The sequence below is a fragment of the Streptosporangium sp. NPDC002544 genome, assembly GCF_040295965.1.
In the GTDB taxonomy this organism is placed as follows: Bacteria; Actinomycetota; Actinomycetes; order Streptosporangiales; family Streptosporangiaceae; genus Streptosporangium.
On the sequence record NZ_JBEOWJ010000027.1, the window covers coordinates 112,767 to 155,309 of the forward strand.

The window sequence follows — 42,543 nt, forward strand, 5'->3', positions numbered from 1 at the left end:
ACCTCGTCGACCGGGCCGTACCGGTTTTTGATCGCGCGGACCAGGCGGAGCCGGGAGTGCCGATCGCCCTCGAAGTGGAGCACCACGTCGACGAGGTGCTCCAGCGTGCGGGGGCCGGCGATCGAGCCCTCCTTGGTGACGTGGCCGACCAGCACGGTGGCCATGCCACGCTCCTTGGCCAGCCGCACCAGGTTTCCCGCGACCTCCCTGACCTGGGTCACCCCACCGGGCACGCCGGTCGCCTGGGCCGAGCCGATCGTCTGCACCGAGTCGACGATGAGCAGGTCGGGCTGGACCTTCTCGACGTGCGAGACCAGCGCGCCCAGCTCGGTCTCCGCGGCCAGATAGAGACGGTCCTGGATCGCGCCGATCCGGTCGGCCCTGATCCGCACCTGGGCGGCCGACTCCTCGCCCGTGATGTAGAGGACGGTCTGCTGCCGGGCGATCTTGGCCGCCGCCTCCAGCAGGAGAGTGGACTTGCCGATGCCGGGCTCACCGGCCAGCAGCACGACGGCTCCGGGCACCAGACCGCCGCCGAGGACCCGGTCGAGCTCGGGCACCCCGGTGCCGCGCGCGTGCGCCACCTCGGCCTTGACCTGGCCGATCGGAACCGCCGGTGCCGACACCGCTCCGGCGGAGGCCACCCGCGCACCCGCGGGCGCCGTCTCCTCCTCGACCGTGCCCCAGGCCTGGCACTCGCCGCAGCGCCCCACCCACTTGGCCGTCTGCCACCCGCACTCGGCACAGCGGTAGCCACCAGCCTTCTTCGCCATGGCCGCACGTTACCCGTAGGACCCGACAACTTTCACCCGGCGGGGGCGCCGTACCGGATGAAAGCCATCGGGAGAGGCGTCAGATGTGGCCTTCGAGGTCGGCCAGGAGCAGGCGCTTGGGCTTGGCGCCCTTGATCTGCCGGACCACCTCGCCGTCCTTGTAGAGGTTGAGCGTCGGCAGGCCGAGGACGCCGTACCTGGCGGAGATCTCGGGGTAGTCGTCGGCGTTGAGCTTGGCGATCGTGAGGCGGTCGCCGTACTCGGCCTCGATCTCCGCCAGGACCGGCGCGATCATCTTGCACGGCCCGCACCATTCGGCCCAGAAGTCGACCAGGACCGGCTTGTCGCTCCGTAGCACCTGCTCGTCGAAGTTGTCACTGGTCAGTGTGATCATGGTTTTCCCGTTTCCTCAGTACGCATCCTGGGCAGGCGGTGGTCAGCTGCGCCGCCACCTCCGCCCTCCGGGTGAGAAGCGTGCGGATCTCGTCGTCGATCTCCGCCAGCTTGCGCTGGTAGACGGCCACGGACTCCGGGCACGATCCCCCCAGGGCATGCCCGGCCCGCAGGCAGGCCACGAACGGGCGGGCGTCCTCCAGGGTGAAGCCGACGGCGAGCAGCGACCGGATCTCGGAGACGAGCCGCAGATCGGTCTCTCCGTACTCCCGGTAGCCGTTGGCCGAGCGCCGGGCCGTGATCAGTCCCTGCTGCTCGTAGTAGCGCAGTGCCCGGGTACTGACACCCGCCCGCCGTGCCAGCTCACCGATCCGCATCCGGCCCTCCTCATGACCCGACGATAAACCTTGACATCAACGTCAAGGTCAAGCCGGTGTCCCGTTGTTCCTCCTCCGCGCCCGACAGGCCGGCGGGCAGCCGCGGGACAGGTTCAGAACCGCCTCCAGCGCAGCAGGTTGGGGTAGGCGATCTCCAGGCCGGGGGTCTCGGCGATGGCGAGGTCGGCGACCGCGGGGGTGAACTCGATGCGGAGCACCGCCTCCAGATCGGCGCGGCGTTCGAAGCACATGCGCAGGTCGAGTTTCTCCACCTGCCAGCCCTGGCGGTTCCAGAAGCTCTCGACGGCCCTGGCCGAGTACGCGGGGATGGACTGGCTGAACCAGCGGCCGAAGGCGCCGCGGGTGGTGTCGATGTCGATCACGAAGGCCGCGCCGCCGCGCCGCATCACCCGGGAGAGTTCGGCCAGGCCGGGCTCGCAGCCGGGGCCGAAGAAGTAGGCCCAGCGGGCGACGGCCACGTCCACGGAGGCGTCGGGCATCGGGAGGGCCTGGGCGGTGGCGGCGTGGATCTCGACGTTCCGCAGGGCATGGCAGCGGCGCCTGGCCAGCCGTACGAGGTCCTCGTGGGGTTCGACGCCGATCACGCGGGCGGCGGTGGCGGCCATGGCCGGCAGGTGATAGCCGGTGCCGCAGCCGATGTCGAGGACCGTCGCCCCCGTCCACGACCTGACGGCCGCCATCGCGGCCTCGGCACGCCCCTCGGGATCGACCGCCCGGTTCTCCAACTCGTAGGTCTGGGGGGTGTTCCAGATGTTGGGGCTGGGGATGGCACCCCTGGCGAACCTCGGCATGCCCTTACCGTAATGACTCCTCCGTCTCGGTGAGGAGAGCGGCTTCTCACCCCACCGGCGGAGGCGGGCCTTGATCGTTTCGAACGCCTGGCGGTCTCCTCGCCGAACCCGACGGTGTGATCTCGGTCGCGTCGGTGGTGGCGGACAGCACTGCTCGCCGGACCCGCTTAGGCTGGCAAAGGTGAGCGACATGAGCGAGCGGGCCGGTATGCCCAGCGGTGTTCGCCAGGGTGTGCTCCGAGTCGGAGACGAGGAAGCGGTATGAGCGTCCGTGTATCCAGCGCGAAGATCGCGCTGTCCAGCGCGTCGGTGTATCCCGAACGCACCCCCGACGCCTTCGAGTTGGCCGCACGTCTGGGATACGACGGTGTGGAGATCATGGTGGGCGCCGACCCCGTGAGCCAGGACATCGACGTCCTGGAGCGTCTGTCGGACCACTACCAGCTGCCGATCCTGGCCATTCACGCGCCGTGTCTGCTGGTGACGCAGCGGGTGTGGGGCAAGGACCCGTGGGCCAAGCTCCAGCGCGCGCAGCGCGCCGCCGAGCGGGTCGGCGCCAAGACCGTCGTGGTGCACCCGCCGTTCCGCTGGCAGCGCGACTACGCGCGCGACTTCGAGCTCGGCCTCGCCAGGATGCGTGACGAGACCGACGTGGTCTTCGCGGTGGAGAACATGTTCCCGCTGAGGGCCAGGGGCAACGAGGTGGTCCCCTACTCACCCGACTGGAATCCGGTCGACTACGACTTCCCGCAGGTCACGCTGGATCTGTCGCACACGGCGGTGTCCGGGTCCGACGCCATGGAGATGTTCACCAAGCTCGGCGACAGACTGGCCCACCTGCACCTGGCCGATGGCTTGGGGGTGTCGAACAAGGACGAGCACCTGGTTCCCGGGCGGGGCAACCAGCCGTGCGCGCCGATCCTGGAGCGGATGGCGGGCAACGGCTACTCGGGGCTGGTCGTGCTGGAGATCAACACGCGCAAGGCCGCCAGCCGTACCGAGCGGATCGACGATCTCGCCGAGGCGCTGGCCTTCGCCCGGCTGCATCTCGCCGCGTCCACCAACGTATGAGCGAGCCCGTCGTGAGCACGCCGTCCGCGAACGGCTCCGCCCAGGACGGGGCCGGAGCGGTCAGAAGGCGCCCGGGGCGCAGGCCGGGGTCGGCTGACACCCGCGGGCAGATTCTCGCGGCGGCGCGTGAGACCTTCGCGGAGAAGGGGTTCGACCGGGCGACCATCCGGGGCATCGCCCGGCAGGCGGGGGTGGATCCGGCGCTGGTCCACCACTACTTCGCCGGCAAGGAGGGGATGTTCGTCGAGGCCATGGAGCTGCCGATCACCCCCGAGAGCGTCGTCTCGGCGGTCCTGGCGGGGCCGCGCGAGGAGGTCGGCGAGCGGCTGGCCCGGTTCATCCTGACCGTCACCTCGGATGCCGGGGCCCGCCAGCCGCTGCTGGCGCTGGTCCGCACCGCGATGACCAACGACCAGATGGTCGTCATGATCCGCGAGTTCATGATGCAGGCGCTCCTGGTCCGGGTCGCGGAGATACTGGGAGTCCCGCCGATCCGGATGGAGGCGGCCTTCGCACAGCTGTTCGGCGTGGTCCTGGTGCGCTACGTGCTCAAGCTGGAGCCGCTGGCCTCGGTGGACATCGAGGAGCTGGTCGAGCTGCTCGCCCCCACGGTCCAGCGCTATCTCGACGCGCCTTCCTAGCCTCGGCGGCCATCTCGGCGGCATATAGAGCATTGTTCTGGGAACGGTGTTGACCATAAGGTGGCCACGGTCGCCGTCGGTCTCGCTTTGAAGTTAAGTTACCGATCAGTAGTATTTATAGAGACCCGTCGTCAGCGTGGATGACAGGCAGTCGTACGCTGTCAGCCAACGTCGTCTGTGGGAGGACCCGTGCTCTGGGTAGCGATTATCGGGCTGGTCATGACAATCGTGGCGCTCGCGCTTGCCGCGCGCCGCGTGTTGTTCCTGTACAAGCTTGCCACCATCGGGCCGGGCGCGCCCGAGCGCGTCGAGTACGCGAAGAACAACCTCGGTGAGGAGCTCAAGGCCCAGCTGGTCGAGGTTTTCGGGCAGCGGAAGCTGCTGAAGTGGACGGCGTCCGGTGTCGCGCACTTCTTTGTCATGTGGGCGTTCTTCATCCTGGCGACCGTCTACCTTGAGGCGTACGGCGCGCTGATCCAGGGGGCCATCACCGGAACCCCCGACTTCCACATTCCCCTTGTCGGGACGTGGCCGATCCTGGGTTTCCTGCAGGACTTCATCGCGGTCGCGGCCCTGCTGGGACTCATCGCCTTCGCGACCATCAGGATCAAGAACGCTCCGAAGAAGCTGGGCCGCAAGTCCCGCTTCTCCGGGTCGCATCTCGGCGGTGCCTGGCTGGTCCTCTTCATGATCTTCAATGTGATCTGGACGATGTTCCTCTTCCGCGGCGCCGCGGCCAACACCGGCAACCTGCCCTACGCCTCGGGGGCGTTCGCCTCCGACGCGACGGCCGCGCTGCTGCGGCCGCTGGGCGAGGCGGCCAACGAGGCGCTCGAGCACGTCGGCCTGCTCCTGCACATCGGCGTCATGCTGGTGTTCCTGGTGATCGTGGTGAACTCCAAGCACCTGCACATCTTCACCGCGCCGATGAACGTGGCCTTCTCCCGCCGCCCGGACGGCAACGGCGCGGCCCAGCCGATGCGGATCGACGGCAAGATCGTCGACTTCGAGGACGAGGACCTCGATGGTGACCGGCTCGGCCGGGGCAAGATCGAGGACACCACCTGGAAGGGCTTCCTCGACTTCTACACCTGTACCGAGTGCGGCCGTTGCCAGTCGCAGTGCCCGGCCTGGAACACCGACAAGCCGCTGTCGCCGAAGATGCTGATCCTGGACCAGCGCGACCACGCCTTCAAGGTGGCGCCGTATCTGATGGCCACCCAGGAGCAGCGCGCCGACCTGCACGAGGACGTGCTGGCCCTGTTGGAGAAGCCGCTGGTCGGCGAGGACGGCGTCATCCACCCCGACGTGCTGTGGTCCTGCACCAACTGTGGTGCCTGCGTCGAGCAGTGCCCGGTGGACATCGAGCACATCGACCACATCCTCGACATGCGCCGCTACCAGGTGATGGTGGAGTCCAACTTCCCCTCCGAGGCCGGCGTCATGGTCAAGAACCTGGAGAACAAGGGCAACCCGTGGGGGATGTCCGAGATGAAGCGGGCCGACTGGATCGAGGAGCTCGCCGGCCGCGAGGTCGACCCCATCGAGGTCCAGCTCATCGACGACAAGATGCCGGAGGACACCGAGTACCTGTTCTGGGTCGGCTGCGCGGGGGCGCTGGAGGACCGGGCCAAGAAGACCACCAAGGCGGTCGCGGAGCTGCTGCACGTCGCGGGTGTGAAGTTCGCGGTGCTCGGCCCGATGGAGGCGTGCACCGGTGACCCGGCCCGCCGCCTGGGCATGGAGTTCCTCTTCGACATGCTGGCCAAGCAGAACATCGAGACGCTGAACGAGGCCGGGGTCAAGAAGATCGTTGCGACCTGCCCGCACTGCTTCAACACCCTCGCCAACGAATACCCGCAGCTGGGCGGTACCTACGAGGTGGTGCACCACACCCAGCTGCTGGCCAAGCTGGTGGACGAGGGCAAGCTGATCCCGGTCACGCCGATCGAGGAGAAGATCACCTACCACGACCCGTGCTTCCTCGGGCGCCACAACAAGGTCTACTCCCAGCCCCGCGACATCATGGCCAAGGTCCCCGGTGTGCAGACCCAGGAGATGCACCGCCACAAGGACCGCGGCTTCTGCTGCGGCGCGGGCGGCGCGCGGATGTGGATGGAGGAGCGGCTCGGAAAGCGCATCAACACCGAGCGGGTGGACGAGGCGCTGACCACGGACCCGGACACCATCTCCACGGCCTGCCCGTTCTGCCTGGTCATGCTCGGTGACTCGATCAACGAGAAGAAGAACGCGGGCGAGGCCAGGGAGACGCTGGAAGTCGTCGACGTCTCCCAGCTGCTGATCAAGTCGATCAAGGGCCAGCCCGTCGAGGCGTCCTGACGCCCGATGGCCGAACGTCAGGTGCGGCATTTTTTCGCATGCCGCACCTGACCTGCGGTCAAGTTCCCATGAAAAGGACGTAAGGTCCGAAAACCTTCCTTTCACATAACGGTCAAATCACGGTAACCTCAACGTCGCGTAGCTCATTCAACGGGGAGGGGGCTTGACGATGCCTGTCGTCGTCAGCGATGCCGAGGTTACCCTGGCCGATGTTCTCTCACTTCGGCTGGCCGTCGACGAACCGCTGGCCGACGGCACCGAACTGGTCCTGCGCAACCGGGCCACCGCGGTCGAGAGCCGGGTCCCGCTGGGGGCGCCGGGCGTCCAGACGCGCGAGGCGGCGCTGGCGGTCTCACTCGCGCCGCTGGAACTGGGGCCCGGCCGCTGGGACACCTATCTGCAGCAGGGCGCGTCGCGCACCCGGCTGCGCAGCGTCGACCCCGGGTTCTCCCTCGACCACCTGGACGCGTACGCGCTGAGCCGCCGCACGCTGGCCTACCGCGCCTACCGGACCCGTAACGGCTTTCTGGCCCTGAAGATCGACGACGCCCGGCCGGCGGCCGAGGTCCGCTCCGTCTGGTTCAGGGAGGGGCGCTTCGAGGTCACCGGGCTGCTGGCCTTCACCGGCCTCGACGACGACGAGGCCCGGCACGAGGCGCGGCTCGCTCTGCGCCGCAGCCGGCCCGACGCCGAGCTGACCTCTGTTGCAACGGTCCAGGGCGTGCGCTTCCACGCCGCGCTCTCACTCTGCGACGTGCTCGCCGCGGCTCCCGACCAGACCGGCACCTGGGAACCCTCGCTGCGGGTGCGCGGCGTGGACACACCGCTCCGGCTGGGCTCCCGGCTGGACGACGTCGACGGCAAGCGCCGCCGCCTGCACTATCCCGCCGCCCAGATCGACGGGGTGCCGATCCGTCCCTGCTACACGGCGGACGACGAGCTCAGGATCGAGGTCGGCGGGTGAGGATCTGCCTGCTCGTCCCATCCGTCTACGGCATGCGTGGTGATACCCGCTCGGTGGTCAACCTCGCGGGAGAGCTGGCAGAACGTCACGACGTCGAGATCATCAGCGTCCGCCGCCAGCGGGAGAGGCCGTTCTTCCCCGTGGCGTCCGGTGTGAAGCTGTCCTGGGTGGTCGACGCCCAGCCGGGGGTGCGGCACCTGCTCCCGCGCGGCCAGATGCGCACCGAGGTCGCTCTCTGGCGGCGGTTGCGCAGCCTGAAGGCCGACGTGCTCATCAGCACCCGCCCCGGCCTGAGCGTCCAGGTGGCCAGGCACGCGCCGCGTGACGTCGTGCGGGTCGCCCGTGAGTGGGGCCGCCCGCCGGTGCCGGGGCCGATCAGGAAGTTCTACCCGCGCCTGGACGCGGTCGCCGTCGCCACCGAGTCGAGCAGGCAGGAGTGGGACCGTCTGCTGGACGGGAACGTCACGGTCGGCACGATCCCGGACGCGCTGCCCACCGGACCGTGGCCACGCTCGCGGATGGACAACCGCATCGTCGCCGCGGGCGGGCGCCTGGTGCCGACGAAGGCCCACGACCGGTTGATCCGCGCGTTCGCCGCCGTCGCGGGCAAGCGCCCCGACTGGCGGCTGCGCCTGTACGGCGGGGGTCCCGAGGAGAAGCGCCTGCGGGCCCTCGTCGGCGCCCTCGACCTGCACAACCACGTCTACTTCATGGGCACCACCTCCGACCTGACCGGCGAGTTCGCCAAGGCCTCGATCGTGGCGACCACCTCCAGGACGGAGGTGCTCGGGATGACCGTGATCGAGGCGATGGCCAGCGGGGTGCCGGTGATCGCGTTCGACAGCCCGCGGGGAGCGGGCGAGTTCGTGGCCGACGGGCGGAGCGGGGTCCTGGTCGCCGAGGGGGAGGGCGAGATCGAGGCGTACGCGTCCGCGCTGCTCGCGCTCATCGACGACGAGCGGCGCCGGCGGGAGCTCGCGGCGGGGGCACTGGAGGCCGCGGCGGTTTACGGCGCGGGCGCGGTGGCGGACCGCTGGGAGAAACTGATCGCGGCTACATCCCGCTGTGCCTGACGCGGGTACCGTTGGGACATGCATGGGTACAGCGGTGACAAGCAGGCTTATCTGACCCGGTTACGGCGGATCGAGGGGCAGATCAGAGGTCTGCAGCGGATGGTCGAAGAGGATGCCTACTGCATCGACGTGCTGACTCAGGTGTCCGCCGCCACGCGGGCGCTCCAGGCGGTGGCGCTCGGCCTGCTTGAGGATCACATCGGTCACTGCGTCGCCGACGCCATCAACACCGGGGGCCCGGAGGCGCAGGAGAAGGTCAAGGAGGCGTCGGCCGCGATCGCCCGTCTCGTCCGCTCGTGACTAGTCACATGACTATTTTTTCCGACCACGTCCCGGACCCCGTTACAGGGTCCGGGACCGGGTCTTGAAAACGGTTCTTCCGGTGGCTTCAGCAGACAGCCGAAGCACTCAACCCGAGCGCGTTGTCGAGCTCCACCAAGGTGAGGGGCCGTTCGCTGATGGCGACGGCGGACAGCACCTCGGCATAGAGCGCGATCTCGTCCAACGCGACACGGTCGTGGACTCTAGAGTCCAGGTCGTCGTGCCCCACCGCGTCGTCCTTCCTTCCGCAGCCCACACCCACTTCGAGGTTACGGCGGGCGGTCATCGGTGCCCATGGCCCATCGGGACCATTCCTCGCCCCGCCCGGCACGTCCTCAAGGAGGATCATTTCCCGATTACGAGATCACAATTCAGCTAATTGTCTGATGCGTAGGGGCCTAGAAGGATATAGGGAGAGTAAGGATGAAATAACTCTATTTGTGGTTTAAGCATACTGGCGTGTGTCAGAAGTGACGTGGATAGGTCCCCGATACTCCTGGGACGGGGTCGTCCCGCTCGTGTGTCAGCCGGTGCACGACAGCCGAGGCCGTCGTGAAACCGCGCTCGGGTACCTCGGTCCCGGTGAGCCGGCACCACGCGAGCCCGGTGGCGTAGGCGGCGCCGAGCAGGGCCGCGGCCGAGGCCCGGTCCGGCGGGTGGAGCGCGGAGGGCAGCTCGCCCGAGCGCGGCCAGCAGCCCCGCAGCGGGTGCGCGGCGTCGGTGAGCACCACGTGGAGGATGTGCCGCAGCTCGGGATCCAGCCACGGGTAGAGCCCGTCGGCCACCCTCGGCGCGAAGGCCACCAGGTCGGCGGCGAGCAGCGAGGCGGCCACCGCCCGTGGATCGGCACCCATCGGGGCGAGGAAGCCCAGTGCCTGGACCAGGTCGTAGACCATGTGCTGGAAGTGGTCGCCGGGTGAGGCGTCGGGCAGCGTCATGTGGGCCGGGCAGCGCGAGAGCCACGCGTGGCGCACCATCTCGTCGCCCTGGTGGGCGATGACGGGATCCTGGCAGGCCCGGCGGAGCAGCGGTTCGATCATGGCCAGCAGGGCGTCGGCACGCGGCCCGAATCTCGGGTCGCCGCGTACCACGGCGGCGGTGTCGGCCATCAGTGCGACCAACCGCAGGCCCGCCTCAGGGTGCCCCGCCCTGACCCGCTCGCCGTACAGCGCGACCAGCTCGCCCAGTGAGGTGGGCGGCAGCCAGCGGACCCACTCGTCGCCGGGCAGCGGGCGGGCGAGGAACTCCCCGAACATCGACAGCAGTACCTCGTTGCCGTCGAAGGCGGGGGCGTAGGCGCACCACATGAGCGTGCCCCAGATCGCGGCGACCGGGCTGGCCACCTCCCCGGCGAAGAGCCGGGTGAACGGCCCGGTGAGCGGGAAGTCCTCCCTGCGCCTGCCCCGCTGGGCGATGACCAGCTCGCGGACCCGCTCGGTGATCTCGTAGGGCACGTCGGGGCCGACGAACCCCTGGATCGACCCACGGTCGACGGCGAAGTCGGGGCCGGTCGGGATCAGATGCGGCAGGACCATCGAGGTGACCTGGATGACCTGCGCCGCGGCGCGGAAACCCCGGTCGGCGGGAGGTGCGGTCAGGTACCAGCGGCCGTCGGCGGGATCCTGGCGGTACCACCGGGCGTGGGCGCCGAACAGCCAGCGCCCGCCGTCCGGGGTGGCCAGCGTGCGCTGGGCGATGGCCTGGGCCCGCGCGAGCGGCGGGAGCCCCGTCCACCGGTGGTCGGCGACCATGATCCGCACGTCGCGCTCGATGGCGTCGAACCCATCCCACTGCCACATGCCGGTCATCGGCATTCCGGGGCGAGGGCCCCTGGCCTTCGCCACGGGCGGGATGCCCCTGCCTCCCTTCGGTCAAGGTGGTGTCCGGCACCGCGATCGCCAAGCGGGCCTCGCACGATCGTAAGGCTCTCCCGGCTGCTCCGGCAGGCGGGCGTTCAGGCCGGCGGGCGTGCCGTTCAGACCGGCGACGACACGGTCGCGGCCCGATGGCGGGCGGCCCTGGCGACGTAGCCGGCCGAGGTACGGGCGAAGGAGTCGCGGTCGTCGTCCGTGAGCTCTCGGACGATCTTCCCGGGGACACCCGCGACGAGTACCCCCGCCGGGATCCGCTTCCCCGGTGCCACCAGGGCGCCGGCTGCGATCAGCGACCCCGCGCCGATCCTGGCGCCGCCCAGCACGATCGCGCCGATGCCGATGAGCGCGCCGGTCTCCACATGGGCCCCGTGCACCATGGCCTTGTGCCCGAGGCTCACCCGGGGCTCCAGCACGGCCGGCTCGCCCGGGTCGGAGTGCAGGCAGCACAGGTCCTGGATGTTGCACTCCTCGGCGACCTCGATGTCCTCGTCGTCCCCGCGGAGGACCGAGCCGTACCAGACGTTCGCGGCGCGGCCCAGCCGGACCCTTCCGACGACCACGGCTCCCGGGGCGATGTAGGCGTCCGGATGAATCCGCGGAATCGCGTCGCCGTCGAGGGCGGCGATGTATGGCATGGCGTTCATGGAGACGATGTTAGAGGGGGGCGTTCTGTCCGGTATTTCGGCAAGCAGGTGGCGTGTTCAGGTTGCGGACTTGGGCAGTAAGCAGGAAAGTCGTCTCCTGACGTCACCTTTCCCGCCACACAACCTCCACGGGCAGTGCCATGACAAACCAGCACGAGAGCTTTCCCGACCTGATGCATGAGGACTCGTTCGAGGTCGTCATGCGCGGTTACAGCCGCCGACAGGTTCACGACTACATGGACCGCCACCGCCACCAGATTCGCGACCTGGAAGAGCGGCTCGCGCGCGCGATCGACCAGGCCGAGCAGGGCCGGATCGAGCTGTCCGAGGCACGCAGGAGGCTCTCGGACGCCCCGCAGGACTACGACGAGCTCGGCGAGCGGCTCAGCCAGATACTGAAGCTGGGAGAGGAGGAGGCCGCCTCCAAGAGGCAGGTCGCGGAGGCGGAGGCAGGCAAGCTCCGCGACGACGCGGCCACCGAGTCCGAGCGGCTGATCACCTCCGCGCAGGACCGGGCGGAGAGCATCCTGAACGCCGCGCAGCAGGAGGCCGAGCGCCGGGTGGCCGAGGCCACCGCCACCGCCGAGCAGCGGCTCGCCCACGCCGGAAACGAGGCGGAGGAGACGGTCAACGCGGCCCGTGCCGAGTCCGAGGAGACCCTGCGCAGCGCCCGTGCCGAGGCCGACCGGATGGTCACCTCGGCGAGGAGGGAGGCGGAGCAGACCGTCGAGCACGCCCGAGCCGAGGCCGAGTCCACGCTGAACGCGGCCCACTCGGAGGCACGGGCGACGGTCATCGCCGCCAACACCGAGGCGCACTCCACGCTGTCGGCGGCCCAGCAGCGGGCCAACGCCCTGGACGAGACCACCGGCCGCCGGGTCGTCTACCTCACCGACACCCACCACGAGGTCATGCGCCGCCTGCACGAGATGGGTGCCGTCCTGGGCGACCTGCTGCACCGGGAGAGCAGTGCGGGTCCCCTGGTCGACGAGGACGCGGTGCTGCCCCCGGCCCGTGTCCAGCCCGCGCTGACGGCTCCCGCCCCGGCCGAGGCCACCAACGACGTCTCCGAGGTCTCCGAGGTCTCGGGGGTCTCGGGGGTCTCGGGGATTTCCGGGGTCTCGGGGATTTCCGGGGTCTCGGGGATCTCCGGGGTCTCCGGGATTTCCGGGGTCTCGGGGATCTCCGACGAGACGTCGGACGGCACCGAGGCGCCGGCGGGGTACGCGGAGCACACCGGATCCGAGGGTGCGCGAGGCGCCGAGCCCGATGACGCCGCACCCGACCTGGAGTCCGTACGGGTGATCGTGGAAGACGACGCCCCCCGCGAGGACGCCGGTGACCGTTCTGCCGAGGAGCTTGAGGTGTACGTCGACACCGACGTCGACCTCGGCCGGGCCGCGGGAAAGAACGGGGGAAGGTACGCCGCTCCCCACAAATGAGGTCCCCTCGCCCCGAAGCGCGTGAACGGGTATCGGCACGCGTGACCGTGGATCTCAGCGGTGCCGCGGAGATCATGAGCAGGCCCGCGTGGTCCTGGAGACCGGCGCGTGATCGTGGGTCCGCGGCGTGGTCGGAGCCCGGAGCCGTCCGGAGGTCAAGCGGAAGCCCCCGCCCCCGATAGGGTCGGGGGCTTCCGCGATTGGGGGCCCGGCGCCGGGACCGCATCGGATCCGCTCACCCCGGCACCGGGCGGTCTTCAAGTGTCCTTTTCCGGCTCCGCCTCGCCGGAACGTTCCCGCTGGGTGTGCAGTTGCTCACGCAGTTCCTCAGGGCCGTCCGCGTCGATGGTCATCGCGCAGCCGACATCACGCTGGGCGGAGGTCAGCGGGTGGTGGCGGGTTGCCCACCACCTGCCCGCGTCGCTCCGCCAGATCGTCCAGTCGGGGAACTCCCGGGCGATTTCCGCTAGATGTCGGTCGAAAGACATCCGTGCACCTTCCCCGCGCCCAGGCCCGTCTTTGCGACGTTCCACCTCTGACGGTGCGGCACTTCTCTAGAGAAATCAATGATCGTGAAGGACAGGTCAACCTATCGGTTGACGGACGGTCTTGAACTATGAGTCGAAGTCGTACTGAAGTACGTAAGAGGCGGCGTCCAGGACCATCTCGTTGACCTCGACGGCGATGCCGTCGGTGGTGCGGGCGACCCGGGCGATCACGATGACCGGGGTACCGGCGGGCAGGTCGAGCTGGACGGTCTCGTGGGGATGGGGCATGCGGGCGCGGATCTCCTCGGTGAAGTGCGCCGGGGCGTGGCCGAGCTCGCCGAGGCGCGCGTAGACGCCCCCCGGTCCGGTGTCCTCCCTTGTGATCGCGGTCCCCTCCACCAGTTCGGCGGGGAAGTGGGAGACCGACAGTTGCACCGGCCGCCCGTTCACCGAGTAGCGCCGCCTGCGGACCCACACCTCGGGGCTGTCCAGCACCCGTGCCACGGGGTCCTCGGCCCGCTCCCGGTCGATGTCCACCTCGTCCACGGTGTAGGGGCGGCCCTCGGTGTCGGAGTCCCAGATGGCCGCGCCGCGCCCCCATCTGTCACGAGAGAGCCGTCGGGAGCCGTGTCGCCTGATCGGGCGGAACTGCCTGACATACACCCCCGAGCCGCGTTTGGGGACGGCCAGTCCTTCGTTGATTAACACGGAAAGGGCCTGTCTGGCGGTGGCGCGGGCTATGCCGTGCCGTGCCATCAGGGCGTTCTCGCCCGGAAGCCGATCCCCGTCTCGGAGATCGCCGGACAGGATCGCTTCGCGAAGCCCGTCGGCGATGCGCCGATAGATCGGGGGCTCGGGAGGTACCGGGGACTGCTGCACGTTCGATCACCCTCTGTCACCAACCGGGTTTGGCGTCTCCAGAGAACTTGCCCCGTCTTGTCCACGATCGCACAGATACAGGGGTTGGTAACCTGTTTCTTTTGGGGGGTATCGTGCTCGTGTGGCGAGCTTAAGGAGTTTCTCCGGTCCGTTACCGTGGAACGATCCCAGCCGCTATTCGGTCGGCCCACCACCGGCGCGTCACGGTCGCGGCCAGCAGGGCACCCGCCGTGTTGACGATCACGTCGTCGACGGAGCTCACCCGCCCCAGGCGCAGGACGTACTGGAGGATCTCCACGGTGAGTGAGGAGCCCGCCGCCACGGCCGCGATCCGGGCGAGCGAGGCGAGGCGCGCCGAGCGCACCGGGAGCATGGCGCCGAGCGCGGCGAAGACCAGAAGGTTCCCGCCGACCTGTACGAACGCCGCCTGCGCCGGCCCGTGGAGGGTCGCCCACAGGTCCACCAGGGGGAGCAGACTGACGCCGGAGTCGCCCGCCCGAGGAGTGAGGATCATCCAGATCCAGGGGGCGGTCCCGGTCACCGCGACCACGTCGGCCAGGGCGGTGCGGACGGGGCAGGGGTGACCCTTACGGGCGCGGTGGCGGGCCAGCACGTGGATGGCGACAACGGCCACCGGGACCGCGAGGAAAGTCGCTATAACGATATTTCCCCATAGCTGCCATGCCTGGTGCATGAGGCAATGATGCCGGTGCGCGCAGCCCGGCCGGCGGTCCTGTGAGGTTACGAGAAGGTGACCTTCAGGCAAGGGGCGTTCGGGGGCGTCGGACCCGAGTGGATCGGTACGGCGCGTCAGGCCCGGCCCACGCCGGGGAATTCCGGGAACCGGAACCTCGGGCTGAGCGGTGGCCGGAGTCGAGACGGTCGCAGCCGGCCCGGGATCAGATGGTTCTGGTCAGGGCGCGGGAGATGCCCAGGGCGGCGGCCTTGACGGCAGGGGCCAGCCGGGTGGGCTGGAAGCGGGCCAGCGGGACCGAGATGGACAGCGCGGCCACGGCCACCCCGTCACCGAACACCGGGGCCGCGATGCAGGCGCCGCCCAGCTGGGCCTCCTCCCGCTCGTAGGCCAGCCCCGCGGCCTGGATCTGGCCGAGCGCCTCCTCCAGGCGCCGGGGGTCGACTATCGAGTGCGGGGTCAGCCGGCGGAGCGGTCGGCCGAGAACCTCGTCGATCAGGTCGGGTCCTGAGTAGGCCAGCAGGGCCTTGCCGATCCCGGTGCAGGTCAGCGGGAGACGCCCGCCGACGCGCGAGGGCAGCGCGAAGGCCGTCTGGCCACGGATCTTCTCGACGTAGACGACGTCGAGGCCGTCGCGCACGCCCAGGTGGACGGTCTCGTGGGTGGCCTCGTAGAGGTCGTGCATGAAGGGCAGTGCCGCGTGTCTCAGGTCGCGCTCTCCGGGCACGATGCTGCCGAGCTCGAAGAGGCGGCGGCCGAGATAGTAGCCGTCGGGGCGGCGGGTGACCGCGCCGATCGAGGTCAGCTCGGTGAGCAGCCGGAAGGCCGTGGTCTTGGGCAGATGGCAGCGCTCGGCGACGTCGATCAGGCGCAACGGTCCGCCCGTGGGGCGGAACGCGTCAAGCACGAGCCAGGATTTCTCCAGCACGGACAACCGGTCGGGGTTCCGTTTCACGGAACTCATTCTTGCTTATGAACCACCTGGGCCCTATACCCGTATGGAGTGACCCAGCGAAGTACATCCCCGAGGAGAAGTCTTGTCTGACCAGGTGAACCACTTCATCGGTGGGGTGCCGGTCGCCGAGGGCGCGACGTTCGCCACGTACGACCCGGTGACCGGGCTTGTGGTGCGTGAGGTCCGCGAGGCGGACCGGTCCATCGTCGACAGAGCGGTGGCCGCCGCCCGCTCGGCCCTGCCCGCGTGGGCGGCGCTGCCGGTGGCCGAGCGGGCCGCCTGGATGCGCCGCCTCGCCGACGCGATCGAGGAGCGGTTCGAGGATCTGGTGGCCGCGGAGATCGCCGACACCGGCAAGTCGGTCGCCCAGACCCGGACCCTGGACATCCCGCGCGGCGCCGCCAACTTCAGGTCGTTCGCCGAGATCGCGGCCCAGCACCCGGAGAACGCGTTCCACCTGACGGACGTGCTGAGCTACACGGTGCGCAAGCCCCTCGGGGTGGTCGCGGTGATCGTGCCGTGGAACCTGCCCTTCCTGCTGGCGACCTGGAAGCTCGGCCCCGCGCTCGTCGCGGGCAACACGGTGGTGGTCAAGCCCTCGGAGCACACGCCCGGCTCGGTCGCGGTGCTCGCGGAGATCGCCGCCTCGATCGGCCTTCCCCCCGGCGTCCTCAACGTCGTGCACGGCTTCGGCGGCGGCTCCACCGGCCAGTTCCTGGTGGAGCACCCGGGCGTGGACGCGGTCACCTTCACCGGTGAGAGCCGCACCGGTTCGACGATCATGAAAGCGGTGGCGGACCGGGTCAAGCCCGTCTCGTTCGAGCTGGGTGGCAAGAACGCGGGGCTGGTCTTCGCCGACGCGGACCTCGACGCGGCGGTCGAGGGGAGCGTGCGGTCGGTCTTCACCAACGGCGGCCAGGTCTGCCTGTGCACCGAGCGGTTGTACGTGGAACGGCCCGTCTTCGAGGAGTTCACCGCGCGGCTGGCCAGGCGCGCGGGGGAGCTGCGGTTCGGCCGCCCTGCCGACCGGGACACCACGATGATGCCGATGATCTCCGCCGAGCACCGGGACAAGGTGCTCTCCTACTACGAGCTGGCCAAGAGCGAGGGCGCCGAGATCCGCGCCGGCGGCGGCGTGCCGCGTTTCGGCGACGACCGCGACGGTGGCTACTACGTCGAGCCGACGGTGCTGACCGGCCTGCCGCACGACTCCAGGGTGAACCGGGAGGAGATCTTCGGCCCGGTCTGCCACATCGCCCCGTTCGACACCGAGGCCGAGGCGGTCGGACTGGCCAACGACAGCGAGTACGGCCTGGCGGCGACGGTCTGGACCGCCAACCTGAGCAGGGCCCACCGGGTGGCGCAGTCGTTGGAGGCCGGGCTGGTCTGGGTCAACACCTGGTACCTGCGCGACCTGCGAACCCCCTTCGGAGGAGTGAAGCTGTCCGGCATCGGACGCGAGGGCGGCACGCGCTCGCTGGACTTCTACTCCGAACCCACCACGATCACCATCAGGCTGGAGCCGGGAAATGACTGAGTGGAGCGAGGCCGTCGACGCGTACCGGGATGCGGCCGACCGGTTGCTGGAGGCGGCGCGGAGCGGCAAGCCGTGCGCCCCGGTGCGTGAGACGTTGCCCGACCGGAGCGCCGAGACCGGCTACGCCGTACAGGAGATCAACACCAGGCGGGCGCTGGCGGAGGGGCGGCGGCTGGTCGGCAGGAAGATCGGACTGACCTCCCCCGCGGTCCAGCGCCAGCTCGGCGTGGACCGGCCGGACTTCGGGATGCTCTTCGCCGACATGGCCTACCTCGACGGCCTGCCCGTCCCGACCGACCGCTTCCTGCAGCCCAGGGCCGAGGCGGAGGTGGCACTGGTCCTCGGCGCAGACCTGGAGGGCGGCCCCTTCACGGTCGCCGACGTGATCCGGGCGGTCGACTTCGTGCTGCCCGCGATCGAGATCGTGGACAGCCGCGTCGCGGAGTGGGACATCACGCTCGTCGACACGGTCGCCGACAACGCCTCCAGCGGCGCGTTCGTCCTCGGCAACACCCCGGTCGAGCTGCGCGGCCTGGACCTGCGCCTGGCCGGGATGACCATGAGCAAGAACGGCCTGGAGGTCTCCACCGGCGCGGGCGCGGCCTGCCTCGGACACCCGCTCAACGCCGCGGTCTGGCTGGCCGACGCGCTGGGCCGCACGGACTTTCCGCTGCGCGCCGGGGACGTCGTGCTCACCGGCGCGCTCGGCCCGATGGTCGGCGTCGAGTCCGGCGATGTCTTCGAAGCACACATCGAGGGCCTCGGCTCGGTCAGGGCGGTGTTCTCATGAAGATAGCGATCATCGGTTCGGGGAACATCGGCACCGACCTGATGTTCAAGGCGCTGCTGTCGAAGAAGGTCGAGGTCTTCGCGATGGCGGGCATCGACCCCGACTCCGACGGCCTGGCCCGCGCCCGCCGTCGCGGGGTCGCCACCACCCACGAGGGCGTCGAGGGCCTGGTCGCGCTGCCCGGGTTCGCCGACGTGGACGTCGTCCTCGACGCGACCTCGGCCGGCGCGCACCGGCACAACGACAAGGTGCTGCGGGCGCACGGCAAGCGGGTCATCGACCTGACCCCCGCCGCCCTCGGCCCCTACGTGGTGCCCCCGGTCAACCTGGAGGCGCACCTCACCGAGCCGAACCTCAACATGGTCACCTGCGGCGGGCAGGCCACGATCCCGATCGTCGCGGCGGTCGCCTCGCAGGCGCCCGTCCGGTACGCGGAGATCGTCGCCTCGATCGCCTCCCGGTCGGCGGGACCCGGCACCCGGGCCAACATCGACGAGTTCACCGAGACGACCTCCCGGGCGATCGAGCAGGTCGGCGGGGCGGCCAAGGGCAAGGCGATCATCGTCCTCAACCCGGCGGAGCCGCCGCTGATCATGCGTGACACGGTCTACTGCCTGGTGGACGAGTGTGACGAGCCGGCGGTGGTGGAGGCCGTGCGGGCCATGGTGGAGCGGGTCCGCGACTACGTGCCCGGCTACCGGCTCAAGCAGGACGTGCAGTTCGAGAAGATCCCGGCCGGGGAGCCGCTCCCCGACGGCACCCGCGACGGCGGCGTCAAGGTGACCGTCTTCCTGGAGGTGGAGGGCGCCGCCCACTACCTGCCCGCCTACGCGGGCAACCTCGACATCATGACCTCCGCCGCGCTGCGCACGGCCGAGCGCCTGGCCGAGGACCGTACCGACGACGAAGGCGCGCGCGCGGAGGTGAAGGCGTGAAACTGTACGTTCAGGACGTGACGCTGCGGGACGGCATGCACGCCATCCGGCACCGTTACACCGTCGCCCAGGCCGCCGAGATCGCCGCGGCCCTCGACGCCGCCGGGGTGGCGGCGATCGAGATCGCGCACGGCGACGGCCTCTCCGGGGGCAGCTTCAACTACGGCGTGGGCGCGCACACCGACGACGAGTGGATCGAGGCGGTCGCCGGGGCCGTGAGCCGGGCGAGGCTGACCACCCTGCTGCTGCCCGGCATCGGCACCATCGACGACCTCAAGCGCGCCCACGCGCTCGGCGTCACCTCGGTCAGGGTCGCCACCCACTGCACCGAGGCCGACATCTCCGCCCAGCACATCGCCACCGCGCGCGAGCTCGGCATGGACGTGTCCGGATTTTTGATGATGTCGCATATGGCGGAGACCGAGGAACTGGCCAGGCAGGCCAAGCTCATGGAGTCATACGGCGCGCAGTGCGTCTACGTGACCGACTCCGGTGGCCGGTTGACCATGGACGGGGTCAGGGAGCGGATCCGGGCCTACCGCTCGGTGCTCGACGAGGGCACCGAGATCGGCATCCACGCCCACCACAACCTGGGGCTGGGCGTGGCCAACTCGGTGGTCGCGGTGGAGAACGGCACCTACCGGGTGGACGCCTCCCTGGCCGGGATGGGCGCGGGGGCGGGCAACTGCCCGATCGAGGTGTTCGTCGCGGTGGCCGACCTGATGGGCTGGGACCACGGCTGTGACCTGAACGCCCTGATGGACGCGGCGGACAACCTGGTCAGGCCGCTGCAGGACCGGCCGGTCCGGGTGGACAGGGAGACGTTGACGCTTGGCTACGCCGGTGTCTACTCCAGCTTCCTGCGGCACGCCGAGGCGGCCTCGGCGCGGTACGGGGTCGACACCCGGACCATCCTGACTGAGGTGGGCCGCCGCCGGATGGTGGGCGGTCAGGAGGACATGATCGTGGACATCGCGCTGGACCTCGCACGTTCGGGAGAGCAGTCATGACCGACATCCACAAGCTCGCCGCGGTCCTGGACGAGGCCATCCGTACCGGTCGCGCGGTGCCCAGGCCCGAGCAGGACTACGGCGTGGCCGACGCCTACCGGGTGCAGGAGGAGCTGATCCGGCTCCGTCTTTCGCGGGGGGACCGGCTGGCCGGGGTGAAGCTGGGCTTCACCAGCGAGGGCAAGCGCCGCCAGATGGGCGTGCACGACATCATCTTCGGCCGGGTGCCGGAGTCGTCGGTCATCGGTGACGGCTCGTACGCGGACGTGTCCGGCTACATCCACCCGAGGGCGGAGCCGGAGGTCGTCTACCTCATCGGGCGGCGCATCGCGTCGCCGGCCGACGCGTACGCGCCGGACGCCATCGCGGCCGTCGCCCCCGGTATCGAGGTCATCGACTCGCGCTACGAGGACTTCAGGTTCTCGCTGCCCGACGTGATCGCCGACAACACCTCGGCCGCCGGATACGCCGTCGGCCAGTGGCGGCCCTACGACCCGTCCCGGTGGAACCTGGGCGTCGTGCTGGAGATCGACGGGCGCGTGGTCCAGGTCGGGTCGACCGGCGCCATCCTGGGCGACCCGCGCCGGGCCCTCGCGGAGGCCGCACGCCTGGCCGGACAGATCGGGATGGTCCTGGAGCCGGGGTGGATCCTGCTCGCCGGTGCCGCCACCCCCGCCGAGCCGCTCGCGCCGGGCGCGCGGGTGCGGGCCGAGATCCAGCACCTGGGATCGGTGTCGTTCACCGCGTCCGTGCCCGAAGAGAAGTCCTGAAGGGGCGCCGGGATGCCGTCGGCGCCCGCGGGAGAGGAGAGAGAGCATGAGTGACGGGCTCGTCGTCACCGGGAAGGCCACCCCCAGGGGAAGGTTTCCGCACGTCAAGCGGGCGGGTGACTTCCTGTACGTGTCCGGGACCAGTTCGCGCAGGCCGGACAACACGATCGTCGGCGCCGAGGCCGACGAGTTCGGCACGGTCACGCTCGACATCGCCGAGCAGACCCGGGCGGTGATAGAGAACATCAAAGACATCCTCCGGGCGGCCGGAGCCGATCTGCGCGATCTCGTGCAGGTCACCACCTACCTGGTGAACATCAATGACTTCGGCGGGTACAACGCGGTCTACGCGGAGTACTTCGACGAGGCCGGCCCGACCCGCACCACAGTGGCCGTTCACCAGTTGCCGCACCCGCATCTGCTCATCGAAATTCAGGCCGTGGCCTACCGACCGGAGGGGCGCCCGTGATCCCACCCATCGATTTCACCAAGTGGATCGACGAGCACGCCCACCTGCTCAAGCCGCCGGTGGGCAACAAGATGGTCTTCGAGGGCTCCAGTGACTTCATCGTCATGGTCGTCGGCGGGCCGAACGCGCGGACCGATTTCCACATCGACCCGTACGAGGAGCTCTTCTACCAGATCCGCGGCAACATGCATGTCAACCTCATGACCCCCGAAGGACCGCAGACCGTGCACGTGCGCGAGGGGCAGATGTGGCTGCTCCCGCCGAACACGCCGCACTCGCCGCAGCGCCCCGAGGAGGGTTCCGTCGGCCTGGTGGTGGAGCGGATCAGGCCGGAGGGCGTGCTGGAGAGGTTCCTCTGGTACTGCCCGGAGTGCAGCGCCGTGGTCCACGAGGTGGAGCTTCAGGTCCGCGACATCGTGACCGACCTGCCGCCGATCTTCCAGGCGTTCTACGCCGACGAGAAGGCGCGCACCTGCGGGAACTGTGGCGCCGTCCACCCTGGCAAGGGATAGCCGTTGATCATTGATGTGCACACCCACCACGTCCCCAGGGGCTGGCCGGATCTCGGCTGGCCGGGGGCGCCACGGCTCCGGGTCGACTCCGAGCGGGAGGCCGTGATCCTGCTCGGGGACCGGGAGTTCCGCCGGATCGCCGACGACTGCTGGAACCCCTCGGTCCGCCTGGAGCGGATGGACGCCGACGGGGTGGATGTCCAGGTCGTCTCGCCGACGCCGGTCTTCTTCGGCTACGAGCGCCCGGCGGCGGAGGCGGTACGGGTCGCGAAGATCTTCAACGACCTGGCGCTGGAGATCTGCGCCTCCGAACGGCTGGTGCCGTTCTGCCAGGTGCCGCTCCAGGACCCCGACCTGGCCTGTGCCGAGTTGGACCGGTGCATGGCCGCCGGGCACGCGGGCGTCGAGATCGGCAACCACGTCGGCGACCGTGACCTCGACGACGAGGGAGTCGTCCAGTTCCTCCAGCACTGCGCCGCCGTGGGCGCGCCCGTCTTCGTGCACCCCTGGGACATGGCGGGTGGGCCCCGGCTGGAGCGCTGGATGGCGCAGTGGCTGGTCGGCATGCCCGCGGAGACGCACCTGTCGGTGCTCGCCCTGATCCTGGGCGGTGTCCTCGATCGGGTGCCGGACACGCTGCGCCTCTGCTTCGCGCACGGCGGCGGCTCGTTCGCCTTCTGGCTCGGCCGGTTCGAGAACGCCTGGCACCGCCGGGGTGACCTCGTCGGGGTCTCCGAGTTCCCGCCGTCGCACTACCTCGACCGGTTCAGCGTGGACTCGGTGGTCTTCGACGAGCGGGCGCTGCGGCTGCTGGTCGACACGATGGGAGAGGACCGGGTCATGCTCGGCTCCGACTTCCCCTACCCGCTGGGCGAGTCGCCGGTGGGCTCGCTGATCCGAGGGGCGGGGTTCCTCTCCGAGGACGCCCGCGCCAAGCTGCTCGGCGGCAACGCCACCCGGTTCCTGGGCCGCTGACCCGGCGGCGAGCCGGGGAGCCCGGGCACGGCGGGACCGGTCTCGGTCCCGCCGTGCCCGGGGTGCCACTTGATCCGCTGTGACGGCATGATGGAAGGGTTGCCAGCACCTACCCCGGAGATGACTCGTGGCCATCAGCCGTGCGGAGTGCGTCGCGCTCGACGCCGCCGATCCCCTCAAGCGGATCAGGGACGAGTTCGTCCTGCCCGACGGGACGATCTACCTGGTCGGCAACTCACTCGGCGCCCCGCCGAAGGCCGCCGCGGCCGCGGTCACGCGGACCGTGGAGCAGGAGTGGGGCGGCCGGCTGGTCGGTGCCTGGAACGTCTCCGGCTGGTACGACCTGCCGCTGACCACCGGTGACAGGATCGCCCCGCTGATCGGCGCGGGCCCCGGCCAGGTGGTGGTGGGCGAGAGCACCTCGATCGCCATCGTCAAGGCCGTGTCCGCCGCCCTGGGCCTGCGGCCGGAGCGCCGGGTCGTCGTCTCGGACCTGGCCAACTTCCCCACCGACCGCTATGTGGTCCAGGGGCTGGCGGAGGCGCTGGGCGGCTACGAGATCCGCGACGTCACCGGCCTTGACGACCTCTCCGGCGCTCTCTCCGGGGACGTCGCGTGCGTGCTGCTGTCGGAGGTGGACTACCGGACCGGTGCCCGTCACGACACGGCGGCGGTCACCGCGCTGGTCCAGGCGGCGGGCGCGCTGATGATCTGGGACCTGTGCCACAGCGCCGGCGCGTACCAGGTGGACGTCTCGGCGGCCGACTTCGCGGTCGGCTGCACCTACAAGTACCTGAACGGCGGTCCGGGGTCCCCGGCCTTCGTCTACGTCCACCCGGACCACCAGGCAGCGGGGCGGCACATGCTGACCGGCTGGCACGGTCACGCGGAGCCGTTCGCGTTCGAGCCGGACTTCCGTCCCGCCGACGGCATCCGGCGCTTCACCGTGAGCACCCCGCACGTGGTGTCCTACGCCCCGCTCAACGCCTCGCTCGACATCTGGGAGCGCGTCGACCTGGCCGCCGTGCGGGCCAAGAGCGTGGCACTGACCTCGCTCTTCATCGAGCTCGTCGAGGAGTTCTGCGCGCCGTACGGGCTGGGGCTCCTCTCGCCCAGGGACCCGGAGCGGCGGGGCAGCCAGGTCAGCTTCAGCCACCCGGACGGCTATCCGGTCATGCGTGCCCTGATCGACCGCGGCGTCCACGGTGACTTCCGCGCCCCCGACGTCCTCAGGTTCGGCTTCGCGCCGCTCTACATCCGTTTCGTGGACGTCTACGACGCGGCCGTGACCCTGGCCGAGGTGCTGGAGAAGGAGAGCTGGCGCGACGACCGCTACAGCCGGCGCCTCGCCGTCACCTGAGCATCCGCCCTCGGCGGGGGATGCTCAGCGGTCGCCCGGCTTGCGTCCCCCGAACATCGGGCGCCTGGTCTCCCAGTATCTCCAGCCCTCCACCCGCGCAGGGATGTTGGCTATGCCGGCGGTGACCTTGCGTACGCGGCAGTTGTAGACCCGGCGCCACGCCGTGAAACTCACCCGGTATCCGAAGACGCGGTACCACAGGTTTCCGTACATGCCGTCGCTGATTTCCCGGGTGTACTCGTGCCCGGTCTCGACGATGTACTCGTCCGCGAGCAGCGGGCTCACAAAGTTTCGCAGCTGGCGGATCAGCTTACCCGTTTCGATCTCGCTGATCTTTTCTCTTTCTAGTTCCATCTCGGCGTACACGCGGTGTTGCCGGGTGACCGACGCCGCCATTGTGCCGCCGGGACCGTCGATGAACCGGGTACGGGGAATGAAGAAATTCTTTGGCCGGAAGGAACGGAACCTGAAGAAGGACCTCGGCCTGCACTTCCTGCGTGCCTGTTCCGCGAGCGAAGGGCGGGAGTCGCCGGAACCGGTGGTGGTGAGGGGCTCGGTGCTGACCGAGGCGATGGGTGAGGTCGGGTCGGGCGGCGGCTCGACGAGCGCGGACGAGGTGGTGGACGAGGTGGTGATCGAAGAGGGCTCAGCGCCGGTCGAGGTGCCGGTCGAGGCGGTGGTCGAGGCGGTGGGCGAGGTCGGGGCGGGTGGTGGGACGTTGGGCGCGGACGCGGCCGCGGGTGTGGAAACGGTGACGGCGAGGGCCACGGAGAGGGAACCGGCCAAGGACAGTACGGCCGTCCCCTTCATTGACCGACGTCCCCTGTATCGGTTGCGCGGAACCATCGGGTTTGTTTGAGGTTCGGGGGTGGACACGGAGACCTCACTCCCTTCCACGCGCGATCCACGAGCGATCCGCTGGTCGGAATGTGGCCTCTGCCGCTATATGGAACCACTCAGCGCGACATTGACGATGCTTACAGCCGGGATTCGCCGCCACGCGGTGCCACGCCGACCCCCACCCCACCGAACAGGGCAAGAACGAGTGAAAAGGCGTCCATGCCGCCCGCCCGAGTGCCGCCCCGTTTTTCCGCGCCCCCGTTTCCCGGCGCCTTCGTGACGGGCCTCAGCGGGGAACGATCGGCAAGGTGATGAAGGAGTCGGGGAAGACGGTCTGGTGCTGGACGACGAACTCGTCCAGCACCGATTCCGCGGGAAGTCGGAACCGCGGTGGACGTCGCCGCGCAGGATCGTGCCGTCGCGCATGGGAACGGGGGGCGTGCTCGGCGACGAGGGGGAGCGCCGCGCGGTCGAGTTTCGCCATGGGGGCTTCTCAGGTCAGGGTGTAGGCGTCGTAGCGGACGGCATCGGCGGTGCGGGACGCCGAGGCCACGGCCAGGGTGCGGTTGAGCCACAGGTAACGTTCGTCGCCGGTCTCGAAGCGGCAGAACAGCCGGAAGTAGTACTCGCCAGGGGCGACGGGCTCGCCCCGAGACAGGCGCTCCAGGACGGGGGGAGGGCCGTGCCGCACCCCGCTGGTGGAGATGAACAGGTGCGCGCCGTCGTGGGTGCGCAGCGTGTAGCGGGTGTCGATGCTGGCCATGCCGTCGGCGTGCAGGACCTGCCAGTCGGCGCCGCCGGGCAGCACGGTCCCGGAGAGGCGCGGCCCCTCGAACGACCCGCCCACGATGTTGATCACCCGGCGTCTGCCCCACTGGGAGTCGCCGAGGTCGAGGATCGGGTCGAGTTCCACGTGAAACACGGCGAGCGGTTCGAGGTTCACCGCGTCACGCTCCAGGACGGGCGCTCGTTCAGCGACACCGGGTCGAAGCCCGCCGTGCGCTTGTACGACGCGGCGATCTCGGTCCGCTCGGCGAGGGGGACGACCCGCTCGATGTCGTCGAAGCCGTCCGGGGCACGCTCGTGGGCGAGCCTCATCACCACCTCGGGGCCCATCTGCCGGTTGGACAGCTGCAGCGCGGTGGTCACCGGGCGGCGAGCCGCCTCGTAGGCGGCGAGGTCGCCGTGCGCGAGGGAGTGGGCGAGCACCCGGGCATCGATGATCGCCTGGGAGGCGCCGTTGGAGCCGATCGGGTACATGGCGTGGGCGGCGTCGCCCAGCAGGGTCACGTTGCCCGACGTCCAGTACGGCAGCGGGTCGCGGTCGACCATCGGGTACTCGTACGCCGCCTCGGCGCCGGAGATGATCCCGGGCACATCCAGCCAGTCGAACCGCCAGTCCGCGAAGTGCTCGACGATCCGCTGAGGATCCGCCGGGCGGTTCCAGTCGCCCCGGGCCGGGGCCTCGCCGTCCAGCGGGCGTTCGGCGATCCAGTTGATCAGTGTCCGCTCGCCCGTCTCGATCGGATAGGCCACGAACTTCCGCGTGCCGTCCCCGGCCATGATCATGGATCGCCCGGTCAGGAACGGCTCGCCGTAGGTCGTGCCGCGCCACAGGACCAGCCCGTTCCAGGGCGGTGGTCCCTCGCCGGGGAACAGGTGCGCCCGGACCGCCGAGTGGATGCCGTCCGCGCCGACCAGCAGGTCGTCCGCCTCGATCCGCAGGTCGCCCGTCCCGATCCGCAGGCCGCCCGCGCCGGACCCGGGGCGCGGGCCGGTGGAGACGACGCGGCTGCCGGTCCGCACGGCCTGCGCGCCGAGGCGCTCGATCACGGCCTCCAGCAGGAGCATCTGCAGGCGTCCGCGGTGGATCGAGTACTGCGGCCAGCCGTATCCCGCGCCCAGGCCTCTGGGCTCCGACCAGATCGGCGTGCCGTACCGGTTGAAGTAGGCCAGCTCCCCGGTGGCCACCCCGATCTCGGCCAGCCGCTCCGCGAGGCCGAGCTCGGTGAGCTCGCGCACGGCGTGCGGCAGCAGGTTGATGCCCACGCCCAGCGGGCGGATCTCCCCGGCGGCCTCGCACACGACCACGTCCTCGAAGCCGGCGGCGTGCAGGCTGAGCGCTGTCGCCAGCCCGCCGATGCCGCCTCCGGCGATGACCACCCGCACAGATGCCTCCCGTAGATTGTTATGGCCGTAACAATATTCACGGCGGATCTCTCGTTGCGCAAGACTTGGCCGATGGACAGAGCAGACCTCCGGTACGCCGCCTACGCGCGTGAGCGCCTGGCGGCCATGCCGCCCCCGGCCGACGCCGAGGCCTTCGCGCTGGCCTACAACCTGCTCCAGCTGGCCTACCTGCTCGTCACGGACCTGGAGACGCGCATCCACCGCCCGCGAGGCGGGACCCTTCCCGGCTTCCGCCTGATGTTCAAACTCTGGCTGCTCGGTCCCACCCAGCCCGCCAGGCTCGCGGAGATCTCCGCCACGTCCCGCTCCGCGGTGACCAACGCGGTCAACACCCTTGAGCGGGACGGCCTGGTCGAGCGCCGCCCGCTCCCCGAGGACAGGCGGGCCGTGGTGGTCGGCCTCACCCCGGCGGGCGAGGCGGCGGTCCGTGAGATCTTCGCCGAGCAGACGAGCAGGGAACAGGAGTGGTTCTCCTGTCTGCGGGCCGATGAGCGCGAGAACCTCACGGACCTTCTCGGCCGGGTCCTCGCCGCCCGGCCGGGGGACGCTCCCTGATCAGAGCCGGCTGAGCAGGGTCGACACGGGGTAGACACGGGGTCGACACGGGCCGGCCCGGGTGCCGGCGGCCGCTCGGTCCACAGGGCGGGCGCCGCCCGGCTCAGGGGCGCGGGATGCTCCGCAGATTCGCCTTCGCCATGTCGACCATGCGCCCGACCCCGCCGGTGAGCACGATCTTGCCCGCGGCCAGGGCGAACCCCTTCACCTGCTCGGGGGTGATGCGCGGTGGCATGGCCAGCACGTCGGGGTCGGTGACCACGTCCAGTAGGAAGGGCCCGGGGGTCGCGAAGGCGCGGGCCAGGGCCTCCCGTACGTCCGCGGGGTCCTCCACCCGCAACGATTCGATGCCGGCCGCGGCGGCGATCGCCGCGTAGTCGACGGGAGCGTGGTCGGTGCCGAAGTCGGGCAACCCGTCCACCATCATCTCCAGCTTCACCATGCCGAGCGAGGAGTTGTTGAACACCACCGTCTTCACCGGCAGGTCGTGCAGCCGGACCGTGAGCAGCTCCCCGAGGAGCATGCCGAGCCCGCCGTCCCCCGACAGCGAGACGACCTGCCGCCGGCGGTCGGTGAACTGGGCGCCGATGGCGTGCGGGAGCGCGTTGGCCATGCTCCCGTGCACGAACGAGCCGATGATGCGGCGGCGGCCGTTGGGACTGAGATAGCGGGCGGCCCAGACGTTGCACATCCCGGTGTCCACCGTGAACACCGCGTCGTCGTCGGCGAGCTCGTCCATCAGGTTCGCGACGTACTCGGGGTGGATCGGACGGTGATGCTCGATGTCGTGCGTGTACGCCTCCACCACGTTCTCCAGCGCCTTCAGATGCCTGGCCAGCATCCTGTCGAGCTGGCGGCGGTCCGTCTTCTGCGTGACGTGCGGCAGCACCGCGCGGATCGTCGCGCCGACATCGCCGTGTACGGCCAGCTCCAGCGGGGTCCTGCGGCCCAGCCGTGCCGGGTCGTGGTCGATCTGGACCGTGCGCGCCCCCGGCAGGAAGTCGTCGTAGGGGAAGTCGGTCCCCGCCAGTACCACCAGGTCCGCCTCGCGCATCGCGTCGTAGCAGGCGCCGTAGCCGAGCAGCCCGCTCATCCCCACGTCGTAGGGGTTGTCGTACTGGATCCATTCCTTGCCGCGCAGCGCGTGCCCGACCGGTGCCAGGGTGCGCCCGGCCAGCCCCATGACCTCCTCGCGGGCGTGGCGCGTCCCGGCGCCGCAGAACAGCATCACCTTCTCGGCGCGGTTCAGCGCCTCGGCCAGCTCGGCCACCTGGTCGGCGGGCGGCACGACCGTGCCGGTCCGGGTCAGGAAGTCGTGCTCACCGGTGGCGCGGGCGGTGGACATGCTCGCCACGTCACCGGGGAGCACCACCACCGAGACGCCGCCGAGGCCGATCGCCTGCTGTACCGCGATGCGCAGCACCCGGGGCATCTGCTCGGGCGTGCCGACCATGTCGCAGAAGTGGCTGCACTCCACGAAGAGACGCCCCGGATGGGTCTCCTGGAAGAAGCCGGTGCCGATCTGAGTGGAGGGGATGTGCGAGGCCAGCGCGAGCACGGGGGCGCCGCTGCGGTGGGCGTCGTAGAGCCCCTGGATCAGGTGGGTGTTGCCGGGGCCGCAGCTGCCCGCGCAGGCCGCCAGGCGCCCGGTGACCTGTGCCTCGGCCGCGGCGGCGAACGCCCCCGCCTCCTCGTTGCGTACGTGGACCCACTCGATGTGGCCGGACTTCCTGACCGCGTCGACCACCGGGTTCAGGCTGTCGCCCACCACCCCGTAGATCCTTTCCACCCCGGCCTGGCGGAGAACCTCGATGAACTGCTCGGCGACGGTCGCCATGGTGCCCCCTCGTGTATGGCGTCATCGGTGTACCTCACCGCATTTCGCCGCGTCATTCCCCGGGGAGGCGTTCGACCGGCCGCACGGTGTGTCGCTCGGCGGCGGGACCGCTGTTTGCTTACCGAGCAAAAGGCTCGTGTTCGGACATGATGTGGCGTGGGGGATACGTTCTTTAGGGAAAGGGGGTACGTCCCGCCGAAAGCCTGTCACTTTCCGTGGCGTGCCGCTTACCATGCGACGAAGGTCACCCACTTTCGGAAGGTTTCACATGACCGGGCAGAACTCCGCGACCGCGTCTGACTACGTGTTCGACAACGACGGGGATCACTCGTCCGACCAGCACCGCTACCTCGCCCAGCTCCTTGATCCGCTGACCTTCGAGCGCCTCGCCCTGACCGGCGTCGGAGCCGGCTGGAACTGCCTGGAGGTCGGGGCCGGCGGGGGCAGCGTGGCGCTCTGGCTGGCCGAGCGGGTGGCGCCCGACGGGCGTGTGCTGGCGACCGACATCAAACCCGGTCTGATCCCGTCCAGGCCGGGGCTGACCGTCGTCCGCCACGACGTCGTCGCCGACCCGCTGCCGGTGGACGCGTTCGACCTGATCCACGCCCGGCTCGTGCTCAGCCACCTGCCCCAGCGCCGCCAGGTGCTGCGGCGCCTGCGCGCCGCGCTGCGGCCCGGCGGCTGGCTGCAGATCGACGAGATCGACATCACCCGCTGGGTGGCGCCGCCCACCCTCTGCGGGCGGGAGGGAGAGCTGTACGGGGCCTACATCGCCGCGATGACCCGGGTGCTGGGCGCCGCGGGCAGCGATCCGACCTGGGGTGGTTCCGCCGCGCGGGAGATGGCCGGGGCGGGCCTGGTCGATGTCGACCCGGTGCGCTGGACCGAGGTGTGGGAGCGCGGCTCCGCCGGGCTCGGTCTCCTGATCAGCAACAGTCACCACCTGGAGGAGCGCCTGGTGGAGGCGGGGATGACCGCACGGCGACTCCGGGAGGTCCGCGAGGTCATGTCGGCCCCGGGGTTCAGCGCGCCCTCCTTCGAGATCCACTCGATCCTCGCCCGCAGGGCCTGCGACGGCTGAGGGCGGGAGCCGGCCCGAAAGGCGCGCCCCGAGACGGTTCGCGGGATCCGGCCGTCTGATTTTCGGGTGTTCACCGACGTCACGCTCGGTGACCGGGCGTCAGGGGCGATGCCCTGCCACCGGGTGCTCGGGCGTCGGCGGGCGGTAACGGAATGCTCTCGATCCGTGGTGGCGGAGACGGCGGTTTCGCGCGCCCGCACCCATGCTGAGCTGCATGATCGTCTGGAGCCCTGGTCCTCGCCGGTGAGCAGTCTCGTGACCTGTCGCGAACATTGAGATTCAATCTTCGCTCTGCGGCTTGAAGCTACATATGTCCCATGGGCATAGTGTTTCGAATCACACACGCACCAGTCGCGGCGTGCGACCGTGGGGCTCTCCGAGCCCGGCGGCTGTCGGCCACGCGCAGGAACCGCGGATTGGACAAGACGAATGAGTTCCGCCCCTCCGATCCGCTCGAAGATTCTTAAGATCCTCGTCATTCCTGTGCTCTCGCTGATCGCCCTCTGGATGGTCATCGCCTACACGGCGGTCTCACAGATCGCCGGCATCTCCCAGACGCAGACCCGCTGGCAGGTGACCGGGGCGCCGATCCAGGAGATGATCGTCGAGATCCAGCGCGAGCGCCAGCTCTCCGCCGACGCGGCCGGGGCCACCGCACAGAACAAGTCGCTCTCCGAACAGCGGCGAGCCACCAACCGCATGGTGGATCGGGTACGCCAGGCGATCTCGTCCGCCGAGGGCTACGAGCCGGAGAACGCTCCGACCGACATGCGGATCCTGAAGTCGGCCATGGACGGGCTCGTTCTGGTGCGCGCCTCCGCCGACAACGGCTCGATGAGCGCGATCCAGGTGACCGACGCCTACAACGCCTTCATCAGCGCCGCCAACAAGCAGTTCGGCGACTCGACGGTGCTCGCCGACGTGTCGTCCTTCCGCATCATCCGCGGCATGACCGCCTACAGTGCCACCGCCGAGTACCTGGGCAGGGAGCAGGCCGTACTCGCCCCGGTGCTGAAGCGCGGCACGATGACGCACGCCGAGCAGGCGGCCTTCGTCGCGGCGGTGACCAGCCGGAGGCACTTCCTGGCCAACGCGGAGCTGGACATGAGTCCCGAACTGCAGGCGCGCCACCGGCAGGTCGCCGGGGACGCCGTCCACCAGCGGCTGCTGGCCGCCGAGAACAAGATCTTCGCGTGGGATCTCAAGGGGAAGCCGCCGCTGGACGCCGCCGAGTGGAAGCGGGACTCCGGGACGGTGCTGAGCACGGTCAACCAGCACACCCAGGAGGAACTGGCCCGCGCCACGATCAAGGGCGACGAGCTCAGGAGTTCGGCGTTCCTGCGCATCGGGCTGGTCCTGGGCCTGGGCCTGCTCGCGATCATCGTCTCGATCGTGTTCTCCTACCGGTTCGGCCGCTCCCTGGTCGATGAGCTGAAGCGACTCCAGGCCTCGGCCGTGGAACTGGCGGAAGAGCGGCTGCCGCGACTGGTCGAGCGGCTGCGCAGGGGCGAGGACGTGGACCCGGCGACCGAGGCTCCCGAATTGGATCGCGCCAACACCGCCGAGGTCGACCGGGTCGTGCACGCGTTCTCCGCGGTGCAGCGCACCGCGGTGGAGGCCGCGGTCGGCCAGGCCACCCTCCGCAAGGGCGTCAGCCAGGTCTTCCTGAACCTCGCCTGGCGCAACCAGGCGCTGCTCCACCGCCAGCTCACGCTCCTGGACACGATGGAGCGCCGCGTCGAGGAGCCGGAGACCCTGGAGGATCTCTTCAAGCTCGACCACCTGACCACCCGCATGCGGCGGCACGCGGAGAACCTGATCATCCTGTCCGAGGCGGCCCCCGCCCGCAGATGGCGCGACCCGGTACCGATCTTCGACGTGGTGCGCAGCGCCGTGCTCGAGGTCGAGGACTACACCCGCGTCACGGTCCTGCCCATGCCGCAGGCGCCGCTGCTGGTGGGCGCCGCGGTCACCGACGTGATCCACCTGATCGCCGAGCTGGTGGAGAACGCCACGGTCTTCTCGCCGCCGAACACGGTGGTCCACGTACGGAGCATGGTGGCTGCCAACGGCTTCGCGCTGGAGGTCGAGGACCGGGGTCTGGGGCTGAACCAGGCCACCCTCGACGAGCTCAACGCCAAGCTCGCCGACCCGCCGGAGTTCGACCTGGCCGACAGCGACAGGCTCGGCCTGTTCGTCGTCGCCAGGCTCGCGGCCCGGCACGGGATCAAGGTCGTGCTGCGGCCCTCGCCGTACGACGGCACCACCGCGATCGTGCTGCTGCCGCAGAGTCTCCTCGCCACCTGCGAGGCACTGACCGCCGAGGACGTCCCCCGGGTACGCCGGGTGGGCGCCCATCCGGGCGGGCCGGTGCGGGCGCTGGCCGCGGCCCCTGAGGTGCTGCCCGGGGCGTTCTACAGTTCGCAGGACCTGCCGGTGGCGCGCACTCCCGAGCCCTCGCCGGGATGGTTCCCCGCGCCACAGCAGCGGCAGGAGACCCCGGCCCCCTCGATGCCCGTGCGGCGGGCGGTGTCCGTACCGGACATCGACGAGGACCTGGACGGGTTGCCGGTGCGGGTGCGGCAGGCCAGCCTGGCCCCCCAGCTCCGCCAGACGCGCTCACCTGAGCGGCGCGACGTTCCCGCGCGTACTCCCGAGGAGCTCTCAAACCTCATGTCGTCCATGCAACGAGGCTGGCAGCAGGGTCGCAGCCAGACCGAGCAGGACCAGGACGTGTGGAAGCGAAAGGATGGCCACTCCGATGTCCGACCCCAGATCTGAACTGAGCTGGCTGCTCGACGACCTGACCCAGCGGGTCCCCGGTATCCGGCACGCGATCGTGCTGTCCGCCGACGGCCTGGCGATGGGCGGCTCCCGGGAGCTGACCCGGGAGGACGCCGAGCACCTGTCCGCCATCTCCGCCGGGAGTCACAGCCTCGCGCTGGGCACCGGGCGGCACTTCGGCCTCGGCGGTGTGCGGCAGACCATCATCGAGATGGAGGGGGGCTTCCTGTTCGTCACCGCGGCGGGGCAGGGAGCCCGGTTGGCCGTGCTGGCCGCGGGCGATGCCGAACTCGGCATGGTGACCTACGAGATGGCGCTGTTGGTCAAGCGCGTCGGCGAGCACCTGTCCTCACAGCCGAGGGGAGCTGCCCCGGCGCCCGCCTGGAACGGTGCGAGATCGTGACGGGAGAGGATCCCGGGCCCTTGGTCAGGCTCTTCGGGGTGACCGGCGGTCGGGCGCGCCCGATCGGGGAGAGCTTCGACCTGGTGGCCATCGTCACGACCGTCGACATACCCCTCGAGCCGGTCGGGTTGATGCCCGAGCATCTCGACGTGCTGTCGGCGTGCCGCCGGCCCACCCCCGTGGCGGACGTGGCGGCGCACCTCAAGCTGCCGCTCAACATCACCCGCGTACTCCTCAGCGAACTGCGCCGCGAGGGCCTGGTCACCATCGACAAGCCCCGGCCGATGGGGAAGACGATCGACGAACGCATCTACAGGGAAGTGCTGCATGGAATACGCGGCCTCTGAGCCGGGCATGAGCCCGGTCGACAGCCCGGCGATGGCCATCAAGATCCTTGTCGCCGGCGGTTTCGGGGTCGGCAAGACGACCATGGTCGGTACGATCAGCGAGATCAGGCCCCTGCACACCGAGGAACTGCTGAGCGAGCGCGGTGTCGGCGTGGACAACGTCGCGGGCGTCGAGTCGAAGATCACCACGACCGTGGCGCTGGACTTCGGCCGGATCACCATCCGTGACGGGCTCTGGCTCTACCTGTTCGGCACTCCGGGCCAGGACAGGTTCTGGTTCATGTGGGACGAGCTCTCCGTCGGCGCGCTCGGCGCGGTCGTGCTCGCCGACACCCGTCGTCTGCAGGACTGCTTCCCCGCCGTGGACTACTTCGAGCAGCGCGGGCTCCCGTTCGTGGTGGCGGTCAACTGCTTCGACGGCGCGCGGCGGCACGACCCGATCAAGATACGGAGGGCGCTGGGGCTGGACGGGGTGGCCCCGATCATCCTCTGTGACGTGCGCAGGCGCGAGTCGGTCAAGGAGGTGCTGACCACGCTGGTCACCTACTCGGCGGGAGGCGCCTTTCAGGCGGCTCACGCGGGCGCCTGACGGTCACCGTTCGCCTTCGAGGCCGCCGGGGTCCGGTGCACGGCGCTCCGTGCCCCGCAGCCTGTCGCGTTCTCCCAGCAGGCGAGCGGTCTCTGCGGAGACCTCGGTGGCCAGCACGGCCGACACGACGTCGATCAGGTGGCTGGTGAAGAGCCGGTCGTCCTTGCCCTCGGGGCCCGCGGCGCGGCGGGCGAGCTCCACGTAGGTCACCCGGATGGCCATGAAACGCTGGTGCAGCCGGCGCAGCGCGACCTCGGAGAGCAGCGGGGCCACCAGCTCGCGCCACCGGTTGATGCTCTGCTGAGGATCGGCCTGCATGCTCCGCAGGGCGGGGAGGTCGCCGCGCTGGACGAGCTGCTCCATGATCCGTAGATATGACCGGCCGCCGTCGGGGTCGGCCAGCTTGGCGGCCATCGGCCGCACCAGCGCGGCGGCGAGGGCGCGGCGGGCCTCGGCCTCCGGAAGGCCCCCCCTGGACTCGTACTCGTCGAGCAGCTGGTGGCGACGGGCCTCGATCTCGGGATGGTGCTTGGCGAGCACCGCGTTCAGCAGTCCCGCCCGATCCCCGAAGTGGTACTGGAGCGCCGTCGAGTTGCGTTGCCCGGCGGCACTGTTGATCTCGCGGAGTGACACGCCGTCGATTCCCCGCTCGGCGAACAGCCGCTCGGCCGCCGCCACCAGGCGCCTGCCGGTCGCTTCCGGGTTAGGGGGCATGCGCGCTCCTGCCTTGCCGGTGGATCTGTCGATCGTTAAGGTAATAATGCATCTGTCTGAAATCATCAAGCAGTCGCCTCAAAGCAGCGACACACGGCAAGGATAGAAGGCGTTCCCTTCCGACCTGCCGGTCAGAAGGTAAGGGGAGGACCCCATGGCCATTGATTTCACCCTCGCCCCCGAGCACGAGGAGATCCGTCGCCGGGTACGGGCCTTCGTCCAGGAGACCATCATCCCGGCCGTCAGCGGCTTCGACGACGAGGAGAAGGCGACCAGCCGCGACGAGTACATCCGGGTCATCTTCGAGCTGCGCGAGAAGGCGCGGGCCGAGGGGCTGTGGCTGCCGCACATGCCCAAGGAGTGGGGCGGTATGGGCCTCGGCCACGTCGAACTCGCCATGGTGCAGTCCGAGGCCGCCAAGACCCGGCTCGGGCCCTGGATCCTCAACTGCGCGGCGCCCGACGAGGGCAACATGCACACGCTGCTGCACTGGGCGACCGACGAGCAGAAGGAGAAGTACCTCAAACCACTGCTCAAGGGCCACAAGATGTCATGCTTCGCGATGACCGAGCCGGAGGTGGCCGGTTCCGACCCCACGCTCATCCGCACCCACGCCGTCAGGGACGGCGACGAGTGGGTCATCAACGGCCACAAGTGGTTCATCTCCAACGCCCGCCGTTCGAGCTTCGCCATCCTCATCGCCAAGACCGAGCTCGACGTGCCCGAGGGCTCGCGCGGCGGCAACACGGCCTTCCTCATCGACCTCCCGCAGCAGGGGTGGAACGACGTCCGCGAGGTCGAGACGATGCACGGCTCCACCGGCCACAGCGAGATCGTCATCACCGACCTGCGGGTGCACGACGGCCAGATCCTCGGCGGGCGCGGCAACGGCCACCGGCTCGGCCAGTACCGCCTGGGCCCGGCGCGGCTGGCGCACTGCATGCGCTGGATCTCCCAGGCCGAGACGGCGCTGGACATGATGGTCGACCGCGCGCTCAACCGCTACAGCCACGGATCGCTGCTGGCCGAGAAGCAGGGCATCCAGTGGCTGATCGCCGACTCGGCGATGGAGCTCTACCAGTGCAAGCTGATGGTCCTGCACGCCGCCTCGAAGATCGACAAGGGTGAGGACTTCCGCACCGAGGTCTCGATGGCGAAGCACTTCGTGGCCAACAGCCTCAACCGGATCGTCGACCGGGCGATCCAGGTGCACGGCGCGCTCGGCTACTCGACCGACACCCCGCTGGCCAACATGCTCCAGCACGCCCGCTGGGCCCGCTTCGCGGACGGTGCCGACGAGATCCACCAGATGCGCATCGCCGAGCGTACGATCGCGGCGTACCAGAGCACGGGTTCGACCAACGCCGCGACCGGAGGGCTGCCACTTTGACCACGGAGAAGACGGGTACCGGCGGCTGGTTCGCCGCCGGCGGCGGGCTGCTCAGCGGGCTGGGGACCGAGAGCCCGGCCGAGGCGTTCAACGTGGTCCGCAGTGACCGGCTGGAGGGCAGGGTCGCCCTGGTCACCGGCGGCGGCAACGGCATCGGCGCGGGCGTGGCCCGGCGGCTGGCCGAGGGCGGGGCCCGCCTCGTCCTCGCCGACGTCGACGACGCCGCGGGCGAGAAGCTCGCCGACGAGCTGGACGCGACCTATGTCCACTGCGACGTGTCCCGGCTGGAGGACAACGAGGCGGCGGTGGCGACCGCGGTCGAGCGGTACGGCAGGCTCGACCTCGCCTTCCTCAACGCGGGCATCACCTCGGGCTGCGGGCTGGGCGAGGACTTCGACGTCCGGCGCTACCGCCTGGCGATGGGGGTCAACCTCGACGGTGTCGTCTTCGGGGCGCACGCCGCGATCCCGGCGCTGCTGGCGGCGGGCGGCGGCACGATCGTGGCGACCGCCAGCATGGCGGGCATCGTCGGCATCCCCTCGGATCCCATCTACGCCGCCAACAAGCACGCCGTCGTCGGGCTGGTCCGCTCGCTCGGCCAGGATCTCCAGCCGCGGGGGATCAGGGTGCAGGGGCTCTGCCCCTCCTTCGCCGACACCGCGATCCTCGGCGAGGGCAGGGAGATGCTCCAGCAACTCGGCTTCCCGATCCTGGAGGTCTCGGCGGTCGTCGAGACGTTCGTCCAGCTGCTCGACAGCGAGGGCACCGGCGAGTGCTGGTTCGTGATCCCCGGCCGTGAGAGCCAGCCCTTCTCCTTCCGCCGCGCTCCGGGGCCGCGAGTCTGAGCGGGTGCGGCACGAGGTGTGGTTTGTCCGAATTTTGGTGGTTCATAGGCTCCGGCGGCCCGCCACGGGGTAGAGCACGAAAGGGGTTGGACCCGCGGGGGCCGCGACCCTCTTCCGCGTCGCGGGGAGGAACACATGACAGCTCGACCGCATCGGCCCACACGGCCGACCAGGGTGCCCGCCGACGCCTCCACGGCGGGAGACGGTATCGCCGTGGGCTCGGGTCCGGTCATCGTGGACGTCTACATCGACTTCCTCTGCCCGTTCTGCAGGGCGTTCGAGGAGGCGGCGGGACCGGCGCTGGTAAGGCTGGTGGCGGACGGGGCGGTCAGCCTCGTCTACCATCCCATGGGCTTCCTGGACGAGCTCTCCACCGACCACTACTCCTCCCGCGCGTCCGCCTCCTCTGGTTGCGCCTCGGACCGGGGGAGGTTCGTCGAGTACGTCCATGCACTCTTCACCGACCAGCCCCCGGAGGGAGGCCCGGGGCTCACCGACGACGAGCTGGTCGAGGTCGGCCGTCTCGCGGGGATCACCGATCCGGGGTTCGGCGGATGCGTGCGCGAGGGCGTCTATCTCGACTGGGCCGCCCACGTGACGGAGACGGCCATCGAGCGCGGAGTGAGCGCCACGCCGACGGTCCTCGTCCAGAACGCCCCGGTACCCGCCAACGCGCAGGCCATCCTCACCGCCGTGCTGGCCGTCGCCCGCTCGCGCCGGTGACCGGCGGGGGCCGGAGCCTCGGCCCCCGCCGTACATCGGGAAGTGCCGGAATCCCGGCGTCTCCGGTACGTCAGGCGGTGCCGGGATCCTCCTGCACCGAGATGGCGCCCGAGGGGCAGAGCCGCTCGGCCCGGCGGACGTCGGCGTGCAGCTCGGGCGGCGGTGACTCGTCGAGGAGCACGACGGTGCCGTCGTCCTCGCTCTGGTCGAACACCTCCGGCGCGGTGAGCACGCACATGCCCGCTCCGATGCACCGCGACGTGTCCGTGGTCACCTTCAGTGCGTTCTCTACCATCTGACCGGCAGCTCCCGTACGCCGTAGATGGACATGGTGTCGCGCATGCGGACCTCCTGCGCCGGTACGGCGAGTCGTAGATCGGGGAACCGATCGAACAGCATGGGAAACGCGGTGCGCATCTCCACGCGGGCGAGCTGCTGGCCGAGACACTGGTGCAACCCGTGCCCGAATGTCAGATGCCCACTCGCGGGGTGGGTGATGTCCAGACGGTCGGGGTCGGTGAAGCGCGCGGGATCGCGGTTGGCGGCCTGGATCGAGAGGGTCACCACCTCACCCGCCCTGATGAGCTCCCCGTCCACCTCGACGTCCTCCAGGGCGGCGCGGATCGGGCCGATGTGGATGATGCTGAGATAGCGCAGCAACTCCTCGACCGTGTTGTCGATCAGCGAGGGATCGGCGCGCAGCGCGGCGAGCTGGTCGGGGTGCTGCAGCAGGGCGAACGTGCCGAGCCCGAGCATGTTGGCGGTGGTCTCGTGCCCGGCGGCGAGCAGCAGGAACCCGATGTTGCCCAGTTCCTCGTCGGTCAGCTCACCGCCGGTGACGAGCCCGCTGAGCAGGTCGTCGGCCGGCTCGGCCCGCTTGAGCTCGATGAGCCGGGCGAAGAACGCGGCGACGCGGGCGACCGCCGCGCGGATGTCCTCGACGGCGGACTCCAGGTTCAGCAGCACCGCGGTGGCCTGCTGGAACTCCGCGCGATCGGAGTACGGGACACCGAGCAGCTCGCAGATCACCAGCGAGGGGATGGGCAGCGCGAACTCCCTGACCAGGTCCTGGGGAGGTCCGGCCTTCTCCATCGCGTCCAGCCGCTCCTCGGTGATCTCGTGGATCCTGGGCTCCAGCTGCTTCATCCGCCGCACGGTGAACTGCGCGGTGAGCAGCCTCCGGTAGCGGGTGTGGTCGGGCGGGTCCATCCGGATGAACATGCCGGGGTCGGCCGGGCGGCGCATCTCCTGCATCAGCGGGAAGGGCACCGGGACGTTCAGCAGCTCGCGCCGGGAGCTGAACCGGGGATCGGCCAGGATCGACCGCACCGCGGGGTAGGAGGTCACGAGCCAGCCGACCCGGCCGTCGGGATAGGTCATCGGTGTGACGGGCCGCTCCTCGCGCAGCGAGGCAAGACGCTCGGGTGGGGTGAAGGGGTCGGGGCGTCCGAAGGGAAAGGTGATCGCCTCCGCGTGGGACTCTGTCATCAGATACCTCCAGTGTGGAGACCCCCGCCTTCGGGCGGGGGAGGAAACGCGGCATGGTGCCGTGTTTCTGGGTGGGTGGTGTAGCCGTAGCCGTCGGCTCGTTGGAGCAGGTGGACGTGGCGGTGGCCGATGCCCTGTACGGTGCCGTGCCGGGTGGTGATGTTGAAACTGCCGGTGCTGCGGACCGCGACGCGGCCGAGGTGGACCCCGGCCTTCTTGCCGCTCGCTACGACGGCGCGGACCAGATCGCCGGTGGCGAACCCCTTGACCCGCTTGGTCCGGGGTAGCCGCAGCCTGGGAAAGCCGTAGCGGTCGGTGCGGGTACGGGCGTAGGTGCCGCGCCCGGTCGCCTTGACCACCAGGACCGCCGAGGGCCAGGTGGTGACGGTCTCCAGGTGGCCGACGTGCAGCGCGTCCAACGTGTGCGACTTGGCGGCGCCGGTACGGGAACGGTTCCATTTCGTTCGGCCACCGGAGGCTGTGGACACGGGCAGGCCGGTGGCTTCCAGCGCCCGCCACAGCGCCCACCGGGTCGCGTTGACGGCGGCGGCGTCGCGCAGTGGCGCTTTGGCCTGCTTGAGGATCTTCGCGAGCAGTGCGGGCTTGGCCCGGAGGAATTCCTCCACCGGCGTCGCGTTCTTGGCCTGGTTGCAGCCGATGCACGCCAAGGTCAGGTTAGAGATGCGGCCGGAGCCGCCCTGGCTGTGCGGGTGGATGTGGTCGAGGTTGAGCGGCACACCGGTCGCACCGCAGTACGCGCACGCCCGCCCCCACTTGGTGAGCAGGTATTCGCGGACCTCGTACCCGGCGAGGGTGCCCTGCTGGTATTCCACCCCTTGCAGCGGCTTGCCCGCGCTGAGGGCATGGGTGTCGAACGCCACCCGCTCGACGTGCACGGCCCGCACCGGCGCCCACCGGGCGAGCCGCACCACCCACGACACGGTGGTGTCGACGCGGTGGCGCAGCGACGGCGCAAGCCACCCCTGGGGTTTGGTCCGGTTGAGGAACCGGGGGGCGCGGTGACGCAGGTTGCGTGACCTGCGGCCCCGACGTAGCGCGGCCCGCGCGCTGAGCTTGTCGCGGATCGCTGCTCCTCGGTGGTCGAGCTGGATCGCATACCTCCCTGTCCGGCTTCCGCCGTGGTCGGTGAACACGGCCAGGCCGGTGTGCTTGGAGCCGGGGTCGATACCGACCTGTACGCCTGCCACGGTGGAGTCGGCAGCCGACCGGTCCTTGAGACGGATGACGAACGGGGTGTGGCGGTGAACCACCGCCCGCCCGGCCGCCAGCAGGCGGCGGGCACGGGCGGGATGACACGGGTCGAGCGGGTGGCCGTGGCGGTCGAGAACGAACACGGCCGGGTGAACCTCACGGTTCGCTCCCTCGGGCGCCGAAGCGCCCTCGGGGTGACGCCGGTGCGGCGGTGCGGCCGGACCGATCTCCCCTCGCCCATGGTGAACACCAGGTACCGCCGCCAGGCGGTGTCCGTGAGCCGTTTCGTGCCCACCCTCGGGCGTGTCTGCTCCCACGGATTCGAGAGCTTGGAGCTGAGGAAGCACCCCAAGGTCGGTCTGCGGTCTTGTGTTCAACGTAGCCATCTGGATCACACCTCCAGTTCATGACGGCCAGGGCTGGTCAACGCGGGGCTTCGAAGCGCATCGCCGCGCCTCAAGCCCCCTCCCTCAGGAGGGGGTCGTTGACCCGTTGCTCCTATGCAGAGATGCAGCTGGTCTCCATCCAGAAAACTACATCAAATGCAAAGTTACAATAGGTGCAGAGTATGGTGCTGTGCAGTAAGATGTCCGCATGAGTGAGGTTCTGGGACTGCGTGAGCGCAAGAAGCTACGCACCCGGCACGCTCTCATCGCCGCGGCGATCGAGCTCTTCGTCGAGAAGGGCTACGAGCAGACGACCGTCTCGGAGATCGCCACGGCGGCCGACGTCTCGACCCGCACCTTCTTCAGCTACTTCGCGAGCAAGGAGGACGTGGTCTTCCAGAACTCGCGAGACGGCATCGACCGCGCCCTGCGGGTGATCGCCGAGCGCGGTCCCGGAGACCGGGCGGTCGACCTGCTGAGTCGCGCCATCACCTCGGGGTTCGCCGCGCTCGCCGTCGACGACCAGCTCACCCGTGAGATAGCGCCCATCAACCACCTCATCATGACCGTCCCCTCGCTCAGGGCACGCGGCCTGCTGCTCCTCTTCGACAGCCAGCAGGAGCTCGCCGAGGCCCTGCACCGGGCCTGTTCCGACGAGCTGAACCTGGCCGAGGCGTCGGCGGCCGTGGGCGCGGTGATCGGCGGGGCCAAGCTCGCCGCCTTCGTCAGCATGCGGCACGGCGCCTCCCCCGAGGAGATGCTGGAAGCCGGACGCCAGGCCACCGAGTTCACCCTCGCCGGCCTGCGCGCCACCTTCACGCCGCCCTGAACCTGCCCGCCGGGATGAATACGCGGGCGCTCGATCCTGTCGGTCCGCAGTTCACAGCCGAGCAGGAACATGAAGACGACGAGACCGAACTCCCTTCGGGGTCGTTGCCCATCGGTCGGGTCAGGAGGCCGGCACTGGTCGCGATCTCCCGGCTGAGAAGGCCCCCATGCCGTACAGCAGTGGGTTTCCAGGACTGGCCTGCACGTTCACGACCCGGCCGAAGAGCACCGC

General features: G+C 70.0%; 47 protein-coding genes (1 of these 47 cut by a window edge). 27 read left to right on the forward strand and 20 right to left on the reverse strand.

Annotated elements, in window-relative coordinates:
- From radA to ABT061_RS33680, 4 genes are all read right to left on the reverse strand, one after another.
- A protein-coding gene (radA, locus tag ABT061_RS33665; RefSeq protein WP_350925638.1) for a DNA repair protein RadA crosses the window boundary here: on the reverse strand, positions 1–773 show its 5' portion. 631 nt of this gene lie to the left of the window's left edge; only the first 773 of its 1,404 coding nucleotides appear in the window; its start codon is at positions 771–773; its stop codon lies beyond the left edge, outside the window.
- Positions 774–852: 79 nt separating this feature from the next.
- Entirely contained in the window at positions 853–1,167 is a 315-nt protein-coding gene (trxA, locus tag ABT061_RS33670) for a thioredoxin (RefSeq protein ID WP_350925640.1), read from the reverse strand.
- Positions 1,148–1,543 (reverse strand): MerR family transcriptional regulator, encoded by a 396-nt coding sequence (locus tag ABT061_RS33675; protein WP_350925642.1) that lies wholly within the window; start codon positions 1,541–1,543, stop codon positions 1,148–1,150. Before ABT061_RS33675 ends, trxA begins: the two co-directional genes overlap by 20 nt.
- 113 nt (positions 1,544–1,656) lie before the next feature.
- Positions 1,657–2,355, reverse strand: coding sequence for a class I SAM-dependent methyltransferase (locus ABT061_RS33680; protein WP_350925644.1), 699 nt, complete (start codon positions 2,353–2,355; stop codon positions 1,657–1,659).
- A 261-nt stretch (positions 2,356–2,616) separates the two neighbouring features.
- On the opposite strand from ABT061_RS33680, the gene ABT061_RS33685 reads away from it, so the two are divergent.
- The 6 genes from ABT061_RS33685 (at position 2,617) to ABT061_RS33710 (ending at position 8,744) form a co-directional block, all read left to right on the forward strand.
- The gene (locus ABT061_RS33685; RefSeq protein WP_350925646.1) at positions 2,617–3,426 is read left to right on the forward strand and encodes a sugar phosphate isomerase/epimerase family protein; all 810 of its coding nucleotides are present in this window, start codon (positions 2,617–2,619) and stop codon (positions 3,424–3,426) included.
- Positions 3,427–3,437: 11 nt separating this feature from the next.
- The gene (locus ABT061_RS33690) at positions 3,438–4,067 is read left to right on the forward strand and encodes a TetR/AcrR family transcriptional regulator (protein WP_350925647.1); all 630 of its coding nucleotides are present in this window, start codon (positions 3,438–3,440) and stop codon (positions 4,065–4,067) included.
- A gap of 219 nt (positions 4,068–4,286) precedes the next feature.
- Positions 4,287–6,407, forward strand: coding sequence for a heterodisulfide reductase-related iron-sulfur binding cluster (locus tag ABT061_RS33695; protein WP_502991533.1), 2,121 nt, complete (start codon positions 4,287–4,289; stop codon positions 6,405–6,407).
- Between the two features lie 169 nt (positions 6,408–6,576).
- Complete coding sequence (locus ABT061_RS33700) at positions 6,577–7,371, forward strand: hypothetical protein (protein ID WP_350925733.1); 795 nt, start codon at positions 6,577–6,579, stop codon at positions 7,369–7,371.
- A complete protein-coding gene (locus tag ABT061_RS33705) occupies positions 7,368–8,444 on the forward strand; it encodes a glycosyltransferase (protein WP_350925651.1) in 1,077 nt (358 codons plus the stop codon). Before ABT061_RS33700 ends, ABT061_RS33705 begins: the two co-directional genes overlap by 4 nt.
- An 18-nt stretch (positions 8,445–8,462) precedes the next feature.
- Complete coding sequence (locus ABT061_RS33710) at positions 8,463–8,744, forward strand: metal-sensitive transcriptional regulator (RefSeq protein ID WP_344966736.1); 282 nt, start codon at positions 8,463–8,465, stop codon at positions 8,742–8,744.
- An 88-nt stretch (positions 8,745–8,832) separates the two neighbouring features.
- Here the strand turns inward: ABT061_RS33710 and ABT061_RS33715 are convergent, their stop codons facing one another.
- From ABT061_RS33715 to ABT061_RS33725, 3 genes are all read right to left on the reverse strand, one after another.
- Positions 8,833–9,114, reverse strand: coding sequence for a hypothetical protein (locus tag ABT061_RS33715; RefSeq protein WP_350925654.1), 282 nt, complete (start codon positions 9,112–9,114; stop codon positions 8,833–8,835).
- A gap of 115 nt (positions 9,115–9,229) precedes the next feature.
- Positions 9,230–10,573 carry a hypothetical protein gene (locus ABT061_RS33720; protein WP_350925656.1) on the reverse strand — a complete coding sequence of 448 codons (1,344 nt, stop codon included), beginning with the start codon at positions 10,571–10,573 and terminating at the stop codon, positions 9,230–9,232.
- A gap of 167 nt (positions 10,574–10,740) precedes the next feature.
- Entirely contained in the window at positions 10,741–11,283 is a 543-nt protein-coding gene (locus ABT061_RS33725; protein ID WP_350925658.1) for a gamma carbonic anhydrase family protein, read from the reverse strand.
- A gap of 140 nt (positions 11,284–11,423) precedes the next feature.
- Between ABT061_RS33725 and ABT061_RS33730 the strand changes: the two genes are divergently transcribed.
- Positions 11,424–12,725 (forward strand): hypothetical protein, encoded by a 1,302-nt coding sequence (locus ABT061_RS33730; RefSeq protein ID WP_350925660.1) that lies wholly within the window; start codon positions 11,424–11,426, stop codon positions 12,723–12,725.
- Positions 12,726–12,982: 257 nt separating this feature from the next.
- On the opposite strand, the gene ABT061_RS33735 is transcribed toward ABT061_RS33730, so the two are convergent.
- The 4 genes from ABT061_RS33735 to ABT061_RS33750 all read right to left on the reverse strand — a co-directional run bounded on the left by ABT061_RS33735 (position 12,983) and on the right by ABT061_RS33750 (position 15,750).
- Positions 12,983–13,213 (reverse strand): hypothetical protein, encoded by a 231-nt coding sequence (locus tag ABT061_RS33735; RefSeq protein WP_350925661.1) that lies wholly within the window; start codon positions 13,211–13,213, stop codon positions 12,983–12,985.
- A 126-nt stretch (positions 13,214–13,339) separates the two neighbouring features.
- On the reverse strand, positions 13,340–14,092 hold the full coding sequence (locus tag ABT061_RS33740; RefSeq protein WP_350925663.1) for a GntR family transcriptional regulator: 753 nt from the start codon (positions 14,090–14,092) through the stop codon (positions 13,340–13,342).
- A 151-nt stretch (positions 14,093–14,243) separates the two neighbouring features.
- Positions 14,244–14,726 carry a VanZ family protein gene (locus tag ABT061_RS33745; protein WP_350925665.1) on the reverse strand — a complete coding sequence of 161 codons (483 nt, stop codon included), beginning with the start codon at positions 14,724–14,726 and terminating at the stop codon, positions 14,244–14,246.
- Positions 14,727–14,991: 265 nt separating this feature from the next.
- On the reverse strand, positions 14,992–15,750 hold the full coding sequence (locus tag ABT061_RS33750; RefSeq protein WP_350925667.1) for an IclR family transcriptional regulator: 759 nt from the start codon (positions 15,748–15,750) through the stop codon (positions 14,992–14,994).
- A gap of 73 nt (positions 15,751–15,823) precedes the next feature.
- Here ABT061_RS33750 and ABT061_RS33755 point away from each other — a divergent pair, with 73 nt between their 5' ends.
- The 9 genes from ABT061_RS33755 to kynU all read left to right on the forward strand — a co-directional run bounded on the left by ABT061_RS33755 (position 15,824) and on the right by kynU (position 24,099).
- Entirely contained in the window at positions 15,824–17,278 is a 1,455-nt protein-coding gene (locus tag ABT061_RS33755; protein WP_350925669.1) for a 2-hydroxymuconic semialdehyde dehydrogenase, read from the forward strand.
- Positions 17,271–18,068 carry a 2-keto-4-pentenoate hydratase gene (locus ABT061_RS33760; RefSeq protein ID WP_350925671.1) on the forward strand — a complete coding sequence of 266 codons (798 nt, stop codon included), beginning with the start codon at positions 17,271–17,273 and terminating at the stop codon, positions 18,066–18,068. Before ABT061_RS33755 ends, ABT061_RS33760 begins: the two co-directional genes overlap by 8 nt.
- Positions 18,065–19,003, forward strand: a complete 939-nt coding sequence (locus ABT061_RS33765; RefSeq protein WP_350925673.1) for an acetaldehyde dehydrogenase (acetylating) — start codon at positions 18,065–18,067, stop codon at positions 19,001–19,003. Before ABT061_RS33760 ends, ABT061_RS33765 begins: the two co-directional genes overlap by 4 nt.
- Positions 19,000–20,013 (forward strand): 4-hydroxy-2-oxovalerate aldolase, encoded by a 1,014-nt coding sequence (gene dmpG / locus ABT061_RS33770; RefSeq protein ID WP_350925675.1) that lies wholly within the window; start codon positions 19,000–19,002, stop codon positions 20,011–20,013. The genes ABT061_RS33765 and dmpG overlap by 4 nt, the downstream gene beginning before the upstream one ends.
- Entirely contained in the window at positions 20,010–20,783 is a 774-nt protein-coding gene (locus ABT061_RS33775) for a 2-keto-4-pentenoate hydratase (RefSeq protein WP_350925677.1), read from the forward strand. The genes dmpG and ABT061_RS33775 overlap by 4 nt, the downstream gene beginning before the upstream one ends.
- A 46-nt stretch (positions 20,784–20,829) precedes the next feature.
- Positions 20,830–21,252 (forward strand): RidA family protein, encoded by a 423-nt coding sequence (locus ABT061_RS33780; RefSeq protein ID WP_350925679.1) that lies wholly within the window; start codon positions 20,830–20,832, stop codon positions 21,250–21,252.
- Positions 21,249–21,764 (forward strand): 3-hydroxyanthranilate 3,4-dioxygenase, encoded by a 516-nt coding sequence (locus ABT061_RS33785; protein ID WP_350925681.1) that lies wholly within the window; start codon positions 21,249–21,251, stop codon positions 21,762–21,764. Before ABT061_RS33780 ends, ABT061_RS33785 begins: the two co-directional genes overlap by 4 nt.
- Positions 21,765–21,767: 3 nt before the next feature.
- Complete coding sequence (locus ABT061_RS33790) at positions 21,768–22,739, forward strand: amidohydrolase family protein (protein ID WP_350925683.1); 972 nt, start codon at positions 21,768–21,770, stop codon at positions 22,737–22,739.
- Between the two features lie 127 nt (positions 22,740–22,866).
- On the forward strand, positions 22,867–24,099 hold the full coding sequence (kynU, locus tag ABT061_RS33795) for a kynureninase (protein WP_350925685.1): 1,233 nt from the start codon (positions 22,867–22,869) through the stop codon (positions 24,097–24,099).
- Between the two features lie 24 nt (positions 24,100–24,123).
- Here the strand turns inward: kynU and ABT061_RS33800 are convergent, their stop codons facing one another.
- Positions 24,124–24,453 carry a hypothetical protein gene (locus ABT061_RS33800; RefSeq protein WP_350925687.1) on the reverse strand — a complete coding sequence of 110 codons (330 nt, stop codon included), beginning with the start codon at positions 24,451–24,453 and terminating at the stop codon, positions 24,124–24,126.
- 25 nt (positions 24,454–24,478) lie between these two features.
- Between ABT061_RS33800 and ABT061_RS33805 the strand changes: the two genes are divergently transcribed.
- Positions 24,479–24,958 carry a hypothetical protein gene (locus ABT061_RS33805; protein ID WP_350925689.1) on the forward strand — a complete coding sequence of 160 codons (480 nt, stop codon included), beginning with the start codon at positions 24,479–24,481 and terminating at the stop codon, positions 24,956–24,958.
- Positions 24,959–25,225: 267 nt separating this feature from the next.
- Here the strand turns inward: ABT061_RS33805 and ABT061_RS33810 are convergent, their stop codons facing one another.
- The 3 genes from ABT061_RS33810 to ABT061_RS33820 are packed head-to-tail and all read right to left on the reverse strand — an operon-like array spanning position 25,226 to position 27,108.
- On the reverse strand, positions 25,226–25,423 hold the full coding sequence (locus ABT061_RS33810; protein WP_350925691.1) for a hypothetical protein: 198 nt from the start codon (positions 25,421–25,423) through the stop codon (positions 25,226–25,228).
- 9 nt (positions 25,424–25,432) lie between these two features.
- Positions 25,433–25,882 carry a DUF3237 domain-containing protein gene (locus ABT061_RS33815; RefSeq protein ID WP_350925693.1) on the reverse strand — a complete coding sequence of 150 codons (450 nt, stop codon included), beginning with the start codon at positions 25,880–25,882 and terminating at the stop codon, positions 25,433–25,435.
- A complete protein-coding gene (locus ABT061_RS33820; protein ID WP_350925695.1) occupies positions 25,879–27,108 on the reverse strand; it encodes a flavin-dependent oxidoreductase in 1,230 nt (409 codons plus the stop codon). The genes ABT061_RS33815 and ABT061_RS33820 overlap by 4 nt, the downstream gene beginning before the upstream one ends.
- Before the next feature lie 72 nt (positions 27,109–27,180).
- Here ABT061_RS33820 and ABT061_RS33825 point away from each other — a divergent pair, with 72 nt between their 5' ends.
- Complete coding sequence (locus tag ABT061_RS33825; RefSeq protein ID WP_350925697.1) at positions 27,181–27,684, forward strand: MarR family winged helix-turn-helix transcriptional regulator; 504 nt, start codon at positions 27,181–27,183, stop codon at positions 27,682–27,684.
- A 103-nt stretch (positions 27,685–27,787) separates the two neighbouring features.
- Here ABT061_RS33825 and ABT061_RS33830 read toward each other — a convergent pair whose 3' ends face one another.
- Complete coding sequence (locus tag ABT061_RS33830) at positions 27,788–29,521, reverse strand: pyruvate dehydrogenase (RefSeq protein WP_350925699.1); 1,734 nt, start codon at positions 29,519–29,521, stop codon at positions 27,788–27,790.
- Between the two features lie 268 nt (positions 29,522–29,789).
- Here ABT061_RS33830 and ABT061_RS33835 point away from each other — a divergent pair, with 268 nt between their 5' ends.
- The 5 genes from ABT061_RS33835 (at position 29,790) to ABT061_RS33855 (ending at position 34,725) form a co-directional block, all read left to right on the forward strand.
- The gene (locus tag ABT061_RS33835; RefSeq protein WP_350925701.1) at positions 29,790–30,602 is read left to right on the forward strand and encodes a class I SAM-dependent methyltransferase; all 813 of its coding nucleotides are present in this window, start codon (positions 29,790–29,792) and stop codon (positions 30,600–30,602) included.
- 429 nt (positions 30,603–31,031) lie between these two features.
- A complete protein-coding gene (locus ABT061_RS33840; protein ID WP_350925703.1) occupies positions 31,032–33,383 on the forward strand; it encodes a sensor histidine kinase in 2,352 nt (783 codons plus the stop codon).
- Positions 33,364–33,789: a roadblock/LC7 domain-containing protein gene (locus ABT061_RS33845; RefSeq protein WP_350925705.1), complete on the forward strand. Its 426-nt coding sequence runs from the start codon at positions 33,364–33,366 to the stop codon at positions 33,787–33,789. The genes ABT061_RS33840 and ABT061_RS33845 overlap by 20 nt, the downstream gene beginning before the upstream one ends.
- A gap of 20 nt (positions 33,790–33,809) precedes the next feature.
- On the forward strand, positions 33,810–34,136 hold the full coding sequence (locus tag ABT061_RS33850) for a DUF742 domain-containing protein (protein ID WP_350925707.1): 327 nt from the start codon (positions 33,810–33,812) through the stop codon (positions 34,134–34,136).
- Positions 34,117–34,725: a GTP-binding protein gene (locus ABT061_RS33855; RefSeq protein WP_350925709.1), complete on the forward strand. Its 609-nt coding sequence runs from the start codon at positions 34,117–34,119 to the stop codon at positions 34,723–34,725. Before ABT061_RS33850 ends, ABT061_RS33855 begins: the two co-directional genes overlap by 20 nt.
- Before the next feature lie 3 nt (positions 34,726–34,728).
- Here the strand turns inward: ABT061_RS33855 and ABT061_RS33860 are convergent, their stop codons facing one another.
- Positions 34,729–35,439, reverse strand: a complete 711-nt coding sequence (locus tag ABT061_RS33860; protein ID WP_350925711.1) for a TetR/AcrR family transcriptional regulator — start codon at positions 35,437–35,439, stop codon at positions 34,729–34,731.
- A gap of 154 nt (positions 35,440–35,593) precedes the next feature.
- On the opposite strand from ABT061_RS33860, the gene ABT061_RS33865 reads away from it, so the two are divergent.
- From ABT061_RS33865 to ABT061_RS33875, 3 genes are all read left to right on the forward strand, one after another.
- Positions 35,594–36,829: an acyl-CoA dehydrogenase family protein gene (locus ABT061_RS33865; protein WP_350925713.1), complete on the forward strand. Its 1,236-nt coding sequence runs from the start codon at positions 35,594–35,596 to the stop codon at positions 36,827–36,829.
- Positions 36,826–37,674 (forward strand): SDR family NAD(P)-dependent oxidoreductase, encoded by an 849-nt coding sequence (locus tag ABT061_RS33870; RefSeq protein WP_350925715.1) that lies wholly within the window; start codon positions 36,826–36,828, stop codon positions 37,672–37,674. Before ABT061_RS33865 ends, ABT061_RS33870 begins: the two co-directional genes overlap by 4 nt.
- Before the next feature lie 135 nt (positions 37,675–37,809).
- Positions 37,810–38,397, forward strand: coding sequence for a DsbA family protein (locus tag ABT061_RS33875; RefSeq protein ID WP_350925717.1), 588 nt, complete (start codon positions 37,810–37,812; stop codon positions 38,395–38,397).
- A 70-nt stretch (positions 38,398–38,467) separates the two neighbouring features.
- On the opposite strand, the gene ABT061_RS33880 is transcribed toward ABT061_RS33875, so the two are convergent.
- Genes ABT061_RS33880 through iscB form a run of 3 tightly spaced genes read right to left on the reverse strand, consistent with a single transcriptional unit; the run spans position 38,468 to position 41,240 of the window.
- Positions 38,468–38,692: a ferredoxin gene (locus tag ABT061_RS33880; RefSeq protein ID WP_451935333.1), complete on the reverse strand. Its 225-nt coding sequence runs from the start codon at positions 38,690–38,692 to the stop codon at positions 38,468–38,470.
- Positions 38,686–39,885 carry a cytochrome P450 gene (locus ABT061_RS33885; RefSeq protein WP_350925719.1) on the reverse strand — a complete coding sequence of 400 codons (1,200 nt, stop codon included), beginning with the start codon at positions 39,883–39,885 and terminating at the stop codon, positions 38,686–38,688. The genes ABT061_RS33880 and ABT061_RS33885 overlap by 7 nt, the downstream gene beginning before the upstream one ends.
- Entirely contained in the window at positions 39,885–41,240 is a 1,356-nt protein-coding gene (gene iscB / locus ABT061_RS33890; protein WP_350925721.1) for an RNA-guided endonuclease IscB, read from the reverse strand. The genes ABT061_RS33885 and iscB overlap by 1 nt, the downstream gene beginning before the upstream one ends.
- Positions 41,241–41,691: 451 nt before the next feature.
- On the opposite strand from iscB, the gene ABT061_RS33895 reads away from it, so the two are divergent.
- Positions 41,692–42,312 (forward strand): TetR/AcrR family transcriptional regulator, encoded by a 621-nt coding sequence (locus ABT061_RS33895; RefSeq protein WP_350925723.1) that lies wholly within the window; start codon positions 41,692–41,694, stop codon positions 42,310–42,312.
- The last annotated feature ends 231 nt before the right edge of the window (positions 42,313–42,543 follow it).

Bases quoted from the DNA above. Each gene is read 5' to 3' on its own strand.
- trxA (WP_350925640.1), bottom strand. From the start codon at position 1,167: ATGATCACACTGACCAGTGACAACTTCGACGAGCAGGTGCTACGGAGC.
- ABT061_RS33675 (WP_350925642.1), bottom strand. From the start codon at position 1,543: ATGCGGATCGGTGAGCTGGCACGGCGGGCGGGTGTCAGTACCCGGGCA.
- ABT061_RS33680 (WP_350925644.1), bottom strand. From the start codon at position 2,355: ATGCCGAGGTTCGCCAGGGGTGCCATCCCCAGCCCCAACATCTGGAAC.
- ABT061_RS33685 (WP_350925646.1), top strand. From the start codon at position 2,617: ATGAGCGTCCGTGTATCCAGCGCGAAGATCGCGCTGTCCAGCGCGTCG.
- ABT061_RS33695 (WP_502991533.1), top strand. From the start codon at position 4,287: ATGACAATCGTGGCGCTCGCGCTTGCCGCGCGCCGCGTGTTGTTCCTG.
- ABT061_RS33700 (WP_350925733.1), top strand. From the start codon at position 6,577: ATGCCTGTCGTCGTCAGCGATGCCGAGGTTACCCTGGCCGATGTTCTC.
- ABT061_RS33710 (WP_344966736.1), top strand. From the start codon at position 8,463: ATGCATGGGTACAGCGGTGACAAGCAGGCTTATCTGACCCGGTTACGG.
- ABT061_RS33715 (WP_350925654.1), bottom strand. From the start codon at position 9,114: ATGATCCTCCTTGAGGACGTGCCGGGCGGGGCGAGGAATGGTCCCGAT.
- ABT061_RS33720 (WP_350925656.1), bottom strand. From the start codon at position 10,573: ATGACCGGCATGTGGCAGTGGGATGGGTTCGACGCCATCGAGCGCGAC.
- ABT061_RS33725 (WP_350925658.1), bottom strand. From the start codon at position 11,283: ATGAACGCCATGCCATACATCGCCGCCCTCGACGGCGACGCGATTCCG.
- ABT061_RS33730 (WP_350925660.1), top strand. From the start codon at position 11,424: ATGACAAACCAGCACGAGAGCTTTCCCGACCTGATGCATGAGGACTCG.
- ABT061_RS33735 (WP_350925661.1), bottom strand. From the start codon at position 13,213: ATGTCTTTCGACCGACATCTAGCGGAAATCGCCCGGGAGTTCCCCGAC.
- ABT061_RS33750 (WP_350925667.1), bottom strand. From the start codon at position 15,750: ATGAGTTCCGTGAAACGGAACCCCGACCGGTTGTCCGTGCTGGAGAAA.
- ABT061_RS33760 (WP_350925671.1), top strand. From the start codon at position 17,271: ATGACTGAGTGGAGCGAGGCCGTCGACGCGTACCGGGATGCGGCCGAC.
- ABT061_RS33765 (WP_350925673.1), top strand. From the start codon at position 18,065: ATGAAGATAGCGATCATCGGTTCGGGGAACATCGGCACCGACCTGATG.
- ABT061_RS33775 (WP_350925677.1), top strand. From the start codon at position 20,010: ATGACCGACATCCACAAGCTCGCCGCGGTCCTGGACGAGGCCATCCGT.
- ABT061_RS33780 (WP_350925679.1), top strand. From the start codon at position 20,830: ATGAGTGACGGGCTCGTCGTCACCGGGAAGGCCACCCCCAGGGGAAGG.
- ABT061_RS33800 (WP_350925687.1), bottom strand. From the start codon at position 24,453: ATGGAACTAGAAAGAGAAAAGATCAGCGAGATCGAAACGGGTAAGCTG.
- ABT061_RS33810 (WP_350925691.1), bottom strand. From the start codon at position 25,423: ATGGCGAAACTCGACCGCGCGGCGCTCCCCCTCGTCGCCGAGCACGCC.
- ABT061_RS33825 (WP_350925697.1), top strand. From the start codon at position 27,181: ATGGACAGAGCAGACCTCCGGTACGCCGCCTACGCGCGTGAGCGCCTG.
- ABT061_RS33830 (WP_350925699.1), bottom strand. From the start codon at position 29,521: ATGGCGACCGTCGCCGAGCAGTTCATCGAGGTTCTCCGCCAGGCCGGG.
- ABT061_RS33835 (WP_350925701.1), top strand. From the start codon at position 29,790: ATGACCGGGCAGAACTCCGCGACCGCGTCTGACTACGTGTTCGACAAC.
- ABT061_RS33840 (WP_350925703.1), top strand. From the start codon at position 31,032: ATGAGTTCCGCCCCTCCGATCCGCTCGAAGATTCTTAAGATCCTCGTC.
- ABT061_RS33845 (WP_350925705.1), top strand. From the start codon at position 33,364: ATGTCCGACCCCAGATCTGAACTGAGCTGGCTGCTCGACGACCTGACC.
- ABT061_RS33855 (WP_350925709.1), top strand. From the start codon at position 34,117: ATGGAATACGCGGCCTCTGAGCCGGGCATGAGCCCGGTCGACAGCCCG.
- ABT061_RS33860 (WP_350925711.1), bottom strand. From the start codon at position 35,439: ATGCCCCCTAACCCGGAAGCGACCGGCAGGCGCCTGGTGGCGGCGGCC.
- ABT061_RS33865 (WP_350925713.1), top strand. From the start codon at position 35,594: ATGGCCATTGATTTCACCCTCGCCCCCGAGCACGAGGAGATCCGTCGC.
- ABT061_RS33875 (WP_350925717.1), top strand. From the start codon at position 37,810: ATGACAGCTCGACCGCATCGGCCCACACGGCCGACCAGGGTGCCCGCC.
- ABT061_RS33880 (WP_451935333.1), bottom strand. From the start codon at position 38,692: ATGGTAGAGAACGCACTGAAGGTGACCACGGACACGTCGCGGTGCATC.
- ABT061_RS33885 (WP_350925719.1), bottom strand. From the start codon at position 39,885: ATGACAGAGTCCCACGCGGAGGCGATCACCTTTCCCTTCGGACGCCCC.
- ABT061_RS33895 (WP_350925723.1), top strand. From the start codon at position 41,692: ATGAGTGAGGTTCTGGGACTGCGTGAGCGCAAGAAGCTACGCACCCGG.